Below are 40,642 nucleotides of genomic sequence, written 5' to 3' on the forward strand. Positions count from 1 at the left end.
TTACTCAGAGTTAAGTGACGATAGCCTAGGAGATACACCTGTACCCATGCCGAACACAGCAGTTAAGCCCTAGAACGCCGGAAGTAGTTGGGGGTTGCCCCCTGTGAGATATGGAAGTCGCTTAGCTTTTATCCGCCATAGCTCAGTTGGTAGTAGCGCATGACTGTTAATCATGATGTCGTAGGTTCGAGTCCTACTGGCGGAGTTAGAAAAAAGAACACCATTGGTGTTTTTTTTTGTTTTAGTTATGTGATTATTAGTCCGTCTCGCTCCGTGAGGTGCGCGTCGAAGATTATACCAAAAAACTCCAAGCGCGAAACAATAAAGGTGTTCAAGCCAATTGTAAAGCGAAAGGAGAAAAATATGGCACAAAAGGCTCATAGTTTATCGCACACAAAGTGGCAAGGTGTTAAGATTATTGAAGGTCGCTTAATGCCAGACCATGTACATATGTTAGTAAGTATTCCACCTAGAATTAACGTTGTAAGTTTCATGGGTTATTTAAAAGGTAAAAGTGCACTCATGATGTTTGATAGACACACCAACCTCAAGTATAAGTTTGGGAATCGGCATTCTTAGGTGAAAGGTTACTACGTGAGTACAGTAGAACTTAATGGAGCCACAATTAAGAAATATATTCAAGAGCAGGAAAAGTATGATACTGCACTAGATAAATAGAGTGTAAAAGAATATGAGGATCCCTTTAGGTATAGTGGTAAGTAACACTCAAGCCTCTTTGAGAGGTAAGTGACGAGTCAAGAGCAATAAGTCTTGAACAATGTAAAAGCGAGGATCTTTTGGCGCTGGCTGATAATTTAGGCTTATATCCCTAGTGCATACTACCCATTAGAGGGTGGTTCTGATTTTATAAATGAAGTAGACTTCTCAAAATTCAAAACTTAATTTTTGCATCTATAAATGCCTCTTTATTTTATTTTATTTTCAGTTCGTTTAGCTTTAAATTCTGCTTTTATAGGATTTAAAGCTTTTTTAGTTTTTATTTTTGTTAGACTAGTGTTAATAATAAGAAAGGGATTTTTTATATGCTTCAAAAATTTTATGATCGAGCATTTGTCTTTTTGAAACTTGTTGAACAAGAATATGCTTCTTTAGGTCAGAGTCGTGCTGAGTGGGAATCACTTCATCTTCGTTTTTTACTTTATTACTTGATAAGATTTAGAATTACAAGTGTTAAAGACTTTAATTTATATCATTTTCAGACGGCCTATCGCTTGTATCTTGATAAATTCTTTCTAGAAGGTGCTATCCTAAACTAGTGAGGATCATATATATCATTTATCACGAACAATAAGGAACATTGAATTTGTGAATTTAAGGATTTTATTTAAAATATGTGGTTTTGAATTTTATAATTTACAGAAATTCCAAATCTTTTCTATTGTTTCTTCTTGATAAAATAGTGTTTTTTTCTTATAATAAATTGTAAGATATAATTGCGGGTGAAATTCCTGCCATGTATATGAGAAAGGACGAGCTCCTGGTAGCTCAGACGAATGTTATTATGACTTCAGTTGTTGTTGTTGGTACCCAGTGGGGTGATGAAGGTAAAGGGAAAATTACAGATTTTCTTTCAGCTAATGCAGAAGTGATTGCTCGTTATCAAGGTGGTGATAATGCTGGTCACACAATTGTGATTGATGGCAAAAAATTTAAATTGCACTTGATTCCATCTGGGATTTTCTTCCCTGAAAAAATCTCTGTTATTGGGAATGGAATGGTTGTAAATCCTAAATCTCTTGTGAAAGAGTTGAGCTATCTTCATGAGGAAGGTGTGACAACTGATAATTTGCGTATTTCTGATCGTGCCCATGTCATTTTGCCTTACCATATCGAGTTGGATCGTTTGCAAGAAGAAGCTAAGGGCGATAATAAAATCGGGACTACTATCAAGGGTATTGGCCCAGCTTATATGGATAAGGCTGCTCGTGTTGGAATTCGTATTGCTGATCTTTTGGATAAGGATATTTTCCGTGAACGCTTGGAACGCAATCTTGCAGAAAAGAATCGTCTGTTTGAAAAATTGTATGACAGTACCCCTATTTCAATTGATGATATTTTTGAAGAGTACTATGAGTATGGCCAACAAATCAAGCAGTATGTGACAGATACGTCCGTTATCTTGAACGATGCGCTTGATAATGGCAAACGTGTGCTTTTTGAAGGTGCGCAAGGTGTTATGTTGGACATTGACCAAGGTACTTATCCATTTGTTACTTCATCAAATCCTGTCGCTGGTGGTGTGACAATCGGTTCTGGGGTTGGTCCAAGTAAGATTGACAAGGTTGTAGGTGTATGTAAAGCCTATACGAGCCGTGTAGGGGACGGACCTTTCCCAACTGAATTGTTTGATGAAGTGGGAGATCGCATTCGTGAAGTAGGTCATGAATACGGTACAACAACTGGCCGTCCACGTCGTGTGGGTTGGTTTGACTCAGTTGTGATGCGCCATAGTCGTCGTGTATCTGGTATTACCAATCTTTCATTGAACTCTATTGATGTTTTGAGTGGTTTGGATACAGTGAAAATCTGTGTGGCCTATGATCTTGATGGACAACGTATCGACTACTATCCAGCTAGTCTTGAACAGTTGAAACGTTGCAAACCTATCTACGAAGAGTTGCCAGGTTGGTCAGAAGACATCACTGGAGTCCGTAATTTGGAAAATCTTCCTGAAAATGCGCGTAACTATGTTCGTCGTGTTAGCGAGTTGGTTGGTGTTCGTATTTCTACTTTTTCAGTAGGTCCTGATCGTGAACAAACTAATATTTTAGAAAGTGTTTGGTCATAGGAAATTTTTAAGATTAGTTTAAGATAGGTCGGGTATACTATAGACAGTTACAAGAAGACCTCCTAACTTGTTGTAACAAATATCCTAAACTTTTCTTTTTCATAATAATCTCCCTATTAAGTCACCCCATTGGGTGACTTTTTTTGTCTTGGGAATCATGATATAATAATAGAATCGACAAGTAGGAAAAGGAAAAATTGATGAGTTATACAGTTGAAGAAAAAGAAAGCTTCATGAGAGAAGCCTTGAAGGAGGCAGAAATTGCCTTAGAGCATGATGAAATTCCTATCGGATGTGTAATTGTCAAGGATAGAGAAATCATTGGTAGGGGGCATAATGCGCGCGAGGAGTTGCAACGGGCGGTTATGCATGCAGAAATCATGGCTATAGAGAATGCTAATCTGAGTGAAGAGAGCTGGCGTTTACTAGATTGCACCCTTTTTGTGACTATAGAGCCCTGTGTGATGTGTAGTGGGGCAATCGGACTTGCCCGTATTCCAAACGTAGTCTATGGGGCTAAGAATCAGAAATTTGGTGCAGCTGGAAGTTTGTACGATATTTTGACAGATGAGCGCCTCAATCATCGTGTAAAGGTCGAAACGGGAGTTTTGGAGAGTGAGTGCGCAGGTATTATGCAGGACTTTTTCCGAAATCGACGGAAAAAATAATTTCTCTTTCAAAATAGAGTGGAATGTGGTATAATAAATAGTGGAGCAACAGTTCTGCGTGAAGCGGGTCAGGGGAGGAATCCAGCAGCCCTAAGCGATGTGAATTGTGTGCTCTTTTTTCGTGCTTTTTCCGAATAAATAAGATAGAATAATCTAGAATAAGTGATAACAGAAAAGAGAAAATATGAAAATTCGTGGTTTTGAATTGGTTTCAAGTTTTACAGATGAAAATTTATTGCCGAAGCGTGAGACAGCGCATGCGGCTGGTTATGATTTAAAGGTTGCGGAACGCACTGTGATTGCTCCAGGAGAGATTGTTCTCGTTCCGACTGGTGTTAAGGCCTATATGCAGCCGACAGAAGTGCTTTATCTTTATGACCGTTCATCAAACCCTCGTAAGAAGGGCTTGGTCTTGATTAACTCAGTTGGGGTCATTGATGGGGATTATTATGGAAATCCTGGAAATGAGGGACATATCTTTGCGCAGATGAAAAACATTACTGATCAGGAAGTGGTTCTTGAAGTTGGGGAACGTGTGGTTCAGGCTGTCTTTGCACCTTTCTTAATTGCAGACGGAGATGAGGCAGACGGAGTGCGGACAGGTGGGTTTGGTTCGACAGGGCACTAGGATGAAGATTATCTTTGTGCGTCATGGGGAGCCAGATTATCATGAATTAGAGGAACGTTCTTATACAGGTTTTGGGATGGATTTAGCCCCTTTATCTAAGGAAGGACGGCAACAAGCTCAGGAACTTTGCGAAAATCCCTTGCTACAATCAGCTGATTTGCTAGTAACTTCAGCAGTGACAAGGGCTTTAGAAACGGCTTCTTATGTAACTGGTGCTACGGGTCTTCCTTTAAGAGTAGAGCCTTTATTGCATGAATGGCAAGTCTATGAAACCGGGATAGAAAACTTTGAAAGAGCTAGATGCCTGTTTTTAGAAAACAAGGGGGAGTTGCTTCCTAATAATCCTATTCAATATGAGACAGCTGAGGAGATGAGAGCTCGCTTTCTCGAATCTATGGCTAAGTATCGAGATCATCAGACTGTGGTAGTTGTCGCTCATCGAATGCTCATGCGCCAATTTGTACCAGACGAGAAGATTGATTTTTGTCAAGTGATTGAGTGTGAGGTAGAGATTTAGAAAGAGGTTTATCATCGCAAAGAAAAAAGCGACATTTGTGTGTCAAAATTGTGAATATAATTCACCTAAGTATCTAGGACGTTGTCCCAACTGTGGGTCTTGGTCTTCTTTTATAGAAGAAATCGAGGTTGCCGAGGTCAAAAATGCGCGTGTGTCCTTGACAGGTGAGAAAACCAAGCCTATGAAACTGGCTGAGGTGACTTCCATCAATGTCAATCGAACTAAGACGGAGATGGAGGAATTCAACCGTGTACTTGGAGGCGGAGTGGTACCAGGAAGTCTCGTACTCATAGGTGGGGATCCTGGAATCGGGAAATCAACCCTTCTCCTACAAGTTTCAACCCAGCTGTCTCAAGTGGGTACGGTTCTCTATGTCAGTGGGGAGGAGTCTGCCCAGCAGATTAAACTCCGTGCAGAGCGCTTGGGGGATATTGATAGCGAGTTTTATCTCTACGCAGAGACCAATATGCAGAGTGTTCGTGCAGAGGTGGAGCGCATCCAACCAGACTTTCTCATTATCGACTCCATTCAGACTATTATGTCTCCTGAGATTTCAGGGGTGCAGGGGTCTGTTTCTCAGGTACGTGAGGTGACAGCTGAACTTATGCAGTTAGCTAAGACTAATAACATTGCTATCTTTATCGTAGGGCATGTGACCAAGGAAGGGACCTTGGCAGGTCCTCGTATGTTGGAACATATGGTAGATACAGTACTTTACTTTGAAGGGGAACGTCACCATACCTTTCGTATCTTGAGAGCAGTCAAAAACCGTTTTGGCTCCACTAATGAGATTGGGATTTTTGAGATGCAGTCAGGCGGCTTGGTTGAGGTGCTCAATCCGAGTCAAGTTTTCCTAGAAGAGCGTTTGGATGGGGCGACTGGTTCATCCATCGTGGTAACCATGGAAGGGACACGTCCGATTTTGGCGGAGGTTCAAGCCTTGGTGACACCAACCATGTTTGGAAATGCCAAGCGTACGACGACAGGGCTTGACTTCAATCGTGCTAGTTTGATTATGGCTGTTTTGGAAAAGCGGGCAGGACTTCTCTTGCAAAATCAGGATGCCTATCTCAAATCTGCTGGTGGCGTGAAATTGGATGAACCTGCGATTGACTTGGCTGTTGCGGTTGCCATTGCTTCGAGCTACAAGGATAAGCCAACCAATCCTCAAGAATGCTTTGTAGGAGAGTTAGGCTTGACCGGAGAGATTCGACGTGTCAATCGTATCGAGCAGCGCATCAATGAAGCGGCAAAACTGGGCTTTACTAAGATTTATGTACCCAAGAATTCCTTGACAGGAATCACTCCACCCAAGGAAATCCAGGTAATCGGAGTGACGACCATTCAGGAAGTTTTGAAAAAGGTCTTTGCATAATCCGTGACAAATTCTCTTAAAAATGATAAGATAGGAGAAATATTTGATTATCAAATTTTTGAGGAGGGAATCGTGTCGTATTTTGAACAGTTTATGAAAGCCAATCAGGCTTATGTTGCCCTACATGGGCAGTTAAATCTGCCACTTAAACCCAAAACTAGAGTAGCCATTGTGACCTGCATGGATTCACGTTTGCACGTTGCGCAAGCTCTAGGTTTGGCCCTTGGGGATGCTCATATCTTGCGGAATGCGGGTGGTCGAGTAACTGAGGACATGATTCGTTCACTGGTGATTTCCCAGCAACAAATGGGGACAAGAGAAATCGTGGTGCTTCACCATACAGACTGTGGAGCTCAAACCTTTCAAAATGAAAGTTTTCATGAACATTTGAAAAACGAGCTCGGGGTTGATGTGTCTGATCAAGATTTTTTACCATTTCAGGATGTTGAAGAGAGTGTGAGAGAGGATATGCAGTTGCTTCGAGAATCTCCACTGATTCCTGATGATGTGGTTATTTCAGGTGCTGTCTATGATGTGGATACAGGAAGTATGAGAGAAGTATACTAACTTTGTCTCGAAAAAATCTCATCCTAGCATAAAAACGATTGTTAAAATGTAGGATTTTTAGTTTTAATATAGCTAATATAAAATAATATAAAACAAGGGTATAAATGTTTGCTCTTGTTTTATTTTTGATTGAAAAATAAAGGAAAAAGCGCTACAATGGTAAATGGAAAATGTTGTGACAAAACAAGTGATACATAAATACCGGAGGAAATCATGTCTTTTTCTGATTTAAAGCTGTTTGCCCTTTCTTCTAATAGAGAATTGGCAGAGCGTGTGGCGCAAGAGATTGGGATAGAGTTGGGGAAATCGACTGTTCGCCAATTTTCAGATGGGGAGATTCAGGTCAATATCGAAGAATCAATCCGTGGGAAACACGTCTTTATCCTACAATCAACGAGTTCACCTGTAAATGATAATCTACTTGAAATTTTGATTATGGTGGACGCATTGAAGCGTGCTAGTGCAGAATCTGTCAATGTTGTTATGCCTTACTATGGCTATGCACGTCAGGATAGAAAAGCGCGAGCGCGTGAGCCAATTACTGCAAAACTCGTTGCAAACATGCTAGAAGTTGCTGGGGTAGATCGTTTGTTGACGATTGATTTGCATGCGGCACAGATTCAGGGATTCTTTGATATTCCAGTTGATCACTTGATGGGTGCTCCACTGATCGCGGACTATTTTGAACGTCGTGGGATGGTTGGTTCTGACTATGTGGTTGTCAGTCCAGACCATGGTGGGGTGACTCGTGCTCGTAAATTGGCAGAGTTTTTGAAAACTCCGATTGCGATTATTGACAAACGCCGTAGTGTAGATAAGATGAATACCAGTGAAGTGATGAACATCATTGGTAAGGTAGAAGGTAAGACTTGTATCTTGATTGATGATATGATTGATACGGCTGGAACGATTTGTCATGCGGCGGATGCTCTTGCTGAAGCAGGTGCCGTTGAAGTTTACGCAAGTTGTACGCACCCAGTTCTTTCGGGGCCAGCTATGGACAATATCCAAAAATCAGCTATTAAAAAATTGGTTGTTTTGGATACCATCTATCTACCAGAAGAGCGCTTGATTGATAAGATTGAACAAATCTCGATTGCCCACCTCTTAGGAGATGCCATCGTTCGCATCCACGAAAAACGCCCTCTTTCTCCTCTATTTTGTATTGAGAAAAAGATTTAATCCTTCACTTAAGATAGATAGTCCTCCTAGCAGGTTTCTTTTCTTGCTGGAAGATTTTTGTAGTCAAAATCTGCAAACCCTTTCATAATATGCTATACTGATGGAAAAGGAGGATTTCTATGAGCCAAGAATTTATCAATCCAAGCGATGGTGTGGTCCGTCAGTATCTGGCGACCAGTAAAACGTTAGCGGTAGTGGGTTTGTCTGACCGTGAAGAAACAACTAGCAATCGAGTGACTAAGGAAATGCAGGCTAGAGGCTATAAAATCATTCCAGTCAATCCCAAGGCTGCAGGTGGGGAAATCTTGGGAGAGAAGACTTATGCGAGTCTAGCTGAGATTCCTTTTCCTGTGGACATTGTCAATGTATACCGACGTAGCGAGTTTTTACCAGATGTGGCGCGTGATTTTCTCAAGGCTGATGCTAAGATTTTCTGGGCGCAGCTGGGACTTGAAAGTTTAGAAGCGGAAGAAATCTTGCGTGCTGGAGGATGCAACGACATCGTGATGAATCGCTGTATTAAAAGAGAACATACTCGTTTAATTCTTGAACAATAAAAAGGTAGCCATGGGCTACCTTTTGTGTTATAAAGTACCAATCAATGCTTGCATACCTAGACTGGTAAGGATGATGGCAATCCAGCAAAGGGCTCCAAGAAGAATGGACTTGCCACTGGATTTGATCATAGCGATAAGATTGGTTTTGAGACCGATGGCGCTCATGGCCATGATAATGAGGAATTTGGATAGTTGTTTGAGAGGGGTGAAGAAGCTGCTAGACACACCAAGAGAGGTAAGAAGGGTCGTTAAGAGAGAGGCTAGTATGAAATAAAGGATGAAAAGTGGGAAGACCTTTTTTAGTTGGAAATCTTGGCTGTTTTTTTGCTGGCGACTTTGCCAGTAGGAGAGAAAGAGAGTGATGGGAATGATGGCTAAGGTGCGCGTGAGTTTAACAATGGTTGCAGACTCAAGGGTATTGGTCTGGTAAAGACTGTCCCAGGAGCTGGCGGTGGCCGTTACAGAAGAAGTATCATTGACCGCAGTTCCTGCAAAGAGGGCGAAGCCGTCATTGGATAGATGAAGCCAGGTTCCTAGAGTTGGAAAGATGAGCGCAGCCAAGACATTGAAGAAAAAGATAACGGAAATGGCTTGAGCTACTTCTTTTTCCTTGGCATGGATAACGGGTGCTGTCGCCGCAATAGCAGAGCCACCACAGATAGAAGAACCTACTCCAATCAAGGTAGCCAGTTTTGTGTCCAGTGCAAAGAAGCGCTGGAAGAGATAGGCAACAATCAAAGCTATTGAAATGGTGGACAGGATGACAGGGAGCGAAGATTGCCCTACCGCGAAGACTTGCGAGATATTGAGACCAAAACCGAGTAAGATAACGGCATACTGGAGTAATTTTTTTGAACTAAAGGTCAAGCCAGCATCCAGTTGTTTGTGGGGTGATAGAAAAGGGTGAAGGAGCATCCCTATAAAGATAGCAAAGACAGGTGCTCCGATGACAGGAAAGAATCCTCCTAGGTACCAAGACACGATAGAAATGACAAGGCAGGCCAAGATTCCTGCCCCATTTTTTGATAAAAATGACATATAAACCTCCGAAAATAAGCACTTATTATTATAGTCCTGTCGAGAAGAAAAGTAAAATAGAAAGTAAAAAATGCAGGTTTTAGGTGGATTTTGCGGTCAGGGAGCTTTTGTAGTATAATAGAAATACGTTTTGAAAGTAGGAGGTATCTATGGACTTAACCAAGCGCTTTAATAAACAATTAGATAAGATTCAAGTGTCCTTGATTCGTCAGTTTGACCAGGCTATTTCAGAAATTCCTGGGGTCCTGCGTTTGACCTTGGGGGAACCTGATTTTACAACGCCAGATCATGTCAAGAAGGCAGCCAAGCGAGCCATTGACCAGAACCAATCCTACTATACAGGGATGAGTGGTCTACTGACTCTACGTCAGGCAGCTAGTGACTTTGTTAAGGAAAAATACCAACTGGACTATGCTCCTGAAAATGAAATCTTAGTTACAATTGGGGCGACAGAGGCTTTATCTGCTACTTTGACGGCTATTTTGGAAGAGGGAGACAAGGTACTCTTGCCCGCTCCTGCCTATCCAGGATATGAGCCGATTGTCAATCTAGTTGGGGCAGAGATTGTCGAGATTGATACAACTGAAAATGGTTTTATCTTGACTCCTGAAATGTTGGAAAAGGCTATTTTGGAGCAAGGGGACAAGCTCAAAGCAGTCATTCTCAACTATCCAGCCAATCCGACAGGAATTACCTATAGTCGAGAGCAGTTGGAAGCTTTGGCAGACGTTTTACGCAAGTATGAGATTTTCGTTGTCTGTGATGAGGTTTACTCAGAATTGACTTACACAGGCGAAGTCCATGTATCTCTGGGAACTATGTTGAGAGATCAGGCTATTATTATCAATGGTCTATCTAAGTCTCATGCTATGACAGGTTGGCGTTTAGGCTTTATCTTTGCTCCTGCAGCTTTCACAGCTCAGTTAATCAAGAGTCACCAATATTTGGTTACTGCTGCAAATACCATGGCTCAACATGCTGCAGTAGAAGCCTTGACCTCTGGTAAAAACGATGCTGAGCCCATGAAGAAGGAATACATCCAGCGTCGAGATTATATTATCGAGAAGATGACTGCTCTTGGTTTTGAAATTATCAAACCAGACGGGGCCTTCTATATCTTTGCTAAAATTCCAGCTGGTTACAATCAAGACTCCTTTGCCTTTCTCAAGGATTTTGCTCAGAAGAAGGCTGTTGCTTTTATCCCTGGTGCTGCCTTTGGGCGTTACGGAGAAGGCTATGTTCGTCTGTCTTATGCAGCCAGCATGGAAACGATCAGAGAGGCTATGAAACGACTTGAGGAGTACATGAGAGAAGCATGATTCAGTCTATCACGAGTCAAGGTCTCGTACTCTACAATCGTAACTTTCGTGAGGATGATAAGCTGGTCAAGATCTTCACCGAGCAGGCTGGGAAGCGCATGTTTTTCGTCAAACACGCGAGTCAGTCTAAATTAGCTCCGGTTATTCAGCCCTTGGTACTAGCTCGTTTTCTCCTGCGAATCAATGATGACGGACTCAGTTACATTGAGGACTATCACGAGGTGATGACCTTTCCCAAGATCAATAGCGACCTCTTTGTCATGGCTTATGCGACTTATGTGGCAGCTCTTGCAGATGTTAGTTTGCAGGATAATCAGCAGGATGCTCCCTTGTTTGCTTTCTTGAGAAAAACTCTGGAGTTGATGGAAGAGGGCTTAGATTATCAAGTTTTGACCAATATTTTTGAAATTCAAATCTTGACCCGATTTGGAATCAGCCTCAATTTTAATGAGTGTGTCTTTTGCCATCGGGTTGGTCAGGCCCTTGACTTTTCTTTTAAATATGGAGCCTGCCTCTGTCCAGATCATTACCATGAGGACGAGAAACGTTGCCATCTGAATCCCAACATCCCTTATCTACTCAATCAATTTCAAGCCATTGATTTTGAGACCTTGGAGACTATTTCGCTCAAGCCTGAAATCAAGCAAGAGTTACGCCAATTTATGGATCAACTCTACGAAGAGTACGTAGGAATTCACCTAAAATCAAAGAAATTTATTGATTCCCTAGCCGACTGGGGACAATTACTAAAAGAGGAAGACAAATGAAAAAAATCGCAGTAGATGCCATGGGGGGCGATTACGCACCTCAGGCCATCGTTGAGGGGGTCAATCAAGCCCTAGCTGACTTTTCAGATATTGAGATTCAACTTTACGGAGATGAAAGCAAAATCAAGCAATATCTAACAGCGACAGAGCGTGTCAGCATTATCCATACGGATGAGAAAATTAACTCAGACGATGAGCCGACAAAAGCTATCCGTAAGAAGAAAAATGCCAGCATGGTATTAGCAGCCAAGGCAGTCAAGGAGGGAGAAGCAGACGCTGTCCTCTCAGCTGGGAACACAGGTGCCTTGTTGGCTGCAGGATTCTTCATTGTGGGTCGTATCAAGAATATCGATCGTCCAGGACTCATGTCTACCTTGCCGACTATCGATGGCAAAGGGTTTGACATGCTCGATCTCGGTGCCAATGCAGAAAACACAGCCCAGCACCTCCACCAATACGCTGTTCTAGGCTCCTTTTATGCTAAAAATGTTCGTGGGATTTCGAAACCACGTGTTGGTTTGCTCAACAACGGAACAGAAAGCAGCAAGGGAGATCCGCTTCGTAAGGAAACATACGACTTGCTAGTAGCTGATGAAAGTTTGAACTTTGTCGGAAACGTGGAAGCGCGTGATCTGATGAATGGCGTTGCGGATGTTGTCGTAACAGATGGTTTCACGGGAAACGCTGTGCTCAAGTCCATTGAAGGGACAGCCATGGGGATCATGGGCTTGCTCAAAAACGCCATTACAGGTGGTGGCCTTCGAGCGAAGCTAGGTGCTCTTCTCCTTAAGGATAGTTTGAAAGGTTTGAAAAAACAGCTCAACTATTCAGATGTTGGAGGAGCAGTCTTGTTTGGTGTCAAAGCACCTGTTGTTAAGACCCATGGCTCAAGTGATGCCAAGGCTGTGTACAGTACGATTCGTCAGATTCGTACCATGCTAGAAACAGACGTAGTTGCCCAAACTGCGCGTGAATTTTCAGGAGAATAAAAAGATGACAGAAAAAGAAATTTTTGACCGTATTGTAACCATTATCCAAGAGCGACAGGGAGAAGACTTTGTCGTAACAGAGGCCTTGAGTTTGAAAGACGATCTAGATGCAGACTCAGTGGACTTGATGGAGTTCGTCTTGACGCTAGAAGATGAATTTGGTATCGAAATCAGTGATGAGGAAATTGACCAACTTCAAAGTGTGGCAGATGTGGTAGCGATTATTAAAGGTAAGATATAACCAAAATCAACATGCAAGTCATGTTGTTTTTTTGTTTGCAGAAAAAAGAGAAACTTTTAGTAAAAATTACGAATAAAGAGATGAGAAAGAAAAAGGAGGAATGTTTATGTACATGCCAATCTTGTATCCATGGTTAATCAAGTGGTTTTTAAAATAAAAATGAAACAGTTGTTCATTTTCGAATTGTTTTTCGAATAGATAGGTAAGAGGAAAAGGAAGGAGACTACGCGATGTATTTACCAATCTTATTGCCATGGTTTATCAAATGGTATTTAAAATAAATGAAATTTACCTGTTCATTTTAAATCACTTCTCGAATAGATAAGTGAGAAGAAAAGGAAGGAGAGAAAAAATGATTTCAGTAATTTATCCAATCTGGTTTTTAAAATGGTTTAAAATCTAGAAGTCGTAAACTAAAAAATAGAAATAAAGGAGAAAAAAGATGACAAACTTTGACAAAATGGAACAGAGCTTTGTAACTCTTACAGAAGAAGAGTTGATGGATGTGGATGGGGGTTCTGTTACTGCTGTGGTAGTAGGGGGCATCCTACTTATTGGCGGTATTGCTTGGGGATACTTTATGTGATAATAGGAGGATAAAATGAATATGAATAATTTAAATAATTGGCCAGAGTTGACAGAAGACGAATTGATGAATACTGATGGAGGCGTGATCACATTCGCTACGATTGGTATTGGAGTGACTATTTTCCTTGGCGGTAGATTAATCGGGCAAGATTTAAAGCGTAGGTTTGGATAAAAAGTGATTAGGTATGAAAAATCGAAAAAATTTAATAGGCGTGCTTTTAATCGGTTTTGGAGCACTCTGCGTTCTAGGTGATTTAAATGTAATTACCTTTAAGGTTGATCAGTATGTAGGCTCAGAATTATGGATTCCAATCCTTATTTTAATGATGAGTTATTTGGATTCAGGCGAAAACAAGGTTTAAAGAGAACTATTGTTAGCACGTGGGAAATACTATTGAATAGTCATCTTTTAGTTACTATCAATGAAAAAAGAACTAAAAAAATGGAGAAATAAACGAAGATTTCAGAAAAATTTTCAGTAATTATTATATCAGCTTCAGGAATAGTAGAGCTTTTGGTTGGAGTAGCTATTGAATTAGCTAGTATTATTTAAAAAGGAGAGAATGGAACAATGAAAAAACTGGATGAAAAATTTGACATCATGACAGAAGTAGACTTATCCGTTACTGAAGGAGGCATCGTTGTTACTACTTCAACAGCAATAGCTTGGGGTATTTTAGGAGTCGCTTCTTATATGTATGGGCGTTATCTAGGAAGTAGACGTTAAGCTAAAAATTTGGGATAAAGTATGTAGGGAAATTAACCATGAATCACAACATTAATCTCAATACACTCTTACCTAAATTAGCCACTATATTTCCTTTATTGGCAATCGGCCTGAATCTCGCGCTTCATCTGATTCGTACAGGTTCATTAGTATCCTTTGATTGGCAGTGGACTTTAGTTGGTTTGCTTGCTTCGGGCTATTTTGGTATTTTTTGCAGAGATTTGTCAAAAAATAATCAAAACTATAAATGATGAATCTGAATGAAAAGGATTTTGTGCATGTGAATGGCGGAGTTTTTCCGCCTTTCTTATCAGGTAAATAGGAGTCTACCATGAAAAAAATCTTATTAGGTTTTGCTGAGGGGTATTTTATCGTATCACTCATTATCCACATCGCAACGTATTTGATTTTGAAAAATCCGATCAATACCTTGTTTTATCCAGAAACCTATCCAATTCTGCTTGGTCTGTTTTATGTAGGATACAAGTACAAAACAAAAGAAAGTACGATTGGGAATTAATGGACCATCAGATTGGAGTTTGGGATGAAAGTTGTTCAATTACTAGGAAAAGCTTGGCCAGAGACCACTGTATTGTTTAGCTCGATGGCTTATCTAATTATTAGAATCGTAGCTGATGTAAACAAGATGCATCTACCTACATGGTTTGAATCTTTTGATATACCTACGATTTCAGTATTCTTGATAATCTTTATCTTACTTTATAGAAGTGAAGAAAAAGATAATAAACGATGACAACATGAGTCTGATTTCTGTAGCTTCAGTATAAGAGAAATATTGGAGTGTTAGACCAATGAACCATAATCTGCATTTAGTGAGGAAGGTGTCTGTATGTTAAAAAAGAAGTGATGTTATTAGGGATGCTTCTACTAGTACGCATTGTACTACCTATCCTGCAAGTTTTAATGGACTATAAGCTATTGCCAGGAAAGTACAGTGTAAATTTCATGGAAGTTTCAGACTTGTTCTCTTATCCCCTACTTCTTTTAATCATTTACATAGCGGTAAAATATCATACTATCAAGAAAATAACGGCTAAAGAAGGCAATGAGGACGAAAATAACTAAGATTTTAAAATCTATTCCTGTATTTATTTTCCTATTTTTGATGAATATTTTCATCTTTGGGATATTAGCAACTCTTGGATTTCAAGTAACAATGAGTGAAAATAGTTATATGGTACCCCCAGTGTTTGCGTTTATCGTTTTATACGCCATTCACAAAAGAAGAGGGAAAGGTAAGAAATCTGTGTAATTGAATGATCTAGGCAGGACGCTTGTTCTGCCTAGTTTTTGCCAAAAAAAGTGCAGTTGAGGTGTTTATTTGGAGTTTTACATATATTTTTGATAAAATAGGTGTAGAAATTAGGAAAGTTGAAGAAAAGAAATGAAGAAGGTTTTAGGATATTTTTTAGTATTTGTTTTTCTATTTTTGATGAATATTTTCATCTTTAAGATGCTAGCAACCTTGGGATTTCAGCTGACAATGAGTGAAAAGAGTTATATTGTACCACCGCTGTTTTCGATTATCGTTTTGTACATGATTGACAAAAGAATTAGGAAGAAAAAGAAATAAATATATATTTTAGGTAGGACGTTTGTTCTACCTATTTTTATTTAGGGAAAAGTGCTGTTCAGGTGCGGATATTGTTTTTTCAGAAATAATTCCCTTATTTCTTCCTTGTTTGGTTAAAATAATCTTACAAAGTTTTAAGAGATTATTAGAAAAAAGGAGATGGATATGAAATTTGGGAAAAGGCACTATCGTCCCCAGGTGGATCAGATGGATTGTGGCGTGGCTTCCTTGGCCATGGTATTTGGCTACTATGGTAGTTATTACTCCTTGGCTCATCTACGAGAACTAGCTAAGACGACCATGGATGGGACGACGGCTTTGGGCTTGGTCAAGGTGGCAGAGGAGATTGGTTTTGAGACGCGAGCAATTAAGGCGGATATGACGCTTTTTGACTTGCCAGATTTGACTTTTCCTTTTGTTGCCCATGTGCTTAAGGAAGGAAAATTGCTCCACTACTATGTGGTGACTGGGCAGGATAAGGATAGCATTCATATTGCAGATCCAGATCCTGGGGTGAAATTGACCAAACTGCCACGTGAGCGTTTTGCGGAAGAATGGACAGGAGTGACTCTTTTTATGGCACCTAGTCCAGACTACAAGCCTCATAAGGATCAAAAGAATGGTCTGCTCTCTTTTATCCCTATATTAGTGAAGCAGCGTGGCTTGATTGCCAATATCGTTTTGGCAACACTCTTGGTAACCTTGATTAATATTGTGGGTTCTTATTATCTGCAGTCTATCATTGATAGTTACGTACCAGACCAGATGCGTTCGACCTTGGGTATTATCTCTATTGGGTTGGTCATCGTCTATATTCTCCAGCAGATCTTGTCTTATGCCCAGGAGTATCTCCTACTGATCCTTGGGCAACGCTTGTCGATTGACGTGATTTTGTCCTATATCAAGCATGTTTTTCACCTGCCTATGTCCTTCTTTGCGACACGCAGGACAGGAGAAATCGTGTCTCGTTTTACAGATGCCAATAGTATCATCGATGCGCTGGCATCGACCATTCTATCAATCTTTTTGGATGTGTCGACGATTTTGATTATTTCGCTTGTCTTGTTTTCACAAAATATGACACTCTTTTTCATTAGTCTGCTTGCACTTCCTATTTATACGGTGATTATCTTTGCCTTTATGAGGCCTTTTGAAAAGATGAATCGGGACACTATGGAAGCCAATGCAGTTCTGTCTTCTTCCATCATCGAGGACATCAACGGTATTGAGACCATTAAATCTTTGACTAGTGAAAGTTCACGCTATCAAAAGATTGATAAGGAATTTGTAGCTTATCTGAAAAAATCCTTTACCTATAGTCGGGCAGAAAGCCAGCAAAAGGCTCTGAAAAAAGTTGCCCAGCTCCTGCTTAATGTTGGTGTTCTCTGGATGGGAGCAGTTCTCGTCATGGATGGGAAAATGAGTTTGGGCCAGCTGATTACCTATAATACCTTGCTTGTTTACTTTACCAATCCTTTGGAAAATATCATCAATCTGCAAACCAAGCTTCAGACAGCGCAAGTCGCCAATAACCGTCTGAACGAGGTCTATCTGGTAGCTTCGGAGTTTGAGGAGAAGAAAACAGTCGAAGATTTGAGCATGATGAAGGGGGATATGACCTTTAAGCAGGTTCACTATAAGTATGGCTATGGTCGTGATGTCTTGTCGGATATCAATTTGACCATTCCGCAAGGGTCTAAGATGGCTTTTGTGGGGATTTCAGGGTCAGGAAAGACCACCTTGGCCAAGATAATGGTTAATTTTTACGACCCAAGTCAGGGAGAGATTAGTCTGGGTGGTGTCAATCTCAATCAGATTGATAAAAAAGCCTTGCGCCAGTATATCAACTATCTGCCTCAACAGCCCTATGTCTTTAACGGAACGATTTTGGAGAATCTTCTCCTTGGAGCTAAGGAAGGGACGACTCAGGAGGATATCTTACGGGCAATTGAATTGGCCGAGATTCGGAAGGATATCGAGCAGATGCCACTGAATTACCAGACAGAATTGACTTCGGATGGGGCTGGAATTTCTGGTGGGCAACGGCAGCGAATCGCTTTGGCGCGTGCTCTTTTAACGGATGCACCTGTTCTGATATTGGACGAGGCGACCAGCAGTCTGGATATTTTGACAGAGAAGCGGATTGTGGATAATCTCATGGCTTTAGACAAGACCTTGATTTTCATTGCTCACCGCTTGACCATTGCTGAGCGGACAGAGAAGGTTGTTGTCTTGGATCAGGGCAAGATTGTCGAAGAAGGCACCCATGCAGACTTGCTTGCGCGAGGTGGATTTTACGCCCATTTGGTCAATAGCTAGAAAGAGGAGAAGATGAAACCAGAATTTTTAGAAAGCGCGGAGTTTTACCATCGTCGTTACCATAATTTTTCCAGTCGCGTGATTTTACCCATGACGCTTTTGCTCGTGTTTTTACTTGGCTTTGCAGTCTTTGCAGAGAAGGAGATTAGTTTGTCTACCAGAGCGACTGTCGAACCTAGTCGGATCATTGCCAACATCCAGTCGACTAGTAATCAACGCATTGTGGCTAATTATCTAGAAGAGAATAAACTAGTCAAGCAGGGGGATCTACTCGTTGAGTACCAGCAAGGGGCGGAAGCTGTTCAAGCTGAAACATACGCCAATCAGTTGGAGATGTTAAAGGATCAAAAAAAGCAGTTAGGTTATTTGCAATCCAGTTTGAAAGAGGGGAGTGATCAATTTCCAGAGGCGGATAAGTTTGGTTATCAGGAGATGTTTCGAGACTATCTCAGCCAAGCTAGTAGTCTTAGAAGTAATGTTTCTCAGCAAAATGCCAGCATCTCCTCTCAAAATGCGGCAGCAAGTCAGAGTCAGGCCGAGATTGGCAATCTTATCAGCCAAACGCAGGATAAAATTCGAGATTACAAAACAGCTAAGTCGGCGATTGAAACAGGAGCTCAACTGGATAGTCAAAATGCGGCCTACTCTTTTTACCAGACCTATAAAAACCAAGGTGGAGAAGATCCGCAAACCAAATCGCAAGTTATTGCACAGGTGGATGCACAAATTGCTCAGCTAGAGTCTAGTTTAGCTACTTATCGTGTGCAGTATGCGGGTTCTGGAGCTCAACAAGCCTACGCAACGGGACTGGATAGTCAACTTGAATCCCTCAAGTCTCAGCAGCTAGTCAAAGTCGGCCAGGAATTAACTCTTTTGGATCAGAAAATTTTGGAGGCAGAGTTGGGTAAGAAAGTCCAAGGAAGTCTGCTGGACAAGGGGAAAATTACAGCAAGTGAGGATGGGGTGCTTCACCTTAATCCTGAAACCAGTGATTCTACCATGGTTGCAGAAGGAACCCTGCTAGCCCAACTGTACCCAGCCTTGGAACGAGAAGGGAAAACCAAACTCACAGCCTATCTCAGTTCAAAAGATGTTGCAAGGCTAAAAGTAGGTGATTCTGTTCGTTTCACTACAACCAAGGATGGCAATAAAGAGCTCGTTCTTGTTTCTGCTATTACGAATATTGATGCGACAGCTACCAAGACTGAAAAGGGAAATTTCTTTAAGATAGAGGCGGAGACTGGTCTAACTTCTGAACAGGCAGAAAAACTTCGCTACGGTTCAGAAGGACGTCTGACGCTAATCACAGGGAAGAAAAGTTATCTGAGATACTACTTAGATCAATTTTTAAACAGAGAATAATGTTCGCTTTTAATGCAATATTCTGCTTTTAAAACTGTAAAATGTTTCGATTTTACAGTTTTTCTTAATATTAAAAGAAGGAGTTTTGCCATCGTTCGCAAATTTTTGCTATTTTTCTTATTTTGTAGTAGAATGAAGTAAAGAAATACGAAAGGCGAACTTTAACATGTCAAAAGAATTGATCTATTCGGGAAAAGCCAAGGATATCTATACAACTGAGGATGAAAATCTTATTATTTCAACTTACAAAGACCAGGCGACTGCTTTCAATGGTGTCAAGAAGGAGCAGATTGCGGGCAAGGGAGTGTTGAATAATCAGATTTCATCTTTTATTTTTGAGAAATTAAACGCTGCTGGTGTGGCGACTCACTTTGTTGAGAAACTTTCAGACACGGAACAACTCAATAAAAAGGTTGAGATTATTCCTTTGGAAGTTGTGCTTCGCAACTATACAGCTGGTTCATTTTCAAAACGTTTTGGTGTGGAAGAGGGCATCGCTTTGGAAACTCCGATTGTCGAATTTTACTATAAAAACGATGATTTGGATGATCCCTTTATCAATGACGAGCATGTGAAGTTCCTAAAGATTGCGGATGATCAGCAGATTGCTTACTTGAAGGAAGAAACGCGTCGTATCAATGAACTCTTGAAAGCCTGGTTTGCTAAGATTGGGCTTAAGTTGATTGACTTTAAGCTAGAGTTCGGTTTTGATAAGGATGGCAAGATTATCTTGGCAGACGAATTTTCACCAGACAACTGCCGTTTGTGGGATGCGGATGGCAACCACATGGACAAGGATGTTTTCCGTAGAGGATTGGGAGAACTAACAGACGTTTACGAAGTTGTCTGGGAAAAGTTACAAGGTTTAAAATAACAACCTAAAGGCTGTTTGAGAACATTGCAAGAGCTGAAATAGAGGAATAAGAATTGATGAATAAACGTATTTTTGTTGAAAAAAAGGCTGATTTTCAGGTCAAGTCAGAGAGTTTGGTGAGAGAACTCCAGCACAACTTGGGACTGTCAACTTTGAAAAGTATTCGCATTGTGCAAGTTTATGATGTCTTTGATTTGTCAGAGGATTTGTTTGCGCCCGCAGAGAAACACATCTTCTCTGAGCAGGTGACCGACCATGTCTTGGATGAAGCGGCTGTGCAGGCTGATCTTGCCAATTATGCTTTCTTTGCTATCGAAAGCCTGCCAGGACAGTTTGACCAACGTGCAGCATCTTCACAGGAAGCCTTGCTCTTGCTTGGTAGTTCAAGTGATGTAACGGTCAACACAGCTCAACTTTACTTAGTTAATAAAGATATCGATGCGACTGAGCTAGAAGCGGTCAAGAACTACCTGCTCAATCCAGTGGATTCTCGTTTCAAGGATATCACGACAGGGATTGCCAAGCAGGAATTTTCAGAGTCAGACAAGACCATTCCAAAATTGACTTTCTTTGAAAGCTATAAAGCAGAAGACTTTGCCCGCTACAAGGCTGAGCAAGGGATGGCCATGGAAGTAGATGATTTGCTCTTTATCCAAGACTACTTTAAGTCAATCGGGCGCGTGCCAACTGAGACGGAGCTCAAGGTTCTGGATACTTACTGGTCTGACCACTGCCGTCACACAACTTTTGAGACTGAGTTGAAGCAAATTGATTTCTCAGCTTCTAGATTCCAAAAGCAATTGCAGTCAACCTATGACAAGTATATTGCCATGCGTGAGGAGTTGGGGCGCTCTGAAAAACCGCAAACCTTGATGGATATGGCGACTATTTTCGGTCGTTATGAGCGTGCTAATGGACGTTTGGACGATATGGAAGTGTCTGACGAGATCAATGCTTGTTCAGTTGAAATTGAAGTAGATGTCAATGGTGTCAAAGAACCATGGCTCCTCATGTTCAAGAATGAAACCCACAACCACCCAACTGAAATCGAACCATTTGGTGGGGCTGCAACCTGTATCGGTGGTGCTATTCGTGACCCGTTGTCAGGTCGTTCCTACGTTTATCAAGCTATGCGTATCTCAGGTGCTGGAGATATTACAACGCCAATCGCTGAAACACGTGCTGGTAAATTGCCACAACAAGTTATTTCTAAAACCGCGGCTCATGGTTATTCTTCATATGGGAACCAAATTGGCCTTGCGACGACCTACGTTCGTGAATACTTCCACCCAGGTTTCGTTGCTAAACGTATGGAGCTTGGTGCCGTTGTCGGTGCTGCTCCCAAGGGCAATGTTGTCCGTGAAAAACCGGAAGCGGGAGATGTCATTATCCTGCTCGGTGGTAAGACTGGACGTGATGGTGTCGGTGGTGCGACTGGTTCTTCTAAGGTTCAAACAGTTGAGTCTGTAGAGACTGCTGGAGCTGAGGTTCAAAAGGGGAATGCTATCGAAGAACGCAAGATTCAGCGCCTCTTCCGTAATGGCGATGTCACTCGTCTTATCAAGAAATCCAACGACTTTGGTGCGGGTGGTGTCTGTGTGGCCATCGGTGAATTGGCAGACGGTCTTGAAATCGACCTCAATAAGGTTCCTCTTAAATACCAAGGCTTGAATGGTACCGAAATTGCCATCTCTGAATCTCAAGAACGGATGGCAGTTGTGGTTCGTCCTGAAGATGTAGATGCCTTCGTTGCGGAATGTAACAAAGAAAATATTGATGCTGTTGTAGTTGCGACAGTGACTGAAAAACCAAATCTAGTCATGCACTGGAATGGTGAAACGATTGTTGACTTGGAACGCTGTTTCCTTGATACCAACGGTGTGCGTGTCGTTGTCGATGCCAAGGTGGTGGACAAGGATGTCAAGCTCCCAGAAGAGCGCAAGACGAGTGTTGAAACACTGGAAACAGATACTCTTGCGGTTCTATCTGACCTCAACCATGCGAGTCAAAAAGGCTTGCAGACCATCTTTGACTGTTCGGTCGGTCGTTCTACGGTCAACCACCCACTTGGTGGTCGCTACCAACTCACACCAACTGAGGCTTCTGTGCAAAAATTGCCAGTTCAACACGGTGTGACAACAACAGCCTCTGTTATGGCACAAGGATTTAACCCTTATCTAGCAGAATGGTCTCCATACCATGGTGCTGCCTATGCAGTTATCGAAGCAACTGCTCGTTTGGTGGCTGCTGGTGCTAACTGGTCTAAGGCTCGTTTCTCTTACCAAGAGTACTTCGAGCGTATGGACAAGCAAGCGGAGCGTTTTGGTCAGCCAGTAGCAGCTCTTCTAGGCTCTATCGAAGCACAAATCCAACTTGGTTTGCCATCTATCGGTGGTAAGGACTCTATGTCTGGTACCTTTGAAGAATTGACGGTGCCACCAACCCTGGTTGCTTTTGGGGTGACAACAGCAGATAGCCGTAAGGTCCTTTCTCCAGAATTTAAGGATGCTGGTGAAAATATCTACTACATCCCAGGTCAAGCCCTTTCTGCTAATATTGACTTTGACTTAATTAAGAAAAACTTTGCTCAGTTTGAAGCCCTTCAAAAGGCTCACAAAGTGACATCTACTTCAGCTGTCAAATATGGTGGTGTCCTTGAAAGTTTAGCTCTTGCTACTTTTGGAAATCATATCGGTGCAGAGGTAATCTTGCCTGAACTTGAAAGTTCTTTGACAGCTCAATTAGGCGGATTTGTCTTCACATCTCCTGAAGAAATCGCTGGGGTGGAGAAGATCGGTCAAACGAAAGCAGACTTTACACTTCTTGTCAACGGTGTGAAGCTAGATGGACACAAGCTTGACAGTGCCTTCCAAGGGACATTGGAAGCAGTCTATCCTACTGAATTTGCCCAAGCGAAAGAACTGGAAGAAGTACCTGCTATGGCATCAGATGCTGTGATTAAAGCCAAAGAAAGAGTTGAAACACCTGTGGTTTACATCCCAGTATTCCCAGGAACCAACTCAGAATATGACTCAGCCAAGGCTTTTGAAAAAGAGGGTGCAGAGGTTAACTTGGTACCATTCGTGACACTCAATGAAGAAGCCATTGTCAAGTCAGTTGAAACCATGGTTGACAACATCGGCAAGGCTAACATCCTCTTCTTTGCAGGTGGATTCTCAGCTGCGGACGAGCCAGATGGTTCAGCTAAGTTTATCGTTAACATCCTGCTTAATGAAAAAGTGCGTGTAGCTATTGATAGCTTTATCGCTCGTGGTGGCTTGATTATTGGTATCTGTAATGGATTCCAAGCCCTCGTCAAATCAGGTCTTCTTCCATACGGGAACTTTGAAGATGCCAGCAGTACCAGCCCAACCCTCTTCTACAATGATGCCAACCAACACGTGGCCAAGATGGTGGAAACTCGCATTGCCAATACTAACTCACCATGGCTTGCTGGAGTGAAAGTTGGTGATATCCATGCCATCCCAGTATCGCACGGAGAAGGGAAGTTTGTCGTGACGGCTGAAGAATTTGCGGAACTCCGTGACAATGGCCAAATCTTTAGCCAATACGTTGACTTTGACGGCAAACCAAGCATGGACTCTAAGTACAATCCAAATGGTTCAGTCAACGCTATCGAAGGAATTACCAACAAGAACGGCCAAATCATCGGTAAGATGGGTCACTCAGAACGTTATGAAGACGGTCTCTTTCAAAACATCCCAGGAAATAAAGACCAGCATCTGTTCGCGTCGGCTGTGCGTTATTTCACAGGGAAATAAAAGGTATAAAAAATGACATACGAAGTAAAATCTCTTAATGAAGAATGTGGCGTTTTTGGTATCTGGGGACATCCAGATGCTGCTAAATTGACCTATTTTGGGCTCCACAGTCTTCAGCACCGTGGTCAGGAGGGGGCAGGGATCCTCTCCAATGACCATGGACAATTGAAGCGCCATCGTGATATGGGGCTTTTATCAGAAGTCTTCAAAAATCCTGCTAATTTGGATAAATTGACAGGGACTGGAGCGATTGGGCACGTGCGTTATGCGACTGCGGGAGAAGCTTCTGTAGACAATATCCAGCCCTTCCTCTTCCGTTTTCATGATATGCAGTTTGGTTTGGCTCATAATGGGAATCTGACCAATGCAGAATCTCTCAAGCAAGAATTGGAACAAAGAGGAGCGATTTTCAGCTCAACTTCGGACTCGGAAATCTTGGCTCATCTCATTCGTCGTAGTCACAATCCAAGTCTAATGGGCAAAATCAAGGAAGCACTTAGTCTCGTTAAAGGTGGCTTTGCTTATATCTTGCTGTTTGAGGATAAATTGATTGCGGCGCTTGACCCAAATGGTTTCCGTCCGCTTTCTATTGGGAAAATGGCCAACGGAGCGGTGGTGGTTTCGTCTGAAACCTGTGCCTTTGAAGTCATCGGTGCTGAGTGGATTCGCGATGTAAAACCAGGAGAGATTGTAATTGTGGATGATAATGGTATCCAGTACGATAGTTATACGAATGATACCCAGTTGGCGATCTGCTCTATGGAGTATATCTACTTTGCCCGCCCTGACTCCAATATCCACGGTGTCAATGTTCATACGGCACGGAAACGTATGGGTGCCCAATTAGCGCGTGAATTTAAGCATGAGGCGGATATTGTGGTCGGTGTGCCCAACTCGTCACTCAGCGCAGCTATGGGCTTTGCGGAAGAATCAGGACTGCCAAATGAGATGGGTCTTATCAAGAACCAATACACCCAGCGCACCTTTATCCAACCGACTCAAGAATTGCGGGAGCAAGGGGTGCGGATGAAACTGTCTGCCGTTTCAGGTGTTGTCAAAGGCAAACGTGTGGTTATGGTCGATGATTCCATTGTTCGTGGGACAACCTCTCGCCGTATCGTTCAGCTTTTGAAAGAAGCAGGTGCGGCTGAGGTTCACGTTGCGATTGGTAGCCCTGCGCTAGCTTATCCATGTTTCTATGGGATTGATATCCAGACGCGTCAGGAGTTGATTGCTGCCAATCATACGGTTGAAGAAACCTGCCAAATCATTGGTGCGGATAGCTTGACCTATCTTTCAATTGATGGCTTGATTAACTCTATCGGGATTGAAACAGATGCGCCGAATGGTGGTCTCTGTGTCGCTTACTTTGACGGTGACTACCCAACTCCTCTCTACGACTATGAAGAAGAATACCGTAGAAGTTTGGCTGACAAGACCAGTTTTTACAAATAGATGGATAAAGACTCTCCATGAAAGGAAAGGAAGAGAAGATGACAAATAAAAATGCTTATGCGCAATCCGGTGTGGATGTTGAAGCGGGTTATGAAGTTGTTGAGCGAATCAAAAAGCATGTGGCTCGTACGGAGCGTACAGGTGTCATGGGAGCTCTTGGTGGCTTTGGTGGCATGTTTGACCTTTCAAATACTGGGGTTAAAGAACCTGTCTTGATCTCAGGGACTGATGGTGTCGGAACCAAACTCATGCTGGCTATCAAGTACGACAAGCATGACACGATTGGGCAGGACTGTGTGGCTATGTGTGTCAATGATATCATCGCTGCAGGTGCTGAGCCCCTCTATTTCCTAGATTATGTGGCGACAGGGAAGAATGAACCAGCTAAGCTAGAACAAGTCGTCGCTGGTGTAGCAGAAGGTTGTGTGCAGGCAGGCGCAGCCCTCATCGGTGGAGAAACAGCTGAAATGCCAGGTATGTATGGTGAAGATGACTATGACTTGGCTGGTTTTGCGGTCGGTGTGGCTGAAAAATCTCAAATCATTGACGGCTCAAAAGTGGCAGAAGGGGATGTGCTTCTTGGGTTGGCTTCCAGTGGGATTCACTCCAACGGTTACTCTCTTGTGCGTCGTGTCTTTGCTGACTATACAGGTGAGGAAGTTTTGCCAGAATTGGAAGGCAAGCAACTCAAGGAAGTTCTTCTTGAGCCGACTCGTATCTATGTCAAGGCTGTCTTGCCACTCATCAAGGAAGAGTTGGTCAACGGCATTGCTCACATCACTGGTGGTGGATTTATCGAGAATGTCCCTCGCATGTTTGCGGCTGACTTGGCTGCAGAGATTGAGGAAAGCAAGGTTCCAGTTCTTCCGATTTTCAAAGCCCTTGAAAAATACGGTCATATCAAACACGAAGAAATGTTTGAAATTTTCAATATGGGCGTAGGGCTCATGCTGGCAGTTAGCCCTAAAAATGTAGAACGTGTCAAAAAATTGTTGGATGAACCAGTCTATGAAATTGGTCGCATCGTCAAGAAAGAAAACGAAAGTGTCATCATCAAATGAAAAAAATAGCGGTTTTTGCCTCTGGTAATGGCTCAAATTTTCAGGTGATTGCTGAAGAATTTCCAGTGGAGTTTGTCTTTTCAGACCATCGTGACGCCTATGTGCTCGAGCGTGCTGCCAAGCTTGGCGTTCTGTCTTATACTTTTGAACTCAAGGAGTTTGAGAACAAAGCAGACTACGAAACGGCTCTTGTCGAACTCTTGGAAGAACACCAGATTGACTTGGTTTGTCTCGCGGGCTACATGAAAATTGTTGGTCCGACTTTGCTCGCTGCTTATGAAGGTCGAATCATCAACATTCATCCTGCCTATTTGCCAGAATTTCCAGGAGCTCATGGCATTGAGGATGCTTGGAATGCTGGCGTTGCTGAGAGTGGCGTGACCATTCACTGGGTGGACTCAGGTGTGGATACAGGCAAGGTCATCAAACAAGTCCGTGTGCCACGGCTGGCTGATGATACCATCGAAAGCTTTGAAGCTCGGATTCATGAGGCGGAGTATAAGCTATATCCGGAAGTGTTGGATAGTTTGGGAGTGGAGAGGAAAGAAGATGGATAATAGTTTTAACAACTGGAATAACAATGCTGGTAGAGATGTTAATATTCAAATTAATCAAGATCAGCCAGAAAAAGTTGCTACTTATGAACCTGAACCAATTTGGAGAAGTCCGATTACAATGGCTGTCTTATCATGGCTGGGCTTCTTTAGTTCGTTAGGGAGCATATTTTCGCTCTTCAAAGTCTTCGAACCTGTACTGAAGTGGTTTAATAATTCTAAGCAAGAAGTGTCCACAGGAGTTAATCAAAGCTATACGTTTATCTTTATTGGAATTCTATTAATCACAATAATTATTTTTTCATTACGCAGGATTACTAGTAGACAGACTAGGCATCCTTTGCTATTTAATTATGCGCTTAGTGGAATTGGCAAAAGACTTACTCTTGAGAAAATAAATATTGATCACTGTCCAATATGTAATGGAAAGATGAAATATTACAATAGACCTATAGCGTGGGATATAGTAAGAGACTCAAATGGGAAAGAGAAACGTATTGTGACCGAGAGGGTTCCAGCGTTGGAGTGTAAAAGAAATAGTAAACACTGGGCTGAAGTTGACCCAGCAGAAGATAAAGTATAACATAAGGAGAACCAATGACAAAACGCGCCTTAATCAGCGTCTCAGACAAAGCGGGCATTGTTGAATTTGCCCAAGAACTTAAAAAACTCGGTTGGGACATCATCTCAACAGGTGGGACCAAGGTTGCCCTTGATAATGCTGGGGTGGAGACCATTGCGATTGATGATGTGACTGGTTTTCCAGAAATGATGGATGGTCGTGTGAAGACCCTCCACCCAAATATCCACGGTGGTCTTCTTGCTCGTCGTGACTTGGATAGTCACTTGGAAGCAGCTAAGGATAATAATATCGAATTGATCGACCTTGTTGTGGTCAACCTTTACCCATTCAAGGAAACCATTCTTAAACCAGACGTGACGTACGCTGATGCAGTCGAAAACATCGATATCGGTGGTCCGTCTATGCTTCGTTCGGCAGCGAAGAATCACGCCAGCGTGACCGTTGTGGTAGATCCTTCTGACTATGCTGTTGTGCTTGACGAATTGGTAGCAAATGGTGAAACGACTTATGAAACTCGTCAACGTTTGGCAGCCAAGGTTTTCCGTCACACAGCAGCTTATGATGCCTTGATTGCAGAGTATTTCACAGCTCAAGTTGGAGAAAGCAAACCTGAAAAGCTCACTTTGACCTACGACCTCAAGCAACCAATGCGTTATGGGGAGAATCCTCAGCAGGATGCAGACTTTTACCAAAAAGCTTTGCCAACGGATTACTCGATTGCTTCAGCAAAACAGCTCAACGGTAAGGAATTGTCCTTCAACAATATCCGCGATGCGGATGCGGCCATTCGTATCATTCGTGATTTCAAAGAACGTCCAACCGTTGTGGCTCTCAAACACATGAACCCATGTGGTATCGGTCAGGCTGATGACATCGAGACTGCTTGGGACTATGCTTATGAGTCTGATCCAGTGTCTATCTTTGGTGGAATCGTCGTTCTCAACCGTGAGGTGGATGCTACGACAGCTGAGAAGATGCACGGTGTCTTCCTTGAAATCATCATCGCACCGAGCTATACAGATGAAGCGCTAGCCATTTTGACAAACAAAAAGAAAAACTTGCGCATCCTTGCCTTGCCATTTGATGCTCAAGATGCTAGTGAAGTGGAAGCAGAGTACACAGGTGTTGTCGGTGGACTTCTTGTTCAAAACCAAGACGTGGTCAAGGGAAGTCCGGCTGACTGGCAAGTGGTGACTAAACGCCAGCCAACTGAGACAGAAGCAACTGCCCTTGAGTTCGCTTGGAAAGCTATCAAGTACGTCAAATCAAACGGAATCATCGTGACTAATGACCACATGACACTTGGTGTTGGTCCAGGTCAAACCAACCGTGTGGCTTCCGTCCGTATTGCCATTGACCAAGCCAACGACCGCCTTGACGGTGCAGTTCTGGCTTCTGATGCCTTCTTCCCATTTGCGGATAATGTGGAAGAAATCGCCAAAGCAGGTATCAAGGCCATCATCCAGCCCGGTGGCTCCGTCCGTGACCAAGAGTCCATCGAAGCAGCGGATAAATACGGCTTGACCATGGTCTTCACAGGAGTGAGACATTTTAGACATTAAGAAAATGAGCATTTCTAATTACGGAAATGCTCATTTTTTTGAATTTTGTTATGTGACTATTAGTCCGTCTCACTCTGTTAGGTGTGGTTCATTGACGGGTGGTTATGATTATATGAGAGGGAGAAGATTAATCATCTAGTAATGTTGGATTATATTCTGCTATAAATAATAGAAAAGTATTTATGATCCATAGTTTATCAGTAGATGACATTTCATTTTGTAAGGTTAATAATTTTAGATAGTCAAATTCATTAGTTTGTTGTAAATTGTCACATTCTTGTTCAGATAAAATATGTGTTGAACAGGGATAAGTTATAATGCGGTTGTATTTTAAAATTTGTAATTTTACAATCCTCTTAAGTAATATTTTTATGTAGATATTATAAGAAATTTCATTATTGAAGTAGGTTTCAAAATTTTTATCTAGATAATAGTTTAAATTTTCCTTTTTCTTGTCATCTATATTTAATTCATTGCATATTTCTTTTAGAGACTCAGAACTGCAGCAGTTTAATATTTTAGAAACTGTATCGTGTTGCAATATTGCAGAGCTACCTAGAATCCTTTCTAATCGTTTCGGAATGATGAAAGGAACTTGGAATACTTTGTAAAGTTCCTTTTTTTTAACAATATCTTTATATTCCTTGCCGGTCATAATTTTTTCTAAAGATTTGTTTAGAAATTCTAAGTCTTTATCAATTTCTAAATCAAAATAAGATTCAACCATTGGATAGTTTATGTAGAGTTGACCATTATTGGTTACATCGCTGAAATATTTTTGTAATTGCTGAATCTTGTCAATAGAAAAGTTGGGATCTTGTCCTTCATAATCAAAAATTAAAAAAATATTTTTATAATTTCTTTTTCTGCCAATAGATCCAAATCTTTCAGGATCAGATTGATTTAAAACAAAAGGTAAATCCACATCATTATAGGGATAATCCCATTCTTCCCCATATACTTCGCGGATTTTATTGTATAATTGGTAGATGTTTGTGCCAAAAATATGTATATTCTCTTCAGTAATACTAAGTTCAGGGAAAACTTCGATAATAAGTTTAAAAAGTTCATTTTTTTCATGATGGCCTTCGACTATGAAAAGGGTTTGACCTCGTGTTACATTATTCATATTCAGCAAACTCTCCGCTAATGTACATCTTTTCTAAATTATGCCCCTCTCGTAATTCTCGCTTAGTTGCTTTGTTTAAAGGTGTTATAAATCCTTTTTGAGATAAAATGAACAAGCAGTCGGGTCTAAATAACTCATTAGACATAATATTTGTATCGTGGGTAGTCAAAATGATTTGGGTGTATGGAAATATTTTTTTTAAATGACGTATCAAATTTTCAGAAAGTTCGTAATGATAAAAAGCATCAAATTCATCGAAAAATAAAAATTTAGGAGGATTGTTGGCATTGAAGTGTTCAATGATATAGAGGATTCTAAAATAGAATTTGGTCAAAGCCAATGTTCCACTAGATGCTTCTCTAAAGAACGGAACATTTTTATTTTTATAAACAAAACAAAGCATATCATCCCCATCTATTTGTTCTATTGAATCTAAGTGACAGTTTATCCCCATGCTATTAAGAAATGCTTCCAGTCCTTTTGCTGTCTCTTTGTGATCAAGTGTATGCTGGAACCAACGATTTATAAAATGTTTAGGGGCTTCATGATTAATAAGCACCATGTTTCGGATAAATGTTCGGAGATATGTGAGAATAGAATCATTTGACTTAGAGGTGTTAGTTATCAGCCATGTTAAAAAAGATCTGTTTTCTCCGTCTAAATCTTGCTTGTCACTTGAAATCTGATCTCGATAATTATCTATTAGTATGTTGAAATCGTTGTTTATGATACCTAGTTTATTGGCTATGTCCTCCACAGCATTATATGATATTGGGTCAGTAGACAAATTTATTTTCCAAACTAATTCGTTATTTATAGATAGTGATTCTGTTTGTATAATCTGATATTCATTTTTTGTATAAATGTATTTGATTTCATTGTTATTATGAAAAAATATATAACAAAAAGTAGCAATAGCGTTGTCAGAGTTGTTATTTAAAAAAGATGTTAAATTTTGATCATCAATTAAGGATCTACTGGAAAGATTTTTGGTAATATCAAATAATGCTAAACCTAAATTGGATTTTCCTGTAGCATTTCTACCATAGATAAGTACTTTACTCAAAAAATTATTTGATAAGCAGTCCTCATTAAATTTATAACCTCCGACTTGTGAAAAGTCAATTGAGATTTCATCTTCAAAGTTTTTATAATTCTTTACAGAAAAGTATTTTAGCATTTGTCAATCCTCCTATTAGGATTATTATATCATAAAAAACAATTTCCGTAAAAAAATTACGGCTCCTGAGTTTGCTTGGAAGGCTATCAAGTATGTCAAATCAAACGGTATCATCATCACCAACGACCACATGACACTTGGTGTTGGCCCAGGTCAAACCAACCGTGTGGCCTCTGTTCGTATCGCCATTGACCAAGCCAAAGACCGCCTTGACGGCGCAGTTCTTGCTTCAGATGCCTTCTTCCCATTTGCAGATAACGTGGAAGAAATCGCCAAAGCAGGTATCAAGGCGATCATCCAGCCAGGAGGATCAGTCCGTGACCAAGAATCCATCGAAGCCGCGGATAAATACGGCTTGACTATGGTCATCATAGGCGTAAGACATTTTAGACATTAAAAAGATAAAAGGGAAGAAAACAGTTTCTTTCCTTTTTTTGCTTAAAAAACGGAATATAACAAGATTAAAACGAACGTTTATGATATAATGTTAGTAAATAATTCGCAAAAGAGGTTGAGAGATGAAGCTGTTAGTTGTCGGTTCGGGTGGTCGTGAACATGCGATTGCTAAGAAGTTACTTGAATCAAAAGACGTTGAAAAAGTCTTTGTAGCTCCTGGGAATGATGGGATGACTCTGGATGGTCTGGAATTAGTGAATATCTCTATTTCCGAACATTCTAAACTGATTGAGTTTGCAAAAGCCAACGATATTGCTTGGACCTTCATTGGGCCAGATGACGCCCTTGCGGCTGGGATCGTGGATGATTTCAATGCAGCAGGACTCAAAGCCTTTGGTCCGACAAGATTGGCAGCGGAGTTGGAGTGGTCTAAGGATTTTGCTAAGGAAATCATGGTCAAATACGATGTTCCGACAGCAACCTATGGGACCTTCTCAGATTTCGAGGAAGCTAAGGCTTATATCGAGGAGAAAGGCTCTCCAATCGTAGTCAAGGCAGATGGTTTAGCGCTTGGTAAGGGTGTCGTCGTTGCTGAAACGGTTGAGCAAGCGGTCGAAGCCGCTCACGAGATGCTTTTGGACAATAAATTCGGTGATTCAGGTGCGCGTGTAGTTATTGAGGAATTCCTCGACGGAGAAGAGTTCTCTCTCTTTGCTTTTGTCAATGGAGACAAGTTCTACATCATGCCAACGGCTCAGGACCACAAATGTGCCTATGATGGTGACAAGGGGCCTAACACGGGTGGTATGGGTGCCTATGCGCCAGTTCCTCACTTGCCAGAAAGTGTGGTTGCCACAGCGGTTGATACTATTGTCAAGCCTGTCCTTGACGGGATGATTAAAGAAGACCGCCCCTATCTTGGTGTCCTTTACGCAGGGCTTATTTTAACAGCAGACGGACCTAAGGTCATCGAGTTCAACGCTCGCTTCGGAGATCCAGAAACGCAAATTATTCTGCCTCGTTTGACATCTGACCTTGCACAAAATATCACGGATATCCTCGATGGCAAGGAGCCAACCATTACCTGGACAGATAAGGGTGTGACGCTGGGTGTAGTTGTCGCATCGAACGGCTACCCGCTAGACTATGAAAAGGGTGTCAAGTTGCCAGCCAAAACCGATGGCGACATCATCACCTACTATGCAGGGGCTAAGTTTGCGGAAAATAGCAGAGCACTGCTATCAAACGGTGGACGTGTCTATATGCTCGTTACCACAGCAGACACCGTCAAAGAAGCCCAAGACACCATCTACAAGGAACTTGACAAACAAAACACAGAAGGCCTTTTCTATCGTACGGATATCGGAAGCAAGGCAATTAGATAAAGATATAAGAAAAGGCGACGAAGTCGCTAAACCCGATAATGGTCGCTTTGGTGAAAAGACCAGAACAGAACAGAACTTGTTCTGGTCGGGGGAAACTTTGAGACCTTAGGCTCAAAGTTTAGGAATGAAACCGAAGGTTTGCTTCCGCCCCCACCACCTAAGACCATTATCAAAAAGAAAAATAAAAATTCACAAAATACGTTAATGGTCGTATGGTTTGCGAGCGTTAGCGAGCTAATATAGGATAATCGTCGCAGTAGTGGAACTCCTAGTAGCATAGCTACTAGGAGCGGAAAACTGGAGACTTAGGCTCCAGTTTTAGTAATGGAACGCCTTAGGCGATCGCTTACGTCCGCACTACATTAGACGATTATTAAAAAAGGAGAAGAAATGAAACCAATTATTTCCATCATCATGGGCTCAAAATCCGACTGGGCAACCATGCAAAAAACCGCCGAAGTCCTAGACCGCTTCGGTGTAGCCTACGAAAAGAAAGTTGTCTCTGCTCACCGCACACCTGATCTCATGTTCAAACATGCCGAAGAAGCTCGTAGCCGTGGTATCAAGGTCATCATCGCAGGTGCTGGTGGTGCCGCCCATTTGCCAGGAATGGTAGCTGCCAAAACAACCCTTCCAGTCATTGGTGTGCCTGTCAAGTCTCGTGCCCTTAGTGGCGTGGACTCGCTCTACTCTATAGTACAGATGCCGGGTGGCGTCCCTGTTGCGACTATGGCTATCGGTGAAGCGGGTGCGACAAACGCAGCCCTCTTTGCCCTCCGTCTCCTATCAGTAGAGGATCAGGCTATCGCGACAGCTTTGGCAGATTTTGCAGAAGAACAAGGAAAAATCGCAGAGGAGTCTACAAATGAGCTCATCTAAAACAATCGGAATTATCGGTGGCGGTCAGCTAGGGCAGATGATGGCCATTTCTGCTATCTACATGGGGCATAAGGTTATCGCTCTGGATCCTGCGGCGGATTGTCCAGCCTCTCGTGTAGCGGAAATCATCGTGGCTCCTTATAATGATGTGGATGCCCTCCGTCAGTTGGCGGAGCGTTGCGATGTCCTCACCTATGAGTTTGAAAATGTCGATGCTGACGGTTTGGATGCTGTCATCAAGGATGGTCAACTCCCTCAAGGGACAGACCTGCTCCGTATTTCCCAAAATCGCATCTTTGAAAAGGACTTTTTGTCAAACAAGGCTCAAGTCACTGTGGCACCTTACAAGGTTGTGACCTCAAGCCAAGACTTGGCAGATATCGACCTTTCTAAAAACTATGTCCTCAAGACTGCGACCGGTGGTTACGATGGCCATGGTCAAAAGGTCATTCGCTCAGAAGCAGATTTGGCAGAAGCCTATGCGCTAGCTGATTCTGCAGACTGTGTCTTGGAAGAATTTGTCAACTTTGACCTTGAAATTTCTGTCATCGTGTCAGGAAATGGCAGGGATGTGACGTTTTTTCCAGTTCAGGAAAATATCCACCGTAACAACATTCTTTCGAAAACCATCGTGCCTGCACGCATTTCAGCTAGTCTAGCTGACAAAGCAAAAGCTATGGCAGTGCAAATCGCAGAGCAGCTTAATCTATCTGGAACCCTTTGCGTGGAAATGTTTGCGACGGCTGATGACATTATCGTCAACGAGATTGCTCCACGTCCACACAACTCTGGGCACTACTCGATTGAAGCCTGCGACTTCTCCCAGTTTGACACCCATATCTTGGGTGTTCTAGGAGCGCTACTTCCAGCAATCCACCTTCATGCACCAGCTGTTATGCTCAATGTCCTCGGCCAGCATGTCGAGGCCGCTGAACAATATGTCACAGAAAATCCAAGCGCCCACTTCCACCTGTATGGTAAAATAGAAGCGAAGCACAACCGCAAGATGGGACATGTGACTTTGTTTAGTGATGCGCCGGATAGTGTGGTTGAGTTTGGTGAGGGGATTGATTTTTGAAATGACAGAAGAATTTGATGAATTGCTGGATGATGAAATAACGACCGTAACACTGACTTATACGGACGATTTTATTGTTCCAGAGATTGCGGATAGAGAGGGGATTCATATTTTAGAGAGAGCTGGTAATCAGCTAGTCTTAGAATATTCTTGTTCCGTGAAGGAAGTTAAGGATTATCTGAGTAGTTACGGCCTGCCTAGACATCCTGAGAGAATTTCATTTGAATTTTCTATACATGAAGACTCAAAAAATGATAATCTTTAAAGCTAAATGGAGACCAGTTTATGATTCAAATTATTGTCAATGCTTTTGTGGAGGAAGGAAAAGAAATCGCCGTTGTGGAAGTGCTCTTTGCCAGTGTCGACCATGAAAAAGTAAAAGCCAATATCAGAAATTAAAGATTCAATATCCAAACAATTATCTGGCTATCTATGATTCGCCGTTGGATACAGATCTAAGTAGCTTGCCGCACTATCCGTCGGTTGTGATAAGCAAGGAGGAGTTTAATTAGCCTATGAAAACTATTGGTCTGATTGGTGGTATGAGTTGGGAAAGCACCACATCTTACTACCAAATCATCAATGAAACCATCAAAAAAGAGCTGGGTGGCTTGCATTCAGCTAAGATTCTGCTTTACAGTGTTGATTTTGCGGAGGTTGAGCATTATCAGGCAGTCGGAGACTGGGAGAAAAGCGGTCAACTTTTGGCAGATATTGCTCAGCGCTTGGAGCAAGCTGGTGTAGATTTCATCGTTATTTGCACAAACACCATGCACAAGGTTGCTCCGCAGATACAAGAAAAGATTACGATTCCAATCTTGCATATTGCGCAGGCAACTGCGCAGGCCTTGTTGGCTGATGGTATTCAAAAGGTCGGCCTCCTGGGAACAAAGTACACCATGACTCAAGATTTTTATAAGGAGAAATTAATAGAGTCTGGGTTAGAAGTGCTGATTCCAGACCAAGTTGGTATTACAGAGGTCAATCGAATCATTTATGACGAACTTTGCCTAGGGAACATCAAAGAAAGCTCAAAGCAGACTTATCTTGCCGTTATAGATGATTTGAAAAAGGCGGGCGCAGAGGCCGTTATCTTGGGTTGTACCGAGATAGGTCTCCTCGTCAAGCAATCCGACACCGACCTGCCTCTCTATGACACAACAGTGATTCATGCAGAGAAAGCAGCGGAGTGGGCGGTAAATAAGTGACCATAGAAGACAAGCACAACCGTAGGGTAGGGCATATAACTTTGTTTAGTGATGCGCTAAATAGTGTGGTTGAATTAGGAGAAGGGATTGATTTTTAAAATGATAGAAGAGTTTGATGATGTATTTGAAGATGATATTACTACTCTGACATTTACTTATGCGGATGATGTAGTCATCCCAGAAATTCCGGATGCAGAAGGTATTCATATTGTAGAGATAACAAATAATCAGCTAGTTATAGAGCATACGCGCGATGATGATGAAGTCTATGATTATATAAAGAGTTTTGGATTAACGAGCCGTCCTATAAAACTTTCGATTGAATTTTTTGCATACGAAGATCCTGAGGAAGAAGAAAATGATTAGAATTTAATGGGGAGAATCTATGATTCAAATCATCGTGAATGCATTTGTTGAAAAGGATAAGACCGGAGCAGTCGTCGAAGTCTTGTATGCTAGTAACGATCACGAAAAAGTGAAGGCTAAGTATGAAGAGCTGGTTGCTCAATGTCCTGAAAACTATTTGGCAATTTATGATTTGCAGTTAGATACAAATTTGAATACACTAGATCACTATCCATCTGTATGGATTGGGAAATAAGAGTTTGAGGAGTAAGACAGGACCCCAGTTATAAGGTCCGTCGTCTTACCTCTGCAAGGTTGAATAGGCTTGTCGTAGCTGATAAAGTCAGCAAGAGAAGTCAGTCAACTACTGCTGGAAAGGGATTAATTTTTAAAGAATAGTATGCCATTAAAGTATTTTGAAATCAAAAGATTATTGAGATCTCAAATAAGTTTAGTTGATTCTCTTATGAGTAAAGTATTGAAATACCTATTGTTATATGGATTTCTAGCTATTTTTGTTACAATAGGAAATACTCAACAGAAAACAGATGTCTCAGGAAAGCTCCTAATTCTACTAATAATTATGGGAGTACTCTATAGATTAAATGTTCTTTTTGAGAAAATTAATATTAAAAATTTGACGATGGCTTTTAAAAAAGGAAATTTTCTAGATAGTGAGCATACAGAAATGTTAATTTCTGATATTGAATCGTCATTAAATAAAATAAATAATTTTGCAAACTGGAGTTGTGGTATTTTAGCAACCATTTCAATATTTGTTGGTACAACCTATATTAATTTTCTCATAACTCTCATTACCAAAGAGGAGCTTTCGAAGATATTAATTAGCGAGGGTACTAGTTCACAAAGTAGTCTGATTAGTATTTTGCTGCAGTTGATGTTGATAGTGGTTTTATTTTTATTGGCATATTATCTTACTGTTCAGGCTTTTACTTATGATATGCGGTTTGTAAACACTATTTTAAAAAGTAGTCTTTACATTGATGAAGATGATAAGGCCATATATGGATTTTGGAAAAAGTTTTGGTATAGTTTAGAACATTTTACTTCAGGAATTTGATAAAAGTTAATAATCTGAAATTTAGATTTTTTATTCCCTGACCACTATAAGCATAACCGCATGGGTCATGCGACCTTGTTTGGAGTTATGGCTAGCGTGAAGGAGTTTTGAACTTTACAGTTGCAAATTTATAATTGGTATAAATAATAATTTTGTCATGGTATAATAAGCTTAGATAGCGATGTTAGTTAAAACGAGAAGAAGGTTAAAGGTATGATTAAAGGAGATAGTTGGGAAATAATAAGTTCAAAAATAAAAGAAAGTGCTAAATATATTAGTGATCTTAGAAAGTCGGATGAAGAATTATTTTTTTATTATGATGAATCCAATAATATTAGGAAGTATATACTAAAGAGCACAGGTTTTAATAATGATAATGTCAATTTTTCACTCGCTGGTGTTTTTTCAACAGAGGAAAAAGATATTTCAAAAGAAGAATTATATGATTTATTAGGCTTTACCAACAATGCTAACTTTAAGGAATTTAAATTTAAGCATTTCATCAAAAAAAATAGTCATACTTTTTTTGAAATGATAGATACAGATAAATTTACAAATTTATTTAAATTTATTAAAGATAAAAATTTGTATATTCATGTAAGTATTTTAAATGTGTTTTATTATGGAATTGTCGATATTGTCGATGAAATTATTCACGATACAATAACCCCAATGAAATTGAATAAAGTATATGTTGGTGAATTAAAGGAATTTGTGTATTCAAAAATGTTTTTGGAATATAATAGATTTTCAGAAATGTTTTATGACTTTCATTATCCAAATATTAAAGAAGCAGACTCCATTCAATTTTTGGAAAATATTAAAGAGTATTTTGAAACAGTTTCGATAGGTGTTTCAAAACGAGAATTGAATAAGGAATGGTTAGGGTGCATAAAAAAGAAAATGGATTGTATGAAAAGTAGTACAGACAAATTAGTATTATTGGCACATAATCAAGACGATATTTTAATTGAAAACTTTTCTGAGCTATACAGTCATAAAATTTTTGTATATGATAAATCAATTCACTTGTTTGATGAAGAGACGGTAATCGAAGAACATTGGTGCCAAACTGGTATGTCAAAATCTACAATTAAAGATAGATATAATTTTGAGAGTTCTGAAAAAAATATTATGTTGCAGATAAGTGATGTTATTGCTGGGATTTTTGCTAAGTTATTTGATTATATGGCATGCAAATCAATATATAATCTAAAATCGACTGTAACAGAAATGGATAAGAATTCTAGACAGTATAAAAATTTAAAACTTTTAATGGAACTTATAAATAGAACAGAGCTTTTTGAAAGCTATTTATTAAATTTTACTGTACCTACTTCGTTGCATAAAAAGTTTATCGAACTTTACAATTGTTTTTATTAAAGGAGAATCAACATGATCAACCGTTACTCTCGCCCAGAGATGGCGAACATTTGGACTGAAGAAAATAAATACCGTGCTTGGCTTGAGGTGGAAATCTTGGCTGACGAGGCATGGGCTGAGTTGGGGGAAATCCCTAAGGAAGATGTGGCTTTGATTCGCGAGAAAGCGGACTTTGACATCGACCGTATTTTGGAGATTGAGCAAGAGACGCGTCACGATGTGGTGGCTTTCACGCGTGCGGTTTCTGAGACTCTTGGCGAAGAGCGCAAGTGGGTTCACTATGGTTTGACTTCTACCGACGTGGTGGATACGGCCTACGGTTACCTTTACAAGCAAGCCAACGACATCATCCGTCGTGATCTTGAAAACTTCACCAACATCATCGCTGATAAGGCTAAGGAGCACAAGTTCACCATCATGATGGGGCGTACCCACGGTGTGCACGCTGAGCCGACAACTTTCGGTCTTAAATTGGCGACTTGGTACAGCGAAATGAAACGAAACATCGAGCGTTTCGAGCATGCGGCTGCTGGTGTGGAAGCTGGTAAGATTTCTGGTGCGGTTGGTAACTTTGCCAATATCCCACCATTCGTAGAGCAGTATGTCTGCGACAAGCTTGGTATCCGTGCTCAAGAAATCTCTACACAGGTGCTTCCTCGTGACCTTCATGCTGAGTACTTTGCAGTTCTTGCTAGTATCGCGACTTCAATCGAGCGTATGGCGACGGAAATCCGTGGTCTGCAAAAATCTGAACAACGCGAAGTGGAAGAATTCTTTGCCAAGGGGCAAAAGGGTTCATCAGCAATGCCTCACAAACGCAACCCTATCGGTTCTGAAAATATGACGGGTCTTGCGCGTGTTATCCGTGGTCACATGGTGACAGCTTATGAAAATGTGGCTCTCTGGCACGAGCGTGATATTTCCCACTCATCAGCTGAGCGCATCATCACACCAGATACAACCATTTTGATTGACTACATGCTCAACCGTTTTGGAAATATCGTCAAGAACTTGACAGTCTTCCCAGAAAACATGATCCGCAACATGAACTCAACTTTCGGTCTTATCTTTAGCCAACGTGCTATGTTGACCTTGATTGAGAAAGGTATGACGCGTGAGCAAGCTTACGACCTTGTTCAACCGAAGACAGCTCAATCATGGGATAATCAAGTAGACTTCAAACCACTTCTCGAGGCAGATCCAGAGGTAACCTCACGTCTGACTCAAGAAGAAATCGATGAAATCTTTAACCCTGCATACTACACCAAACGAGTAGATGATATCTTCGAACGTATCGGACTGGGTGACTAATCACAACAAAAAAGCGAGATTCTGTACTGACCCCAAAAAGTTAGACAATTAATTTATCCGAAGGATTTAGTTCTGTATTGCACAGGACTGAGTCCTTTTAGTTTTATCTTAATTCGTTTATTGTTGTAGTAATCAATGTAGTCCACAAT

The 40,642-nt window shown here is 41.3% G+C and carries 44 protein-coding genes, 1 tRNA gene, 1 rRNA gene, 1 other RNA gene and 4 pseudogenes; 47 read left to right on the forward strand and 4 right to left on the reverse strand.

Annotated elements, in window-relative coordinates:
* The first annotated feature begins 10 nt into the window (after positions 1-10).
* The 13 genes and pseudogenes from rrf to DF216_RS09120 all read left to right on the forward strand — a co-directional run bounded on the left by rrf (position 11) and on the right by DF216_RS09120 (position 8,303).
* Positions 11-126 (forward strand): 5S ribosomal RNA (gene rrf / locus DF216_RS09055).
* Positions 127-131: 5 nt separating this feature from the next.
* Positions 132-205: transfer RNA gene (locus tag DF216_RS09060), tRNA-Asn, on the forward strand.
* 158 nt (positions 206-363) lie between these two features.
* A pseudogene (tnpA, locus tag DF216_RS09065) lies at positions 364-678 on the forward strand (IS200/IS605 family transposase).
* Positions 679-1,043: 365 nt separating this feature from the next.
* Entirely contained in the window at positions 1,044-1,277 is a 234-nt protein-coding gene (gene comW, locus DF216_RS10985; RefSeq protein ID WP_061454255.1) for a sigma(X)-activator ComW, read from the forward strand.
* A 245-nt stretch (positions 1,278-1,522) separates the two neighbouring features.
* Positions 1,523-2,809, forward strand: coding sequence for an adenylosuccinate synthase (locus DF216_RS09080; RefSeq protein ID WP_125450558.1), 1,287 nt, complete (start codon positions 1,523-1,525; stop codon positions 2,807-2,809).
* Between the two features lie 200 nt (positions 2,810-3,009).
* Complete coding sequence (tadA, locus tag DF216_RS09085) at positions 3,010-3,477, forward strand: tRNA adenosine(34) deaminase TadA (RefSeq protein WP_129326638.1); 468 nt, start codon at positions 3,010-3,012, stop codon at positions 3,475-3,477.
* 32 nt (positions 3,478-3,509) lie between these two features.
* An RNA gene (ffs, locus tag DF216_RS09090) (signal recognition particle sRNA small type) lies at positions 3,510-3,603 on the forward strand.
* A 58-nt stretch (positions 3,604-3,661) separates the two neighbouring features.
* Positions 3,662-4,105 carry a dUTP diphosphatase gene (locus DF216_RS09095; protein WP_000701981.1) on the forward strand — a complete coding sequence of 148 codons (444 nt, stop codon included), beginning with the start codon at positions 3,662-3,664 and terminating at the stop codon, positions 4,103-4,105.
* Position 4,106: 1 nt separating this feature from the next.
* Positions 4,107-4,622, forward strand: a complete 516-nt coding sequence (locus DF216_RS09100; RefSeq protein ID WP_129326639.1) for a histidine phosphatase family protein — start codon at positions 4,107-4,109, stop codon at positions 4,620-4,622.
* A 13-nt stretch (positions 4,623-4,635) separates the two neighbouring features.
* A complete protein-coding gene (gene radA / locus DF216_RS09105) occupies positions 4,636-5,997 on the forward strand; it encodes a DNA repair protein RadA (RefSeq protein ID WP_129326640.1) in 1,362 nt (453 codons plus the stop codon).
* 72 nt (positions 5,998-6,069) lie between these two features.
* Positions 6,070-6,564: a beta-class carbonic anhydrase gene (locus DF216_RS09110; protein WP_164979032.1), complete on the forward strand. Its 495-nt coding sequence runs from the start codon at positions 6,070-6,072 to the stop codon at positions 6,562-6,564.
* Positions 6,565-6,777: 213 nt separating this feature from the next.
* Entirely contained in the window at positions 6,778-7,746 is a 969-nt protein-coding gene (locus tag DF216_RS09115) for a ribose-phosphate diphosphokinase (protein ID WP_000010177.1), read from the forward strand.
* Between the two features lie 119 nt (positions 7,747-7,865).
* On the forward strand, positions 7,866-8,303 hold the full coding sequence (locus tag DF216_RS09120) for a CoA-binding protein (RefSeq protein WP_129326642.1): 438 nt from the start codon (positions 7,866-7,868) through the stop codon (positions 8,301-8,303).
* A gap of 27 nt (positions 8,304-8,330) precedes the next feature.
* Here DF216_RS09120 and DF216_RS09125 read toward each other — a convergent pair whose 3' ends face one another.
* On the reverse strand, positions 8,331-9,341 hold the full coding sequence (locus tag DF216_RS09125; protein ID WP_129326643.1) for a YeiH family protein: 1,011 nt from the start codon (positions 9,339-9,341) through the stop codon (positions 8,331-8,333).
* Positions 9,342-9,490: 149 nt separating this feature from the next.
* Between DF216_RS09125 and DF216_RS09130 the strand changes: the two genes are divergently transcribed.
* The 21 genes from DF216_RS09130 (at position 9,491) to purH (ending at position 29,118) form a co-directional block, all read left to right on the forward strand.
* The gene (locus tag DF216_RS09130; protein ID WP_129326644.1) at positions 9,491-10,660 is read left to right on the forward strand and encodes a pyridoxal phosphate-dependent aminotransferase; all 1,170 of its coding nucleotides are present in this window, start codon (positions 9,491-9,493) and stop codon (positions 10,658-10,660) included.
* Positions 10,657-11,427 (forward strand): DNA repair protein RecO, encoded by a 771-nt coding sequence (recO, locus tag DF216_RS09135; protein ID WP_129326645.1) that lies wholly within the window; start codon positions 10,657-10,659, stop codon positions 11,425-11,427. The genes DF216_RS09130 and recO overlap by 4 nt, the downstream gene beginning before the upstream one ends.
* Positions 11,424-12,416, forward strand: coding sequence for a phosphate acyltransferase PlsX (gene plsX, locus DF216_RS09140; protein WP_125450546.1), 993 nt, complete (start codon positions 11,424-11,426; stop codon positions 12,414-12,416). The genes recO and plsX overlap by 4 nt, the downstream gene beginning before the upstream one ends.
* Before the next feature lie 4 nt (positions 12,417-12,420).
* The gene (locus DF216_RS09145; protein WP_125450545.1) at positions 12,421-12,657 is read left to right on the forward strand and encodes an acyl carrier protein; all 237 of its coding nucleotides are present in this window, start codon (positions 12,421-12,423) and stop codon (positions 12,655-12,657) included.
* Between the two features lie 442 nt (positions 12,658-13,099).
* Complete coding sequence (locus DF216_RS09150) at positions 13,100-13,243, forward strand: class IIb bacteriocin, lactobin A/cerein 7B family (RefSeq protein ID WP_084972024.1); 144 nt, start codon at positions 13,100-13,102, stop codon at positions 13,241-13,243.
* Between the two features lie 15 nt (positions 13,244-13,258).
* Positions 13,259-13,417: a class IIb bacteriocin, lactobin A/cerein 7B family gene (locus DF216_RS09155; RefSeq protein WP_001056955.1), complete on the forward strand. Its 159-nt coding sequence runs from the start codon at positions 13,259-13,261 to the stop codon at positions 13,415-13,417.
* Between the two features lie 13 nt (positions 13,418-13,430).
* A complete protein-coding gene (locus DF216_RS10840; protein WP_164497054.1) occupies positions 13,431-13,607 on the forward strand; it encodes a hypothetical protein in 177 nt (58 codons plus the stop codon).
* Positions 13,608-13,816: 209 nt separating this feature from the next.
* Positions 13,817-13,972 (forward strand): hypothetical protein, encoded by a 156-nt coding sequence (locus tag DF216_RS10845; protein WP_164979033.1) that lies wholly within the window; start codon positions 13,817-13,819, stop codon positions 13,970-13,972.
* 38 nt (positions 13,973-14,010) lie between these two features.
* On the forward strand, positions 14,011-14,223 hold the full coding sequence (locus DF216_RS09160) for a bacteriocin immunity protein (protein WP_129326646.1): 213 nt from the start codon (positions 14,011-14,013) through the stop codon (positions 14,221-14,223).
* Positions 14,224-14,303: 80 nt separating this feature from the next.
* Complete coding sequence (locus DF216_RS09165) at positions 14,304-14,492, forward strand: hypothetical protein (RefSeq protein ID WP_129326647.1); 189 nt, start codon at positions 14,304-14,306, stop codon at positions 14,490-14,492.
* A 546-nt stretch (positions 14,493-15,038) separates the two neighbouring features.
* Positions 15,039-15,245, forward strand: coding sequence for a hypothetical protein (locus tag DF216_RS10995; protein ID WP_440862133.1), 207 nt, complete (start codon positions 15,039-15,041; stop codon positions 15,243-15,245).
* A gap of 132 nt (positions 15,246-15,377) precedes the next feature.
* Positions 15,378-15,566 carry a hypothetical protein gene (locus tag DF216_RS11000; RefSeq protein ID WP_084972030.1) on the forward strand — a complete coding sequence of 63 codons (189 nt, stop codon included), beginning with the start codon at positions 15,378-15,380 and terminating at the stop codon, positions 15,564-15,566.
* A gap of 165 nt (positions 15,567-15,731) precedes the next feature.
* Positions 15,732-17,885: a peptide cleavage/export ABC transporter ComA gene (comA, locus tag DF216_RS09190; protein WP_129326650.1), complete on the forward strand. Its 2,154-nt coding sequence runs from the start codon at positions 15,732-15,734 to the stop codon at positions 17,883-17,885.
* Positions 17,886-17,897: 12 nt separating this feature from the next.
* The gene (gene comB, locus DF216_RS09195) at positions 17,898-19,247 is read left to right on the forward strand and encodes a competence pheromone export protein ComB (RefSeq protein WP_125828028.1); all 1,350 of its coding nucleotides are present in this window, start codon (positions 17,898-17,900) and stop codon (positions 19,245-19,247) included.
* 166 nt (positions 19,248-19,413) lie between these two features.
* Positions 19,414-20,121, forward strand: a complete 708-nt coding sequence (gene purC, locus DF216_RS09200; protein WP_125828027.1) for a phosphoribosylaminoimidazolesuccinocarboxamide synthase — start codon at positions 19,414-19,416, stop codon at positions 20,119-20,121.
* Between the two features lie 56 nt (positions 20,122-20,177).
* Entirely contained in the window at positions 20,178-23,903 is a 3,726-nt protein-coding gene (locus tag DF216_RS09205) for a phosphoribosylformylglycinamidine synthase (protein WP_129326651.1), read from the forward strand.
* 12 nt (positions 23,904-23,915) lie between these two features.
* Positions 23,916-25,358, forward strand: coding sequence for an amidophosphoribosyltransferase (gene purF / locus DF216_RS09210; RefSeq protein ID WP_129326652.1), 1,443 nt, complete (start codon positions 23,916-23,918; stop codon positions 25,356-25,358).
* Positions 25,359-25,396: 38 nt separating this feature from the next.
* Positions 25,397-26,419: a phosphoribosylformylglycinamidine cyclo-ligase gene (gene purM / locus DF216_RS09215; RefSeq protein WP_129326653.1), complete on the forward strand. Its 1,023-nt coding sequence runs from the start codon at positions 25,397-25,399 to the stop codon at positions 26,417-26,419.
* On the forward strand, positions 26,416-26,976 hold the full coding sequence (gene purN, locus DF216_RS09220; RefSeq protein ID WP_129326654.1) for a phosphoribosylglycinamide formyltransferase: 561 nt from the start codon (positions 26,416-26,418) through the stop codon (positions 26,974-26,976). The genes purM and purN overlap by 4 nt, the downstream gene beginning before the upstream one ends.
* The gene (locus DF216_RS09225) at positions 26,969-27,556 is read left to right on the forward strand and encodes a hypothetical protein (RefSeq protein ID WP_129326655.1); all 588 of its coding nucleotides are present in this window, start codon (positions 26,969-26,971) and stop codon (positions 27,554-27,556) included. The genes purN and DF216_RS09225 overlap by 8 nt, the downstream gene beginning before the upstream one ends.
* Before the next feature lie 14 nt (positions 27,557-27,570).
* Positions 27,571-29,118: a bifunctional phosphoribosylaminoimidazolecarboxamide formyltransferase/IMP cyclohydrolase gene (gene purH, locus DF216_RS09230; protein ID WP_129326656.1), complete on the forward strand. Its 1,548-nt coding sequence runs from the start codon at positions 27,571-27,573 to the stop codon at positions 29,116-29,118.
* Between the two features lie 127 nt (positions 29,119-29,245).
* Here the strand turns inward: purH and DF216_RS09235 are convergent, their stop codons facing one another.
* Together DF216_RS09235 and DF216_RS09240 are read right to left on the reverse strand one after the other, a co-directional pair.
* Entirely contained in the window at positions 29,246-30,247 is a 1,002-nt protein-coding gene (locus tag DF216_RS09235) for a hypothetical protein (RefSeq protein ID WP_129326657.1), read from the reverse strand.
* The gene (locus DF216_RS09240) at positions 30,240-31,427 is read right to left on the reverse strand and encodes an AAA family ATPase (RefSeq protein ID WP_129326658.1); all 1,188 of its coding nucleotides are present in this window, start codon (positions 31,425-31,427) and stop codon (positions 30,240-30,242) included. The genes DF216_RS09235 and DF216_RS09240 overlap by 8 nt, the downstream gene beginning before the upstream one ends.
* A 58-nt stretch (positions 31,428-31,485) precedes the next feature.
* On the opposite strand from DF216_RS09240, the pseudogene DF216_RS09245 reads away from it, so the two are divergent.
* The 13 genes and pseudogenes from DF216_RS09245 to purB form a co-directional block, all read left to right on the forward strand.
* Positions 31,486-31,824 (forward strand): annotated as a pseudogene (locus DF216_RS09245) (IMP cyclohydrolase); the annotation flags it as partial.
* 121 nt (positions 31,825-31,945) lie between these two features.
* Positions 31,946-33,208, forward strand: a complete 1,263-nt coding sequence (purD, locus tag DF216_RS09250; RefSeq protein WP_129326659.1) for a phosphoribosylamine--glycine ligase — start codon at positions 31,946-31,948, stop codon at positions 33,206-33,208.
* A gap of 390 nt (positions 33,209-33,598) precedes the next feature.
* Entirely contained in the window at positions 33,599-34,087 is a 489-nt protein-coding gene (gene purE, locus DF216_RS09260; RefSeq protein WP_000802563.1) for a 5-(carboxyamino)imidazole ribonucleotide mutase, read from the forward strand.
* Complete coding sequence (purK, locus tag DF216_RS09265) at positions 34,074-35,165, forward strand: 5-(carboxyamino)imidazole ribonucleotide synthase (RefSeq protein ID WP_240659328.1); 1,092 nt, start codon at positions 34,074-34,076, stop codon at positions 35,163-35,165. The genes purE and purK overlap by 14 nt, the downstream gene beginning before the upstream one ends.
* A 1-nt stretch (position 35,166) precedes the next feature.
* On the forward strand, positions 35,167-35,430 hold the full coding sequence (locus DF216_RS09270) for a hypothetical protein (protein WP_129326661.1): 264 nt from the start codon (positions 35,167-35,169) through the stop codon (positions 35,428-35,430).
* Between the two features lie 20 nt (positions 35,431-35,450).
* Positions 35,451-35,677: pseudogene (locus tag DF216_RS09275) on the forward strand (phosphoribosylaminoimidazole carboxylase).
* 3 nt (positions 35,678-35,680) lie between these two features.
* The gene (locus DF216_RS09280) at positions 35,681-36,373 is read left to right on the forward strand and encodes an aspartate/glutamate racemase family protein (protein WP_129326662.1); all 693 of its coding nucleotides are present in this window, start codon (positions 35,681-35,683) and stop codon (positions 36,371-36,373) included.
* Between the two features lie 2 nt (positions 36,374-36,375).
* Positions 36,376-36,471: pseudogene (locus DF216_RS11060) on the forward strand (phosphoribosylaminoimidazole carboxylase); the annotation flags it as partial.
* Between the two features lies 1 nt (position 36,472).
* Positions 36,473-36,739 carry a hypothetical protein gene (locus DF216_RS09290; protein ID WP_129326667.1) on the forward strand — a complete coding sequence of 89 codons (267 nt, stop codon included), beginning with the start codon at positions 36,473-36,475 and terminating at the stop codon, positions 36,737-36,739.
* Between the two features lie 19 nt (positions 36,740-36,758).
* Positions 36,759-36,974 (forward strand): phosphoribosylaminoimidazole carboxylase, encoded by a 216-nt coding sequence (locus tag DF216_RS09295; protein ID WP_129326663.1) that lies wholly within the window; start codon positions 36,759-36,761, stop codon positions 36,972-36,974.
* A gap of 210 nt (positions 36,975-37,184) precedes the next feature.
* Entirely contained in the window at positions 37,185-37,799 is a 615-nt protein-coding gene (locus DF216_RS09300) for an integrator complex subunit 13 (RefSeq protein ID WP_230454487.1), read from the forward strand.
* Between the two features lie 213 nt (positions 37,800-38,012).
* The gene (locus tag DF216_RS09305; RefSeq protein WP_129326664.1) at positions 38,013-39,182 is read left to right on the forward strand and encodes a DUF3800 domain-containing protein; all 1,170 of its coding nucleotides are present in this window, start codon (positions 38,013-38,015) and stop codon (positions 39,180-39,182) included.
* A 12-nt stretch (positions 39,183-39,194) separates the two neighbouring features.
* Positions 39,195-40,493, forward strand: a complete 1,299-nt coding sequence (gene purB / locus DF216_RS09310) for an adenylosuccinate lyase (protein WP_129326665.1) — start codon at positions 39,195-39,197, stop codon at positions 40,491-40,493.
* Between the two features lie 53 nt (positions 40,494-40,546).
* Here purB and DF216_RS09315 read toward each other — a convergent pair.
* Positions 40,547-40,642 (reverse strand): IS3 family transposase (locus DF216_RS09315; RefSeq protein ID WP_164979025.1); only part of this gene is annotated, 96 nt, incomplete at its 5' end.

The organism is Streptococcus oralis (genome assembly GCF_004127215.1).
GTDB lineage: Bacteria > Bacillota > Bacilli > Lactobacillales > Streptococcaceae > Streptococcus > Streptococcus oralis_BD.

Coding starts and splice junctions, on each gene's coding strand:
- comW (WP_061454255.1), top strand. CDS start 1,044: ATGCTTCAAAAATTTTATGATCGAGCATTTGTCTTTTTGAAACTTGTT.
- DF216_RS09080 (WP_125450558.1), top strand. CDS start 1,523: ATGACTTCAGTTGTTGTTGTTGGTACCCAGTGGGGTGATGAAGGTAAA.
- tadA (WP_129326638.1), top strand. CDS start 3,010: ATGAGTTATACAGTTGAAGAAAAAGAAAGCTTCATGAGAGAAGCCTTG.
- DF216_RS09095 (WP_000701981.1), top strand. CDS start 3,662: ATGAAAATTCGTGGTTTTGAATTGGTTTCAAGTTTTACAGATGAAAAT.
- DF216_RS09100 (WP_129326639.1), top strand. CDS start 4,107: ATGAAGATTATCTTTGTGCGTCATGGGGAGCCAGATTATCATGAATTA.
- DF216_RS09115 (WP_000010177.1), top strand. CDS start 6,778: ATGTCTTTTTCTGATTTAAAGCTGTTTGCCCTTTCTTCTAATAGAGAA.
- DF216_RS09120 (WP_129326642.1), top strand. CDS start 7,866: ATGAGCCAAGAATTTATCAATCCAAGCGATGGTGTGGTCCGTCAGTAT.
- DF216_RS09125 (WP_129326643.1), bottom strand. CDS start 9,341: ATGTCATTTTTATCAAAAAATGGGGCAGGAATCTTGGCCTGCCTTGTC.
- DF216_RS09130 (WP_129326644.1), top strand. CDS start 9,491: ATGGACTTAACCAAGCGCTTTAATAAACAATTAGATAAGATTCAAGTG.
- recO (WP_129326645.1), top strand. CDS start 10,657: ATGATTCAGTCTATCACGAGTCAAGGTCTCGTACTCTACAATCGTAAC.
- plsX (WP_125450546.1), top strand. CDS start 11,424: ATGAAAAAAATCGCAGTAGATGCCATGGGGGGCGATTACGCACCTCAG.
- DF216_RS09145 (WP_125450545.1), top strand. CDS start 12,421: ATGACAGAAAAAGAAATTTTTGACCGTATTGTAACCATTATCCAAGAG.
- DF216_RS09150 (WP_084972024.1), top strand. CDS start 13,100: ATGACAAACTTTGACAAAATGGAACAGAGCTTTGTAACTCTTACAGAA.
- DF216_RS09155 (WP_001056955.1), top strand. CDS start 13,259: ATGAATATGAATAATTTAAATAATTGGCCAGAGTTGACAGAAGACGAA.
- DF216_RS10840 (WP_164497054.1), top strand. CDS start 13,431: ATGAAAAATCGAAAAAATTTAATAGGCGTGCTTTTAATCGGTTTTGGA.
- DF216_RS10845 (WP_164979033.1), top strand. CDS start 13,817: ATGAAAAAACTGGATGAAAAATTTGACATCATGACAGAAGTAGACTTA.
- DF216_RS09160 (WP_129326646.1), top strand. CDS start 14,011: ATGAATCACAACATTAATCTCAATACACTCTTACCTAAATTAGCCACT.
- DF216_RS09165 (WP_129326647.1), top strand. CDS start 14,304: ATGAAAAAAATCTTATTAGGTTTTGCTGAGGGGTATTTTATCGTATCA.
- DF216_RS10995 (WP_440862133.1), top strand. CDS start 15,039: ATGAGGACGAAAATAACTAAGATTTTAAAATCTATTCCTGTATTTATT.
- DF216_RS11000 (WP_084972030.1), top strand. CDS start 15,378: ATGAAGAAGGTTTTAGGATATTTTTTAGTATTTGTTTTTCTATTTTTG.
- comA (WP_129326650.1), top strand. CDS start 15,732: ATGAAATTTGGGAAAAGGCACTATCGTCCCCAGGTGGATCAGATGGAT.
- comB (WP_125828028.1), top strand. CDS start 17,898: ATGAAACCAGAATTTTTAGAAAGCGCGGAGTTTTACCATCGTCGTTAC.
- purC (WP_125828027.1), top strand. CDS start 19,414: ATGTCAAAAGAATTGATCTATTCGGGAAAAGCCAAGGATATCTATACA.
- DF216_RS09205 (WP_129326651.1), top strand. CDS start 20,178: ATGAATAAACGTATTTTTGTTGAAAAAAAGGCTGATTTTCAGGTCAAG.
- purF (WP_129326652.1), top strand. CDS start 23,916: ATGACATACGAAGTAAAATCTCTTAATGAAGAATGTGGCGTTTTTGGT.
- purM (WP_129326653.1), top strand. CDS start 25,397: ATGACAAATAAAAATGCTTATGCGCAATCCGGTGTGGATGTTGAAGCG.
- purN (WP_129326654.1), top strand. CDS start 26,416: ATGAAAAAAATAGCGGTTTTTGCCTCTGGTAATGGCTCAAATTTTCAG.
- DF216_RS09225 (WP_129326655.1), top strand. CDS start 26,969: ATGGATAATAGTTTTAACAACTGGAATAACAATGCTGGTAGAGATGTT.
- purH (WP_129326656.1), top strand. CDS start 27,571: ATGACAAAACGCGCCTTAATCAGCGTCTCAGACAAAGCGGGCATTGTT.
- DF216_RS09235 (WP_129326657.1), bottom strand. CDS start 30,247: ATGAATAATGTAACACGAGGTCAAACCCTTTTCATAGTCGAAGGCCAT.
- DF216_RS09240 (WP_129326658.1), bottom strand. CDS start 31,427: ATGCTAAAATACTTTTCTGTAAAGAATTATAAAAACTTTGAAGATGAA.
- purD (WP_129326659.1), top strand. CDS start 31,946: ATGAAGCTGTTAGTTGTCGGTTCGGGTGGTCGTGAACATGCGATTGCT.
- purE (WP_000802563.1), top strand. CDS start 33,599: ATGAAACCAATTATTTCCATCATCATGGGCTCAAAATCCGACTGGGCA.
- purK (WP_240659328.1), top strand. CDS start 34,074: ATGAGCTCATCTAAAACAATCGGAATTATCGGTGGCGGTCAGCTAGGG.
- DF216_RS09270 (WP_129326661.1), top strand. CDS start 35,167: ATGACAGAAGAATTTGATGAATTGCTGGATGATGAAATAACGACCGTA.
- DF216_RS09280 (WP_129326662.1), top strand. CDS start 35,681: ATGAAAACTATTGGTCTGATTGGTGGTATGAGTTGGGAAAGCACCACA.
- DF216_RS09290 (WP_129326667.1), top strand. CDS start 36,473: ATGATAGAAGAGTTTGATGATGTATTTGAAGATGATATTACTACTCTG.
- DF216_RS09295 (WP_129326663.1), top strand. CDS start 36,759: ATGATTCAAATCATCGTGAATGCATTTGTTGAAAAGGATAAGACCGGA.
- DF216_RS09300 (WP_230454487.1), top strand. CDS start 37,185: ATGAGTAAAGTATTGAAATACCTATTGTTATATGGATTTCTAGCTATT.
- DF216_RS09305 (WP_129326664.1), top strand. CDS start 38,013: ATGATTAAAGGAGATAGTTGGGAAATAATAAGTTCAAAAATAAAAGAA.
- purB (WP_129326665.1), top strand. CDS start 39,195: ATGATCAACCGTTACTCTCGCCCAGAGATGGCGAACATTTGGACTGAA.